This window comes from Micromonospora sp. NPDC049836 (assembly GCF_044465125.1).
Classification (GTDB): domain Bacteria; phylum Actinomycetota; class Actinomycetes; order Mycobacteriales; family Micromonosporaceae; genus Micromonospora.
Genome location: NZ_JBITLH010000006.1, coordinates 281,569 through 338,693 on the forward strand (window position 1 = coordinate 281,569; position 57,125 = coordinate 338,693).

Sequence of the window (57,125 nt, forward strand, 5' to 3'; positions counted from 1 at the left end):
CGTTAACCCACATCTAAGGAAGACTTGCGGCGGCCCACAGCCGGCGTCAGCGCGGACGCGGCCAGCGCCGGGCGCGAGCGCGCGGCTCCCGGGCGTCCCGGGCCATCCGGCCGACCAGCCCGAACCGGTTGACCTGCCGGGGGGTGGCCTCCGGATCGGCCAGCAGCATCACCACGCTCGCCCCGCCCAGCCGGGCCCGGTCGATGCTCACCGACCCGTTGGCCTGCAGGGCGACCCGCTTGGCGATGTCCAGCCCCAGCCCGGTGGAGCCCTGGTCGCTGGCGCCCCGGCGCAGCGCCCGGTCCGGGTCGGGGATGCCCGGCCCGGCGTCGTCGATCCGGATCGCCACCCAGCCGTCGCGCCGGCTCACCGCCACCTCGAACGCGGTGCCCTGCGGGGTGTAGCGGAACACGTTGCCGATCACGGCGTCGAGCGCGGCGGCCAGCTCCGCCCGGGGCACCGGGGCGGGGATGCGCAGTTGCGCGCCGACCACCCGGTGCGGGCGGTTCTGGTCGCCGGCCAGGGCCGACCAGAACACCATCCGGTCCCGGACCACCTCGCTGACGTCGCACCGGGCCGGGGCGGGCTCCTGGCCGACCGCCTTGCGGGTGGTCTTGATCAGCTGGTCGACCTCGCCCTCCAGCGTGACGATGGCCTGGCGGATCCGCCGGATGCCCCGGCGGCGGTCCAGCTCCGCCTCGCTGAACGTGCCGATGCTGGTGTCGTCGGACTCCAGCGCCTCCGCGTCCAGCCGCAGCGCGGTCAGCGGGGTACGCAGCCGGTGCGACAGGTCGGCCACCAGTTCGCGCTCGTCGGCGCGCAGCGCCACCAGCCGCTCCGCCATCCGGTTGAAGGCGTGCCCGGCCGCGGTCAGCTCCCGCGGCCCGGTCGGCTCGACCCGTACCCCGAGGTCGCCGTCGCCGATCGCGGTGGCCGCCGCGACCAGGTCGCCGGTGGCGTCCACGACCCGGGCGGCGACCCGGTCGACCACGATCACCGCGGCCCCGACCAGCGCCAGCGCCACCGCGAGCAGCAGCAGCCACCGCCCGCCGCCGCCCGCGTCGAGCGCCTCGTCGGAGACGAAGACCTCCACCACGGCGACCCGGTCGCCGAGCACCACCGGGTCCAGCCGGAGCACCCCGCCGGGCACGTCGGTGACCACCGACTGCCGCTGGGCGGTGGCGCGGGCGAGCGCGGCCGGGTCGGCCCGGCCGCCCGACTCGTCGGCGCCGATGCCGTGCACGACCGGCCGGGACGCCGGATCGTCGCCGCTGGCCGCCACCGCCCGCGCCACCACCGCCGGGTCGGTGCTGGCGGCCAGCGCGCCGGTGACCAGGGCGCCGCGGCGGGCCGCGTCGGCGAGCTGTTCGTCCCGGGCCTGCTCGCGCAGGGTGATGCCGAGCGGGATGAGGAAGGCGAGCGCGACGAGGCTGCACATGCCGGCCGTGAGCCAGGCCAGCGCCAGCCTCAGTCCGGCGCCACCAGCCGGAAGCCGACCCCCCGCACGGTGCGCAGGTAGCGCGGCTTCGCCGCGGACTCGCCCATTTTGCGGCGCAGCCAGTACAGGTGAACGTCGATGGTCTGGTCCTCGCCGACCGACGGCTGCCGCCATACCTCCTCCAAGAGTTCCCGCCGGGACACTACCCGGCCGGGACGTGCGGCGAGATACGCCAGCAGGTCGAATTCCTTGCGGGTCAGCGCCAGCGGCTCGCCGTCCAGCACCGCGCTGCGCTCGCCGACGTCCACCCGCAGGCCACCCACCGTGTGGACGGCCGGCTGCACGGACCGGCTGGCCCGGCCCGCCCGGCGCAGCACCGTGGTGATCCGGGCGTCCAGGTGGGCGCCGGTGAACGGCTTGACCATGTAGTCGTCGGCACCCGCCCGCAGCAGCCGGACCACGGACTGCTCGTCGTCGCGCGCGGTGGCGATGATGATCGGTACGTCGGTGATGCCGCGCAGCATCCGCAGCGCGTCCGAGCCGTCCAGGTCGGGCAGGCCGAGGTCGAGCACCACCAGGTCCGGAGTCTCGGCGGCCACCCGGCGCAGCGCGTCCAGCGCCGTGCCGACGGCGTGCACGGCGTGCCCCCGGTCGGCGAGGGACCGCAGCATCGCGCCGCGTACGACGTGATCGTCTTCGACCAGGAGCACGGTGGCCACGTCAGCACCGTACTCGGCGTGGCAAGTTGATCGCGTTGCGGCGTTCCCGGGAAGCGGGCAAGCTGGGATGGCGATGACGTTCACCCTGTTCCCGGACGCCCGCCTCACGCTCGCCCGTGAGGCGCTGACCGGCCTGTCGGTGGGTGACGCGCTCGGCTCCCGGTTCTTCGTCCCCGGCGGGACGGTCGCCCCCTGGCCCGACGCGTTGCCGCCGGGCCCGTGGCCCTGGAGCGACGACACGGAGATGGCGTGTTCGGTGCTCGCCGTGCTCGCCGCGCACGGCCGGATGGAACCCGACGCGCTCGCGCTCGCCCTCGCCGCGCACTACGACCCGGCCCGCCGCTACGGCGCCGGCGCGGTCGAGCTGCTGGAACTCATCCGCGCCGGCACGCCCTGGCCGGTCGCCGCCGCGTCGGCGTTCGACGGGCAGGGCTCCTACGGCAACGGCGCGGCCATGCGGGTGGCCCCGCTCGGCGCGTGGCACGCCGACTCCGTTCGGCGCGCCGCCGACCAGGCCCGCGCCTCGGCCGAGGTCACCCACGCCCACCCGGAGGGGATCGCCGGGGCGGTGGCCGTCGCGGTGGCCGCCTCACTGGCCGCCCGCGCCCGGCTCGACGGCGACCGGCCCGAGCCGGCCCGGCTGCTCACCGCGGTGGCCGGCCTGCTGGAGCCGGCCGGCGAGGTGCACCGGGGCATCCGGCGGGCCACCGCGCTGCTCGGCCGCCCGGCTGCCGAGGTGGCGGAGGCGGTGGGCAACGGCTCGCGGATCACCGCGCAGGACACCGTCCCGTTCAGCCTCTGGGTCGCGGCCACCCTGCTGCACGACTACCCGGCCGCGATCCGCGTCTGCGTGCAGGCCGGTGGTGACGTCGACACCACGGCCGCGATCGTCGGCGGGGTGGTCGCCGCGTACACCGGGGTGGGTACCCCGGGCGGCGTGCCGGAGGGCTGGCTGGCCGCCCGCGAGCCGCTGCCCCGCTGGCTCACCACCCCCGCCTGACCACCGCGCCGTCCCCCCGAACCAGCGTCTACCAGGCGTACCGCCGACCGGAGGGCTGGCGTGCCGCCTGCGAGCCCCTATCCCGGCTCACCGCCGCTGCCTGACCAGTTGCACCGTCCCCCGACCAGCACCCACCCACCTCGTCTCCCCGCGCCCCGTCCCGCCGGGGCAGGAATCCGAGATCTTGGTAAGAAATGGCCCCCCTGGGGGCACTTTCCTTCCAAGATCTCCGACGTTGTTACTTGGTGGGAGGCTGGTCCCGTTCAGTGAACGATGTTGCGGCTTGGGGTGGAGGTTGTGCGGTTTAGCGGCGGGTACTGGCGATGGCGGGCTTGTTGGTGTCGGGGCGGGTGATGGCGACGGCTTCCGCGGCGGCCTCGGAGTCGGTAGCGGCGACGGCTTCTGTGGCGGCTTCGGCTTCTGTGCCGGGGCCGGTGGGCGGGGTGGGGGAGTCGGCGGTGTCGGACGGCAGGGTCAGGGTGCCGCGCCGGCGGCGGCTGAACAGCCAGCCGATCGCGGCCCCGCCGGCCAGCCCGGCGAGCAGACCGCCGCCGAGCAGCAGGTCCGCGCTCGGCCCGTCGTCGGTCGCCCCGGCCGTCAGGCCCCCGGCGGCGGCCCCACCCGGCGCCGCGCCGTCCTGGCCGCCACCGACGGCACCGTGGCCGCCGTGGGCCGCGCCGGCCGGTGCCGCGTCGCCGCCGTGCGCGGCGGTGCCGGGCGGCGGCGGCAGCAGGGTCACCGTCGGGGCCGGGTGCGCCCCGCCCGGCGGGTCGGCCCAGCGCACCACGGTCCCGTCGGCGTACGTCTGGATCACCTGGAAGGTGAGCCGGTCGGTGGCCGGCATCGGGCCCATGCCGAGTGACAGCCGGGCCGCCCCCTTGCTGCCCGGCATCCGGATCCAGGTCACCGCGTCGGTCACCTGGTCCAGTTCGGCGGCGTGGATGCCGGCGACCGGCTGGTCGAGGCGGCGGGTGGTGATGCTCGGCGCCCAGTCCGGCACGGACAGCGGGTAGACCTCGCCGATCGGGGCGTCCGCCGGCATCTTCAGCTCGATGCGGGTGGTCCGGCTGCCGCTGCGCTCCTCGGGCAGCACCACCGCCAGCTCGATCGCGTCGCCCTGACGCACCTCGGCGGGCGAGGTCGTGACGGTCACCTCGGCGGCGCTCGCCGCGCCCGGCCAGCCCAGCGTTCCCGCCGCCACGGCGGCCAGCAGCGCGGCCGCCCGCAGGCGACCCCGACGGGTCATCGTCATGGTCGTCCCCATCCGTCTCGGCGCGGCCGGCTCCGGCTCCGGCCACACCCGGTAGTTCGGGTCCGGGGGCGGAAAGGTTCAACGCCGGGGCGAATTCGGCGACACCACCGGCCGGGACGCGCGCCGTGGCCGACGACCCGCCACGGGCGACCGATAGCATCGCAGGGGCGCCGCCGGGCGGCGCCGCACATCGAACCGTCGACGACAGGAGTCACCGTGTCCGCACCCCGTACCCCCGTCGTGGCCGACCCCGTCGTCGTCGCCGCCGGGACGACGGCGGCCGACGCGGTGGCCGCGGCCGGACTGCCGACGACCGGCCCGAAGGCCGTCGTGGTGGTCCGCGACCCGCAGGGCGTGCTGCGCGACCTGGACTGGAAGCCGGCCGAGGAGACCACCGTCGAGCCGGTCGCGCTGGACTCGCCGGACGGGCTGAACGTGCTGCGCCACTCCACCGCGCACGTGCTCGCCCAGGCCGTGCAGGACGTCTTCCCCGAGGCGAAGCTCGGCATCGGCCCGCCGATCGAGAACGGCTTCTACTACGACTTCCAGGTCGACAAGCCGTTCCAGCCGGACGACCTGGCGAAGCTCGAAAAGCGGATGCAGGAGATCATCAAGTCCGGCCAGCGGTTCCGCCGGCGCCGCTTCACCAACCTGGACGAGGCGCGGGGCGAGCTGGCCGCCGAGCCGTTCAAGATGGAACTCATCGAGGTCAAGGGGGAAGGGCTGGACTCCTCCGAGGTGATGGAGGTGGGCGGCGGCGAGCTGACCATCTACGACAACCTCGCCGCGAACGAGGACAAGGTCTGCTGGTCGGACCTGTGCCGGGGCCCGCACCTGCCGAACACCCGGCTGATCGGCGCGTTCAAGCTGATGCGCTCCGCCGCCGCGTACTGGCGGGGCTCGGAGAAGAACCCGCAGCTGCAGCGGGTCTACGGCACCGCGTGGCCGACCCGGGACGAGCTGAAGGCGTACCTGAAGCTGTTGGAGGAGGCCGCCCGGCGCGACCACCGCAAGCTCGGTGCGGACCTCGACCTGTTCAGCTTCCCCGACGAGATCGGCTCCGGCCTGGCGGTCTTCCACCCCAAGGGCGGGGTGCTCAAGCGGGTGATGGAGGACTACGTCCGCACCCGCCACATCGAGGAGGGCTTCCAGTACGTCGGCACCCCGCACATCTCCAAGGAGGGCCTCTTCCACACCTCGGGCCACCTGCCGTACTACGCCGACGGCATGTACCCGCCCATGGAACTCGAGGGCGCGGACTACTACCTCAAGGCGATGAACTGCCCGATGCACAACCTGATCTACCGGTCGCGCGGGCGGTCCTACCGTGAGCTGCCGATGCGGCTGTTCGAGTTCGGGTCGGTCTACCGGTACGAGAAGTCGGGCGTGGTGCACGGGCTGACCCGGGTACGCGGCCTGACCCAGGACGACTCGCACTCCTACTGCACCCGGGAGCAGGCGCCGGCCGAGATCAAGCACCTGCTCAACTTCGTGCTGAGCCTGCTGAAGGACTTCGGCATCGACGACTTCTACCTGGAGCTGTCGACCCGCGACGAGGCCCGGCTCGACAAGTTCGTCGGGTCCGACGAGGACTGGGCGACGGCCACCGCCGTGCTGGAGCAGTGCGCCCGGGAGACCGGGCTGGACCTGGTGCCGGATCCGGGCGGCGCGGCCTTCTACGGCCCGAAGATCTCCGTGCAGGCCAAGGACGCCATCGGCCGCACCTGGCAGCTGTCGACCATCCAGTACGACTTCAACCAGCCGAAGGGCTTCGGGCTGGAGTACCAGGCGGCCGACGGCACCCGGCAGCAACCGGTCATGATCCACTGCGCGAAGTTCGGCTCGATCGAGCGGTTCATCGGCGTGCTCACCGAGCACTACGCCGGCGCGTTCCCGGCCTGGCTTGCCCCGGTGCAGGTGGTCGGCATCCCGATCCGCGAGGACCACACCGACTACCTCCAGGACTTCGTCACCACGCTGCGCAAGCAGGGCATCCGCGCCGACGTGGACGCCGGTGACGACCGGATGCAGAAGAAGATCCGCAACGCCCAGCAGCAGAAGATCCCGTTCATGGTGATCGCCGGGGACGACGACGTGGCCGCCGGCACCGTGTCGTTCCGCTACCGGGACGGCTCCCAGCGCAACGGGGTGCCGATCGCCGAGGCGGTCGCCCACGTGGTCGACGTGGTCACGTCCCGTACCAACTCCGGTCCGTCCGCCGAGGGCTGAGGCGTGGGCGGGGGCCCTGCCGCGCGGCGGACGGGCCCCCGCCGCCCGTAGGATCGCTGCTGTGACAGGGGCGGAACGGCACACGGACCACGGCACCGACAGCGGTCTGGCGGACGGGCTGGAACGGCTCTGGACGCCGCACCGGATGACCTACATCTCCGGCGAGGACCGGCCCGAGGGCGGCTACGAGAAGCCGGCCGGCTGCCCGTTCTGCCGGGCCCCCGGGCTGCCGCCGGAGGAGAGCCTGGTCGTGGCCCGCGGCGAGCACGTCTTCGCGGTGCTCAACCTCTACCCGTACAACCCGGGGCACCTGCTGGTCTGCCCGTACCGGCACGTCGCCGACTACACCGACCTGGACGCCCCGGAGACCGCCGAGCTGGCCGCCTTCACCAAGGACGCCATGCGGGTGGTCCGCCGGGTCTCCAGCGCCCACGGCTTCAACCTGGGCATGAACCAGGGCGGGGTGGCCGGCGCCGGCATCGCCGCCCACCTGCACCAGCACGTGGTGCCGCGTTGGGGCGGGGACGCCAACTTCATGCCGGTGATCGGCCGGACGAAGGTGCTGCCGCAACTGCTCGCCGACACCCGGGACCTGTTCGCCAAGGCCTGGCCGGCCTGACCCCGGCTGACCCGGCCTGACCCGGCCTGCCCCGGCTGACCCGGCCTGCCCGGGCTGACCCGGCCCAGCCTGACCGCTGCCTGACCCTGGCCCGGCCTGACGCCGGCCCGGCCTGACGCCGGCCCGGCCTGACGCCGGCCCGGCCTGACGCCGGCCCGGCCCGGTCTTGCCCCGGCCTGGGCGGTTCGCGCCGCCGGGCCGGACACTTCCGCTGGCCTCGCTCGACACTATGATCTTGCTCATGGCTCTGCTGCACCGCGCCGAACTGCGCCCCTCGAAGCTCGACCTGCTCACCGCCTGGCTGCCCGGCCGCCCCTGGTTCGCCGGCACCGCCGGCGCCGACGTCACCCGGGTCGCCGGGTACCGCTTCGACGACCCGGCCGGCGAGGTCGGCATCGAGACCATCCTGGTGCGGGCCGGGGACGGGCCGGTCCTCCAGGTGCCGCTGACCTACCGCGGCGCGCCGCTGGCCGACGCCGACCGCTGGCTGGTCGGCACCACCGAGCACTCGGTGCTGGGCCGCCGCTGGGTGTACGACGCGGCCGGCGACCCGGTCTACCAGGCCGCGCTGGCCGCCGCCGTCCTGGACGGGGTGGGGCAGGCCGAGGAGTACTTCGAGGTGGACGGCCGGCGGGAGGTGCGCGCGGCCAGCATGACGGTGCGGGGCGGCCGGCTGGCCGGTGTCGACGCCGCCGGGATCGGCGCGGTCCGCGAGGTGGTCGACGCCGAGCCCACGCGCCTGGTGACCGAGCGGGTGGAGCTGGCCCTGGTCCGCCGCCCCGGTACCGGGCCCGCCGAGGGCGGCCTGACCGGTGCCTGGCCGGAGCTCGCCCAACCGGTCGTGCTGGCGTACGCGACGCCGCGCTGAGGTCGCCCGTCGCCGCCCGGCCACCCCGGGTGACATTCTTCCCCTCGACCGTGCTCGAGGTGACAGGATGCGGCGATGGCAGTCAGCACGCGGCCGCTGGGCCGCAGCGGCATCGAGGTCAGCGCCCTCGGCATGGGGTGCTGGGCGATCGCCGGACCGTGGGCCGAGGGGACCCGGCCGCTGGGCTGGGGCGTCGTCGACGACGCGGAGTCCGTCCGGGCCGTGCGGCGCGCCCTCGACCTGGGCGTCACCCTCTTCGACACCGCCGACACGTACGGGGCGGGGCACGGCGAGCGGATCCTCGGCCGGGCCCTCGCCGGCCGCCGCGACGAGGCGGTGATCGCCACCAAGTGGGGGTACACCTTCGACGAGCGGAGCCGGCAGGCCACCGGGGAGGACGCGTCTCCCGGCTACCTGCGCCGGGCGGTGGTCGATTCGCTGCGCCGGCTGGGCACCGACCGGATCGACCTGTACCAGCTGCACCTGGGTGACCTGTCCGCGCCGCGCGCCGAGGCGCTGGTCGGCACCCTGGAGGACCTGGTGGCCGACGGCCTGGTGCGGGCGTACGGCTGGAGCACCGACCGGGCCGACCGGGCCGGCGGCTTCGCCCAGGTGGCCCGGGGCGCCACCGCCGTACAGCACAGCCTGTCGGTGCTCCGCGACGCTCCCGCCATGCTCGCGGTCTGCGACAAGCATGACCTGGCCAGCATCGCCCGGGGCCCGCTCGGGATGGGCCTGCTGACTGGCAAGTACACCCCGGAGTCCACGTTGCCCCGCGACGACCTGCGGGGCAGCGCGCCGACCTGGCTGGAGTGGTTCCGCGGCGGCCGGCCCGCCCCGGAGTGGCTGCGCCGGGTCGCCGCGGTGCGCGACGCGCTGACCGCCGACGGCCGGACCCTGGTCCAGGGTGCACTCGGCTGGATCTGGGCGCGCAGCGACCGCAGCGTGCCGATCCCGGGGGCGCGGACGGTCGCGCAGGTCGAGGAGAACGCCGCCGCGCTGACCTGGGGTCCGCTCGCCCCCGACCAGTTCGCCGAGGTGGAATGCCGGCTCGCCGCCCTGCGTGCGGCCGCCCTGCGCGACGCCGACCGCCCCCACTGGCCGATGCCCCCCGTCCCCGCCGCCCGCCCCTAACCCCACCCCCCCAACCCACCCGCGGCTCCCCACCCAACCCGCCCCCGCCCGCCCTCGCCGCCCTCCGCCCTCGCCGGCCCCGGGCACCGCCCGCCGCCCCACCCACTCCGCGATCATGGAGTTGTGGCACCGGACAAACCCGGCTCATGCCGGCTTCGCGGGCACCACAACTCCAAGATCGACGAGGCCGGCGGCGGGCGGCGGGTGGGCGGGAGGGGGCGGGCGGCGGGTAGAGCGGGGTGGGGGTGGGTCAGGGGTGGGGGGTGGCTTCCTTGCGGACCTGGTCGGCGAGGTGGGCGGGCATCGGCTCGTAGCGGGCGAACTCCCGGCGGAAGGTGCCGGTGCCGGCCGTCATCGAGCGCAGCTCGACCGCGTACCGGAGCAGTTCGGTGGCCGGGACCTCGGCGCGCACCAGGGTGCGGCCCTCGGCGTCCGGGTCCGGCTCGGTGCCGAGCACCCGGCCGCGCCGGCCGGAGAGGTCACCCATCACGGCGCCGACCGAGGAGTCGGGCACCCGGATGATCACCTCGTCCACCGGCTCCAGCAGAGCCGGCTGCCCCTGCTCGGCGGCGTCGCGCAGCGCCAGCGCGCCCGCGGTCTGGAACGCCGCGTCGGAGGAGTCCACGCTGTGCGCCTTGCCGTCGAAGAGGGTCACCCGCAGGTCCACCACCGGGTAGCCGGCGACCAGGCCGCGCTCCATCTGCGCGCGCACGCCCTTCTCCACGGACGGGATGTAGTTGTGCGGCACCGCCCCGCCGACGACCTTGTCCACGAACTCGAAGCCGGCGCCGCGCGGCAACGGCGTCACCTCGATGTCGCAGACCGCGTACTGGCCGTGGCCGCCGGACTGCTTGACGTGCCGGCCGTGCCCCCGGGCGCCGGTGGTCAGGGTCTCCCGCAGCGCCACCCGGACCGGCTCGGTCTCCAGCTCGACGCCACCGGCGCGGAGCCGGTCGAGCAGCACGTCGGCGTGCGCCTCGCCCATGCACCAGAGCACCAGCTGGTGGGTCTCGGGGTTGCGGTCCAGCCGCAGCGTCGGGTCGCCGGCCACCAGCCGGCCCAGGTTGCGGGCCAGCGCGTCCTCGTCGGCCCGGCTCTTCGCCACGATGGCCACCGGCAGCAGCGGCTCCGGCATCTCCCACGGGGCGACGAGCAGCGGGTCGTCCTTGGTCGAGATGGTGTCGCCGGTCTCCGCGCTGCCCGACTTGGTGATCGCGCAGATGTCGCCGGCGACCGCGGTGGTTACCTCGCGCAGCGTCGCGCCGAGCGGGCTGTAGATGTGCGCGACCCGCTCGTCGGCGTCGTGGTCGGGGTGGCCGCGCTCGGCCATGCCGTGCCCGGACACGTGGACCACCTGGTCGGGGCGGAGCGTGCCGGAGAAGACCCGGACCAGGGAGACCCGCCCGACGTGCCGGTCGACGGTGGTCTTGACCACCTCGGCGACCAGCGGCCCGTCCGGGTCGCAGGCCAGCGGCGGCCGGGGTGAGCCGTCCACCCCGGTGACCGCCGGCAGCTCGTGCTCCAGCGGTGACGGGAACGCCGCCACCAGGCCGTCGAGCAGCGCGTCCAGGCCGACGCCGGTCTCCGCGCAGACCGGCACCACCGGGTAGAAGTGGCCCCGGGCGACGGCCTTCTCCAGGTCGGTGATGAGCACCTCGGTGTCGATCTCCTCGCCGCCGAGGTAGCGGTCCATCAGGGTCTCGTCCTCGCTCTCGGCGATGACTCCCTCGATGAGCTCGTTGCGCGACTCCTGGATGGCGGGCAGGTGCTCCGGGTCGGGCTCGCGTACCGCGGCCGGCAGCCCGCCGGAGTAGTCGAAGACCCGCCGGGTGATCAGCCCCATCAGCCCGGCCACGCTCTCCCCGTCGTCGCCCAGCATCGGCAGGTAGAGCGGGAGCACGTTGTCACCGAAGACCCGCTGGCAGAGCGCGACCGCCTCGTCGAAGTCGGCGCGCGGGTGGTCCAGCCGGGAGACCGCCACGGCCCGCGGCATGTCCACCGCGGCGCACTCCTCCCAGAGGGCGGCGGTGGCGGCGTCCATCCCGTCGACGGCGGAGACCACGAACAGCGCGGCGTCGGCGGCCCGCAGCCCGGCGCGCAGCTCGCCGACGAAGTCGCCGTACCCGGGGGTGTCCAGGAGGTTGACCTTGACGTCGCGGTGCAGCAGCGGGGCGCAGGACAGGCTCACCGAGCGCTGCTGGCGCACGGCGGCCGGGTCGTGGTCGCAGACCGTGGTGCCGTCGGTGACGCTGCCGGCCCGGCCGATCGTGCCGCTGGCCGCGAGCAGCGCCTCGACCAGGGTGGTCTTGCCCGCCCCGGAGTGCCCGACGAGCACCACGTTGCGAACCCTGCCGGGCTCGGTCACCACCGGCGCGCCGCCGGTGACACCCTTCTCCTGGTTCTTCTGCGCCATCGCGGCGCACCTCCCTCAGCCGGTGGTGGTGGCGACCGCCGCTCGCGACGGGGAAGCGGCCCCGGGCGGGTTCCGCGGCGATATCTTCCGGTGATCTCCTCCGGGACGGCAACGCGGACCGGTGTCCCGGTGAACTGGCTCACCTCCCACGCTCGATCTCACACCCGTGACCGGGCCGGCACAAGTACGTCAGGCGGGTCGGGACGACCGGCTGTGTCCCCGGCCGCCGCCGGCCGTTATCGTGGGACCGCCATGGCGAAGATCTTCCAAGTGACGGCCCGCGCGGGCATGACCCGCGTCGTGGAGCCGATCGCGCGCGGACTGCTCCGCGCCGGTGTGTCCCCCAACGCGGTCACCGTGACCGGGACCGTCGGCGTACTCGTCGGCGCGCTCGGCTTCGGCGCCCGCGGCCACCTGGTCGCCGGCGCGCTGATCGTCACGGTCTTCGCGCTGACCGACCTGCTCGACGGCACGATGGCCCGGATGAGCGGCGGCTCGACGCGGTTCGGGGCCTTCCTCGACTCGAGCATGGACCGGGTCGCCGACAGCGCCGTCTTCGGCGCGGTGGCGTACTGGCTGGCCACCGAGCACGAATACTCCGGGGTGGCGGCGGCGCTGCTCTGCCTCGCCGCCGGCGGGCTGGTCTCCTACGTCAAGGCCCGCGCCGAGGGCCTGGGCATGACCTGCAACGTGGGCATCGCCGAGCGCACCGAGCGGCTGCTGATCGTCGGGGTGGGCGGCCTGCTCACCGGCCTGGGCCTCGACCCGGCCCTGGAGATCGCGCTCTGGCTGCTCGCCGCGGTCTCGATCTTCACCGTCGGGCAGCGGATGGCCCACGTGTACCGGCAGGCCCAGCGGGTCGGCGCGGAGTGAACCTCACCGAGGCGGGCTTCGTCGCGGGCTGGCGCCTGGTCCGGGCGCTGCCCCGGCCCGTCGCGGCCGCGGCCTTCCGGTTGGGCGCCGACCGCGCGCACCGCAAGGGCGGCGGAGGCATCCGCCGGCTGCGCGCCAACCTGCGCCGCGTGGTCGGTCCGGAGTTGCCCGAGGCGGAACTGGACGCGCTGGTCCGCGACGGCATGCGTTCCTACGCCCGGTACTGGCTGGAGGCGTTCCGGCTGCCGAGCCTGAGCCGCCGGGAGATCCTCGCCGGGTTCCGCCTGGACGGCGCGGAGCTGCTCGCCGCGGACGTGGCCGCCGGGCGGGGCGCCGTGGTGGCGCTGCCGCACGCCGGCAACTGGGACGCGGCCGGCGCCTGGGTGGCGGCGACCGGCTGGCCGATCACCACGGTGGCGGAGCGGCTGCCGAAGGGTGTGTTCGAGCGGTTCGTCGCGTTCCGGGAGGGACTGGGCATGGAGATCCTGCCCAGCCACGGCGGCCCGCGCCCCCCGTTCGACGTGCTGGTGGACCGGCTGCGGGCCGGGGCGGTGGTGCCGCTGCTCGCCGACCGGGACCTCTCCGCCCGGGGCGTGGAGGTCGACTTCTTCGGCGGCCGGACCCGCATGCCGGCCGGCCCGGCGCTGCTGGCGATCCGCACCGGCGCCCCGCTCTACGTGGCCTCGATGTGGTACGAGCCGGACGCCGCCTGCGCCTCGATCGAGGGCCCGCTGCCGCTGCCGGACCCGGACAGCGCCCCGCTGGACGCGCGGGTGCGCGCGGTGACGCAGCGGATTGCCGACGGTCTGGCGGCGGGCATCGCCCGGCATCCGCAAGACTGGCACATGTTGCAACGGATGTGGCTCGACCAGGGTCCGGGCGGGACGTCCTCGCCGACGCAGCCACCGGCCACCACCGGGACGGTCTAAGAGGGGGCGCAATGCGCATCGGCATCGTGTGCCCGTACTCCTTCGACGTCCCGGGCGGGGTGCAGAACCACGTCATGGACCTGGCCGAGGCGCTGCTCGGGCTGGGCCACGAGGTGAGCGTGCTGGCGCCGGCGGACGAGGACTCGGCGCTGCCGCCGTACGTGGTGTCGGCGGGGCGGGCGGTGTCGCTGCCGTACAACGGCTCGGTGGCCCGGATCGCGTTCGGGCCGGTCTCCACAGCGCGGGTGCGGCGCTGGATCACCCGGGGCGAGTTCGACGTGCTGCACGTGCACGAGCCGCTCACCCCGAGCCTGTCGATGCTGGCGGTGCTCTGCGCGCGGGGGCCGGTGGTGGCCACCTTCCACACCGCGATGACCCGGTCCCGGGTGCTGTCGGCCGCGCAGGGGGTGCTGCAGATCGTGCTGGAGCGGATCACCGCCCGGATCGCGGTGAGCGCGCTGGCCCGCAAGGTGCAGGTCGAGCACATGGACGGCGGGGCCGTGGAGATCCCGAACGGGGTGGCGGTGGCGAAGTTCGCCGGTGTCGAGCCGCTGCCGGGCTGGCCGGGGGAGTGCGCGCCGGGCAGCGGCGGGACGCTCGGCTTCCTGGGCCGGTTCACCGAGCCCCGCAAGGGCTTCCCGATCCTGCGGGACGCCTTCGTCGCGCTGGCCCCGCAGCGTCCGGGGTTGCGCCTGCTGGTGGCCGGGCCGGGCGACGCGGACGACCTGTACGGGCAGTTCCCGGCGGCGCTGCGGGACCGGGTCAGCTTCCTCGGCATGGTCTCCGAGGCGGACAAACCTCGCATGCTGCGCAGCGCGCACCTCTACGTGGCGCCGAACACCGGCGGGGAGTCGTTCGGGATGATCCTCACCGAGGCGCTGGCCGCCGGCACCACCGTGGTGGCCAGCGACCTGGACGCCTTCCGCCGGGTCCTCGACGGCGGGCGGGCCGGGCGGCTCTATCCGAACGGGGACGCGGTGGCGCTGCGGGCCGCCCTGGGCGAACTGCTCGACGACGCGGACGAGCGGGCCCGGCTGACCGCCTGCGGCGACCAGCTGGTGGCGAATTTCGACTGGCCCGTGGTTGCCCGCCGGGTTGTCGAGGTATACGCAGCGGCGATCGAGGCCACCGACGGCCGGGTCATCGACCAGGAGTGGGCGGAGCTGGGCTGACTCCCGTGGCCGGTGGGGCCGGGGTGGAGCGCGCTGGGGCCGGGAACCGTGCGGGCCGGGCGGGAGGAGGAGCAGCACTACGATGCCGGGCATGTGGTGGGTGGTGGGCACGATCCTGGTCGTCGGCCTCGGCGCGGCGTACCTGATCTGGACGGCCGGCCGGGTCCAGCGGCTGCAGACCCGGGCGGAGTCGGCCGCCCGGGCGCTCGACGCCCACCTGTTGCGCCGCGCGGCGGCCGCGGCGGTGCTGGCCGAGCGGCGGTACGGGGTGGAGCTGTACGCGGCCGCCCGGATCGCCCTGGACGCCGTCCCGGAGGAGCGCGAGGCCGCCGAGAACGACCTGACCCGGCAGCTGCGCGGGATCGAGCTGGATCCGGACGATCCGGCCTGCGAGGCGGTGATCGCCGCGAGCCGGCGCCTCGCCCTGGCCCGGCAGGTGCACACCGACCTGGTCCGGGACGCCCGGACGGCGCGTGGCCGCCCGGTGGTGCGGCTGTTCCGGATGGGGCGGGGCCGCGACTGGCCCCGCTACTTCGACATCGACGATCCCACCCTCCTGCCGCGGGCGGACGTCACCACGGGCTGAGGCGGCGGGCCGGTGACGCCGGCCACAGAGCAGGCCACCGGGGGTTTGATTGGCTGTCGGAACGGCGTTGGGCCGGTCGTAGCATCATCCACAGCCACCCCCCGCGTACGTCCGAGGAGCGATGACCCGTGTCCGAATCCACCTCCCCGAACACCGACTCCACCGCCCTGGTCGGCACCGCCCGCGTGAAGCGCGGCATGGCCGAGATGCTCAAGGGCGGCGTGATCATGGACGTGGTCACCCCCGAGCAGGCCAAGATCGCCGAGGACGCCGGCGCCGTCGCCGTCATGGCGCTGGAGCGGGTGCCCGCCGACATCCGCGCCCAGGGCGGGGTGTCCCGGATGAGCGACCCGGACATGATCGACGGCATCATCGACGCCGTCTCCATCCCGGTCATGGCCAAGGCCCGGATCGGCCACTTCGTCGAGGCGCAGATCCTGCAGGCCCTCGGCGTGGACTACGTCGACGAGTCCGAGGTGCTGACCCCGGCCGACTACGCGAACCACATCGACAAGTGGGCGTTCACCGTCCCCTTCGTCTGCGGCGCGACCAACCTGGGCGAGGCGCTGCGCCGGATCACCGAGGGTGCCGCGATGATCCGCTCCAAGGGTGAGGCCGGCACCGGTGACGTCTCCAACGCCACCACCCACATGCGGAAGATCCGCCAGGAGATCCGCCGGCTCCAGTCGCTGCCCGAGGACGAGCTGTACGTCGCCGCCAAGGAGCTTCAGGCGCCGTACGAGCTGGTCAAGGAGGTTGCCGAGGCGGGCAAGCTGCCGGTGGTGCTGTTCACCGCGGGCGGCATCGCCACCCCGGCCGACGCGGCCATGATGATGCAGCTCGGCGCCGAGGGCGTCTTCGTCGGCTCGGGCATCTTCAAGTCGGGCAACCCGGCCCAGCGTGCCGCCGCGATCGTCAAGGCCACCACCTTCCACGACGACCCGGACGTGCTGGCCAAGGTCTCCCGCGGCCTCGGCGAGGCGATGGTCGGCATCAACGTCGACGAGATCCCGCAGCCGCACCGCCTGGCCGAGCGGGGCTGGTGAGCGGGGCGGGGCGCCCGCCCGAGGCATCCGGCCGCGGCGGGGCCCCCGCCCGACGACCCGTGGAGAGGAACGACCGGTGACCGTACCCCAGATCGGCGTGCTCGCCCTGCAGGGCGACGTGCGTGAGCACCTCGCGGCCCTGGCCGGGGCCGGTGCGGACGCCCGCCCGGTGCGCCGGCCGGCCGAGCTGGACGCGGTCGACGGGCTGGTCGTCCCCGGCGGTGAGTCCACCACCATGAGCAAGCTCGTCGACATCTTCGAGCTGCGGGAGCCGATCGACAAGCGGATCGCCGGCGGGATGCCGGTCTACGGCTCCTGCGCCGGGATGATCATGTTGGCCACCGAGGTGCTGGACGGCCGGGCCGACCAGCGTGGCTTCGCCGGCATCGAGATGACCGTGCGGCGCAACGCGTTCGGCCGGCAGGTCGACTCGTTCGAGGCGCCGGTGCGGCTCGCCGGGGTCGCGGGCGGGCCGTTCCACGCCGTCTTCATCCGGGCCCCCTGGGTGGAACGGGTCGGCGACGGCGTCGAGGTGCTCGGCCGGGTCACGGACGGCCCGGCCGCGGACCGGATCGTCGCGGTCCGGCAGGGCCACCTGCTGGCCACCTCGTTCCACCCGGAACTCACCGGTGACCTGCGGCTGCACCGCTACTTCGTGGACCTGGTCCGGGCCGCCGGCTGAGCCCGTCCGCCCTGATCGGGGCGTCCGCCGGCCGGTTCCGCGGCCCGGCTCCCTGCTCCGCCGGGGGCGGCCGTCGGCGGGTCGCCGGGCCGGCCATGGGTGCCGGGTGTGACATGCGGGGCCCCGACCTCGGTAGGATTGCCGCTGGTTCGGCAGGGCTCACCGCCCGCCGCCGCCCCCCAGCCGACCGCCCGGCGGTCCCGGTCCGGCGCGGGCGCGGACAGTCGACGCAGGCGTGAGTCAACAGACGGAGGTATGAGATGTCCGGCCACTCAAAGTGGGCGACCACCAAGCACAAGAAGGCCGTCATCGATGCCAAGCGCGGCAAGATGTTCGCCAAGCTGATCAAGAACGTCGAGGTGGCGGCCCGGACCGGCGGCGGTGACCCGGCCGGCAACCCGACCCTCTACGACGCCATCCAGAAGGCGAAGAAGAACTCCGTTCCGAACGACAACATCGATCGCGCGGTCAAGCGCGGCTCCGGCCTGGAGGCCGGTGGCGCCGACTACCAGACGATCATGTACGAGGGCTACGGCCCGAACGGCGTCGCGCTGCTCATCGAGTGCCTGACCGACAACCGCAACCGGGCGGCCACCGAGGTGCGCACGGCGCTGACCCGCAACGGCGGCTCGTTCGCCGACGCCGGCTCGGTGTCGTACATGTTCTCCCGCAAGGGCGTGGTGATCGTCCCGAAGGCGGGGACCACCGAGGACGACGTGATGATGGCGGTCCTGGACGCCGGCGCCGAGGAGGTCAACGACCTCGACGAGGCGTTCGAGGTGGTCTCCGAGCCGACCGACCTGATCGCGGTGCGCACCGCCCTGCAGGACGCCGGCATCGAGTACGAGTCGGCCGAGTCCTCGCTGATCCCGAGCGTCAACGTCCCGCTCGACGAGGACGGCGCTCGCAAGATCTTCAAGCTGATCGACGTGCTGGAGGACTGCGACGACGTGCAGAACGTCTACGCGAACTTCGACGTCAGCGACGAGGTGATGGCCGCGGTCGGCTGAGCCGGCCCCGACCACGCCACCCGGTACGCCCCGCGGCCCGGCACCCCGGTGGGTGCCGGGCCGCGGCGTGTCGAGCGGGTCAGTGCCGGTTGCGGTACGCCTTGACCGCGCTGTCGATGATGTCCCAGGCGGTGATCAGGGCGGTGCCGACGGCGACGAAGGTGACGACGTTGTGCAGGTTCTCCGCGTGGGAGAGCCACTCCCACCGCTGCACGAAGTCCGGGTTGAGCAGCCGGTCGGTGGAGATCAGCCAGAGCACCGGGACGGCGAACGCGAGGTCCAGCGCGGCGTTGACCGCGACCAGCCGCCAGGTCCAGCGCCCGGCGCGGAACTTGGCGACCTCCAGGCCGATGGTCGCGACCAGCACGGCCATCAGGAACGGCAGCCAGAAGCTCCACAGCGCGGGGTCGAGGATCGGCAGGTTGCCGCCGCCGTCGCCGGGCACGAACGAGCGGAAGTGCTGGATCGGCAGGTACGCGATGACCAGCACCAGGAACCCGATGGCGGCGAACGTGTCGACCGGCGTGATCTGCCGGTCGGTGTGGTCCTCCTGGAGCTGGTCGACGGTCCACGCGGGCAGGTTGAGCGAGGTGTTGGTGCGCTCCAGCACCGCGAAGACCAGGGTGACCCAGAAGGCGATCTGGACCGCGGTCTGGATCGCCGCGCTGATCCCCGCGCCGATCGCGCCGCCCCCGTTCCCGTCGGAGGCCTCCACCAGGCCGACGACGACCCCGACGAGCGCCGGGATGAAGCTGAGCAGCAGCTTCATCAGCCGCTCCCAGGCCAGGTAGTAGGTCGGGCCGATGAGCTGGAGCCGCCGGTCGGCGTAGCGGGCCGCGAGCTGCGCGGGGTTGCCCAGCTCGGTGAGCACCTCGCGCTCGGCGGTGGCGACGTCGCGACCGTCGGCCCGCCGACCGTCGATCATGTCCTCGATCGAGCCGCGCAGCTCGGTCGCGATCTCCTCGCGCCGGTCGGCCGGCACCGCCCGCAGGGTGGCGGCGAGGTAGCGGTCGGTCAGGGTGGTCATTGTCCTACTCCTTCGATCAGCCCGGTGAGCGAGGTCTGTACGGCGGCGAGGTCGTCGAGGAGCCGGCGGAGCACCGTCTCGCCGGCGTCGCTGGTGCGGTAGAACTTGCGCGGCCGGCTTTCCTCGGTGTTCCACGCGCTGGTCAGCAGCCCCTGCTCCTCGAGGCGGCGCAGCAGCGGGTAGAGGGTGTTGGCGTCCACCGGGAAGCCGTGCCCGGTGAGCCGTTGCAGCAGGGCGTAGCCGTAGTCGGGGTGGCGCAGGGCGATCAGGCTCGCCACCACGACGGTGCCCCGGCGCAGCTCCTGGAGGTGGGTCCGTAGTACGTCGTCGCTGCCCATGCGTCACACCATACTGTGTGCCACACACTAATGTCTAGCGCCACATCGTCGTGCGTTGAACAACGATGTGTGCGGAGCGGCGGCGACCAGGAAACGGAGGCCGAACACGAGACGCGGGCCACCCTCGGCGCGGACGGTGGAGCCGCCGAGTTGACCTCGGTAGGGTGGTTCCCGGTCGGCTCCGACCGCCAAGATCCACAGCTGGGGGGCGCCTCGCATGGGCGATTCGTTCGCGCATCTGCACGTACACACCGAGTACTCGATGCTCGACGGGGCGGCCCGGCTCAAGGACCTCTTCGCCGAGGTCGGCCGGCAGGGGATGCCGGCGGTGGCGATGACCGACCACGGCAACATGCACGGCGCGAACGACTTCTACAAGCAGGCGATGGCCGCCGGGGTCACCCCCATCCTCGGCGTCGAGGCGTACGTGGCGCCGGAGTCGCGCTTCCACAAGCAGCGGGTCAAGTGGGGCCGGCCGGAGCAGAAGAGCGACGACGTCTCCGGCAACGGCGCGATCACCCACATGACCATGTGGGCGCAGAACCGGACCGGACTGCACAACCTGTTCAAACTCAACTCGCGCGCCTCCATGGAGGGCCACTACATCAAGTGGCCCCGGATGGACATGGAGCTGATCGCCGAGTACGCGGAAGGGATCATGGCGACCACCGGCTGCCCGTCCGGTGCGGTGCAGACCCGGCTGCGGCTCGGGCAGTTCGACGAGGCGCTCAAGGTCGCCGGGGCGTACCAGGACATCTTCGGCAGGGAGAACTACTTCCTGGAGTTGATGGACCACGGCCTGGACATCGAGAAGCGGGTCCGGGAGGGGCTGACCCAGATCGGCCGCAAGCTCAACATCCCGCCGGTGGTCACCAACGACTCGCACTACACCACCGAGTCGCAGGCCGAGGCGCACGACGTCCTGCTCTGCGTGCAGACCGCCAGCAACATCGACGACCCCAACCGGTTCCGGCTCGAGGGCGGCGGCTACTACATCAAGTCGGCCGACCAGATGCGCGCGGTGAACACCTCCGAGCTCTGGTTGGAGGGGTGCCGCAACACCCTGCTGATCGCCGAGAAGGTCGACCCGGCCGGGATGTTCGAGTTCCGCAACCTGATGCCGCGCTTCCCGACCCCGGAGGGGGAGACCGAGGAGTCCTGGTTCCGCAAGGAGACGTTCGCGGGGCTGGCCCGCCGGTTCCCCGGCGGGGTTCCCGAGACCCACGTCAAGCAGGCCGAGTACGAGCTGGGCGTCATCATCCAGATGGGCTTCCCGTCGTACTTCCTCGTGGTCGCCGACTTCATCCAGTGGGCCAAGAGCCAGGGCATCGCGGTCGGCCCGGGCCGCGGTTCGGCCGCCGGCTCGCTCGTCGCGTACGCCCTGGGCATCACCGACCTGGACCCGCTGCCGCACGGCCTGATCTTCGAGCGGTTCCTCAACCCCGAGCGGGTCTCGATGCCGGATGTCGACATCGACTTCGACGAGCGCCGGCGCGGTGAGGTGATCAAGTACGTCACCGAGAAGTGGGGCGAGGACAAGGTCGCGCAGATCGCCACCTTCGGCACGATCAAGGCGAAGGCCGCGATCAAGGACTCGGCCCGGGTGCTCGGCTACCCGTACGCGGTCGGCGACCGGATCACCAAGGCCATGCCCCCGGCCGTGATGGGCAAGGACATCCCGCTCACCGGCATCTTCGACCCGAAGCACCCGCGCTACGCCGAGGCCGGCGAGATCCGGGGCCTCTACGAGTCCGACCCGGACGTCAAGAAGGTCATCGACACCGCGCGCGGCATCGAGGGGCTGATCCGGCAGACCGGCGTGCACGCCGCCGGCGTCATCATGTCCGCCGAGCCGATCATCGACCACATCCCGCTGATGCGCCGGGACGCCGACGGGGCCATCATCACCCAGTTCGACTACCCGACGTGCGAGTCGCTCGGGCTGTTGAAGATGGACTTCCTCGGCCTGCGCAACCTGACCATCATCGACGACGCGCTGAAGAACATCGAGAGCAACCACGGCCGCAAGGTCGACCTGCTCCAGCTCCCGCTCGACGACAAGCCGACGTACGAGCTGCTGGCCCGCGGCGACACGCTCGGCGTGTTCCAGCTCGACGGCGGCCCGATGCGCTCGCTGCTGCGGCTGATGAAGCCGGACAACTTCGAGGACATCTCCGCCGTCCTGGCGCTCTACCGGCCCGGCCCGATGGGCGCCAACTCGCACACCAACTACGCGCTGCGCAAGAACGGCCTGCAGGAGATCACCCCGATCCACCCGGAGCTGGCCGAGCCGCTGGAGGAGATCCTCGGCCCCACCTACGGCCTGATCGTCTACCAGGAGCAGGTGCAGCGCGCCGCGCAGAAACTCGCCGGCTACAGCCTCGGCCAGGCCGACCTGCTGCGCCGGGCGATGGGCAAGAAGAAGAAGGAGGTCCTCGACAAGGAGTTCGTGCCGTTCCGCGACGGCATGCGCGGCAACGGCTACTCCGACGAGGCCATCCAGACCCTCTGGGACATCCTGGTCCCGTTCGCCGACTACGCGTTCAACAAGGCGCACACCGCCGGCTACGGGCTGGTGTCGTACTGGACCGGCTACCTCAAGGCCAACTACCCGGCCGAGTACATGGCCGGGCTGCTCACCTCCGTCGGCGACGACAAGGACAAGATGGCGCTCTACCTGTCGGAGTGCCGCCGGATGGGCATCCAGGTGCTGCCGCCGGACGTCAACACCTCGGCCGGGCCGTTCACCCCGGTCGGCAAGGACATCCGCTTCGGCCTGGCCGCCATCCGCAACGTCGGCGCGAACGTGGTCGCCTCGATCATGCGGTGCCGGGACGAGAAGGGCGGCTACACCGACTTCTACGACTTCCTGTCCAAGGTGGACGCGGTGGTCTGCAACAAGAAGACCATCGAATCGCTGATCAAGGCCGGCGCGTTCGACTCGCTCGGCCACCCGCGCAAGGGCCTGCTCGCCGTGCACGCCGACGCGATCGACGCGTACGCGGACGTGAAGCGCAAGGAGGCCGTCGGTCAGTACGACCTCTTCGGCGCCGGCTTCGGCGACGCGGACACCGGCGGCAGCACCACGGTGATGCCAACCATCGGCGCGGGGGAGTGGGACAAGCGGGACAAGCTCGCGTTCGAACGCGAGATGCTCGGCCTGTACGTCTCGGACCACCCGCTGTTCGGCCTGGAGCACATCCTCAACGCCGCCGCGGACACCACCATCGCCGCGCTCAACGAGGAGGGCGCGGTGCCCGACGGCGCGGTGGTCACCCTGGCCGGCATCCTCTCCGGCGTGCAGCGCCGGGTGACCAAGCAGGGCCGGGCGTGGGCCTCGGCCACCCTGGAGGACCTCGCCGGCGGGGTGGAGACGCTGTTCTTCCCGAACACCTACGAGGTGATCGGCCAGTACATCGCCGAGGACGCCATCGTGGTGGTCAAGGGGCGAGTGGACCGCCGCGACGACACCCCGCGGATCATGGCGATGGACATGTCCATGCCGGACGTCACCAGCAACCCGGCGACCAAGCCGGTCACCCTGACCATCCCGGTGCACCGCTGCACGCCGCCGCTGGTGGAGAAGCTCAAGGAGACCCTGGTGCTGCACCCCGGCGACACCGAGGTGCACGTCAAGCTGCTCAACGGCGGCAAGGTCACCACGCTGCGGCTCGGGCCGTTCCGGGTGGCCGCCACCACGGCGCTGATGGGCGACCTGAAGAGCGTGCTCGGCCCCGCCAACGTCAGCTGACCCCGGGCCGCCCTCGCCGCGGGGGCGTCCGCAGCTGACCCCGGCCGCCCTCGCCGCGGGGCGTCCGCGACCTGCCCGCCGGTGGGCGCCGAGGGCCGCGGGCCGCGGATTGGCCGTGCCGGCCGCCGCCGGCGCTCGTTAGCGTCGAGGCATGGACCTCGCGCAGGCGCAGAAGCTCTGGCAACCGGAGCCCGGGTGGCTGAACACCGCCACCTACGGGCTGCCGCCCGACCCCGCCTGGGAGGCGGTGCAGGAGGTGCTCGCCGACTGGCGGGGCGGGCGGGTCTCCTTCGAGGGCTGGGACCCGGCCGTCGGCCGCTCCCGGGCGGCCTTCGCCGGCCTGGTCGGCGTACCCGCCGAGGACGTGACCGTCGGCAGCACCGCCTCGCAACTGCTCGCCCCGGTGGCCGCCGCGCTGCCGCCGGGAGCGACCGTCGTGGTCCCCGAGGTGGAGTTCACCTCGCTGCTCTTCCCCTGGCTGGTGCAGGAGGACCGGGGGGTACGGGTGCGGACCGTCCCGCTGGCCGGCCTGGTCGACGCCATCGACGCGGGCACCGACGTGGTCGCGTTCAGCCTGGTGCAGTCCGCCGACGGCACCGTCGTGCCGTACCAGGAGATCGTCGCGGCGGCCCGGGCGCACGGCGCGTTCGTGGTGGTCGACGCCACCCAGGCCTGCGGCTGGCTGCCCTTCGACGCGAGCCTCGCCGACGCGGTGGTGGTCGGCGCGTACAAGTGGTTGATGTCGCCGCGCGGCGCCTCCTTCGCCTACCTGTCCCCGGCGCTGCGGGAGCGGATGCGCCCGGACGCGGCCAACTGGTACGCGGGCAAGGACCCGCAGGACTCCTACTACGGCCTGCCGCTGCGGCTGGCCGACGACGCCCGGCGCTTCGACATCTCCCCGGCGTGGTTCTGCTATGTCGGCGCGGCTCCCGCCCTCGAACTGCTCGCCGAGGTCGGGCTGGCGGCGGTGCGCGAGCACGACGTGGCGCTGGCCAACCGGTTCCTCGCCGGGCTGGGCCAACCGCCGGGGGACAGCGCGATCGTTTCGGTGACCGTGCCGGACGCGCAGCAGAAGCTGGCCCGGGCCGGGGTGCGCGCCGCCGTCCGGGCCGGCCGGGTCCGCGCGTCGTTCCACCTCTACACCACCGAGGCGGACGTCGACCTGGCCCTGACCGCGCTGACCGGCTGATCCGCGGCGGCTCGCGACGGGCTGAACCGTCGCCGGCGGCGGCTGCCCCGCGAACGGCTGCTCCGCGGCGCTGAACCGCGGCGAGCCGTCCCGCGACGAGCTGAGCGGGTGCTCCCACCCCGGGACCGGGCGGGAGCGCCCGCTCAGGCCAACGGGCCGCCGACCCGCCGGCGCGCCGGCTCGCGACGGGCGGCGCTCGACCGGCGGCGGACGGGGTCCCGTCCGGACGTGCGACGCCCGGAGGCCCGCTCGACGCGGCGGCCACCCCCAAACTATCGGCGCAAGTTTCCCGCCGTCCACCCCGGACCGTGCCTCGCCCCGACCCCTACCCGCCGGGCGCCGTCCCGCACCGAACGCCGCGGGCGCCGCCGGCTGCCGTCCCGTGCCGGGCGCCGAGGGCACGGGCTCCGCGGGTGCGGCGGCGTCGACGGCGACCGGTAGGCCCGTCCCCGGCCACGGCGGGGGCGCTCCGGCGGGACGCGGCCGGGGCGCGCCGCGCGGCGGTGGTGCCACCACATGTCGACGCCCGCCGATGACCCCCCGGGCGACGGGGCGCGCCGGCCTGGCCCGCCCACTATGGCGGGCCAGGCCGTCCGCCCGGGGGCGAATGTGTGGTCGGTCGACATGGTTCGATCCGGTGAACGCGCCGTAGGTTTCCTGCACGCGACGGCCCTGTGACCCCGGTCACCGACCTGGCCGCCGCATGGTGGGACCTGCGGAGGGTGTGGCGATGGCCGGGCAAGCGATCCTGTCGGCCCGCGGGCTGACCCGGGACTTCCGGGGCTTCCGGGCCGTCGACGGGGTCGACCTCGACGTGGCGCCGGAGTCCGTGCACGCCCTGGTGGGGCCGAACGGCGCCGGCAAGACCACGCTGTTCAACCTGCTCACCGGCTTCCTGCCGGCCAGCGGCGGGCGGATCGAGCTGGCCGGGCGGGACGTCACCGGCCTGCCCCCGGAGCGGGTCGCCCGGCTCGGGGTGGCCCGCTCGTTCCAGATCACCAGCCTCTTCCCGCAGCTCGCCGCCCGCGAGCACGTCGAGCTGGCGCTCCAGTCGGGCAGCGGGCTGGGCTGGCGGTTCTGGCGCTCGGCGAAGCTGATGCGCCGCTACCGGGAGCGAGCCGACGAGCTGCTCGCCATGGTCGGCCTCGCCGAGCTGGCCGAGGCCCCCGCCGAGGCCCTCGCGTACGGCCGCAAGCGGGCCCTGGAGCTGGCCATCGCCCTCGCCCTCGACCCGAAGGTGCTGCTGCTCGACGAGCCCACCGCCGGCATGGGACTGGAGGACGTCGACCGCACCGTCGACCTGATCGCCACGGTCCGCACGGGCCGCACCGTGGTCATGGTGGAGCACAACATGAGCGTCGTCGGCCGGCTGGCCGACACCGTCACCGTCCTGCAGGCCGGCAAGGTGCTCGTCGAGGGGCCCTACGAGCAGGTCCGCGCCGACGAGCGGGTCATCACCGCCTACCTGGGAGCCGCGGATGCTGCGCATTGAGAACCTCTCCGCCTGGTACGGCGAGGCGCAGGTGCTGCGGGAGGTGAGCCTGGAGGTGGCCGCCGGCGAGGTGGTCACCCTGGTCGGCCGCAACGGGGCCGGCAAGTCCACCCTGCTGCGCAGCGTGATGGGGCTGCACCCCGGCCAGCGGGGCACCGTCACCCTGGACGGTCGGGACATCACCCGGCTGCCGGCGTACCGGCGGGCGCGGGCCGGGCTCGGCTGGGTGCCCGACGACCGGGGCGCGTACGCCACCCTGACCGTCACCGAGAACCTGACCCTGCCGCCCCGGGTCGGTCCCGACCCGTGGTCCCTGGACCGCATCTACGCGGCGTTCCCGGCCCTGCACACCCGGCGCGACTCGCCGGCCACCCGGCTCTCCGGCGGCGAGCAGCAGATGCTCGCCCTGGCCCGGGTGCTGCGGATGGGCGCCCGGCTGCTGCTCTGCGACGAGCCCACCGAGGGCCTGTCGCCGCTGCTCGTGCGGCAGGTCGGCGACCTGCTGCGGGACGCCAAGCGGCACGGCGTGACCGTGCTGCTGGTCGAGCAGAACCTGCACTTCGCCACCGGCGTCGCCGACCGGCACTACCTGCTGGCCGAGGGACGCATCGCGGAGGCGATGGACAACTCCGAGGTGCGCTCGCGGGAGCGCGAGCTGCTGGCGTACCTCGGCATCTGACACGACGGCTGACCCGCGCGGACCGCGCGGTACGAAGGGGATGGACATGCGTAGGAGCGTGGGTGTGGCCGCGGCGTCGGCGGCGGCCTTGCTGGTCGCCGGCTGTGGCGGCGGTGGTCCGCAGTCCGGCGGCGACTCGAAGCTGACCGGCGACAAGATCGTGCTGGGCGTGCTCAACGACCAGTCCGGGGCGTACTCGGAGCTGTCCGGGCGGAACTCGGTCAAGGCCGTGCAGATGGCCATCGCCGACTTCAAGGCCAAGTACGGCGACAAGGCGGTGACCAAGGACATCACCGTGGAGACCGCCGACCACCAGAACAAGCCGGACGTGGCCAACAGCAAGGCCCAGGAGATGTACGACCGCAAGGGCGTCGACGCCATCCTGGACGTGCCGACCTCCTCGGCCGCCCTCAAGGTCGCCGACGTGGCCAAGGAGAAGAAGAAGCTCTACTTCAACATCGGCGCGGCGACCACCGACCTGACCGGCAAGAGCTGCAACAAGTACACGTTCCACTACGCCTACGACACCTACATGCTGGCGCACGGCACCGGCACGGTGACCACCGAGCAGGTCGGCAAGAACTGGTACATCCTCTACCCGAACTACGCCTTCGGGCAGGACATGGAGAAGAGCTTCTCCGCGGCCATCAGCGCGGCCGGCGGCCAGGTGGTCGGCAAGGACGGCGCGCCGTTCCCGAACACCAGCGGCGACTACTCCTCGTTCCTGCTCAAGGCGCCCACGTTGAACCCGAAGCCGCAGGTGCTCGGCACCATGCAGGCCGGCGCCGAACTGGTCAACGTGGTCAAGCAGTACAACGAGTTCAAGCTGCGGGACAAGGGCGTCGGGCTGGCCGTCGGCCTGATGTTCATCACCGACATCCACTCGCTCACCCCGGCCGCGCTGGCCGGCACCACCTACACCGACGCCTGGTACTGGAACTTCGACCAGCAGAACCGGGAGTGGGCGGACAGGTTCCAGCAGGAGACCGGCACCCGGCCGTCGTTCGCCCACGCGGCCAACTACTCCGCGGCCATGCAGTACCTGGAGGCGGTGCAGGCCGCCGGCACGGACGACGCGGACACCGTGGTCAAGGGGCTGGAGGGCAAGGAGATCAACGACCTGTTCCTGCGCAACGGCAAGATCCGCGCCGAGGACCACCGGGTCATCCACGACGCCTACCTGGCCCAGGTGAAGCCGCAGGCCGAGGTCGGCGAGCCGTGGGACTACGTGAAGATCCTCAAGACCATCCCGGCGGCCGAAGCGTTCCGCGCCCCGTCCCCGGACTGCACGCTCTGACATGTCCGGGTTCCTGCAGAACACGTTCAACGGGTTGGTGGGCGGGGCGTTCTACGCCCTGCTCGCCCTCGGGCTCGCGGTCATCTTCGGCATGCTGCGGGTGGTGAACTTCGCCCACGGCGCCTTCTACATGCTCGGCGCGTTCGGGGCGTACGTGCTGCTCGCCGAGGCGGGCGTGCCGTTCTGGGCGGCCCTGGTGATCATGCCGCTGGCGCTGGGCCTGCTCGGGATGGCGCTGGAACGGGCGGTGATCCACCGGCTGACCCGGCTGGACCCGCTCTACAACTTCCTGTTCACCTTCGGCCTGACGCTGATCCTCCAGGACCTGGTGAAGTCCCGGTACGGCGTGCAGTCCAGCCCGTACGCCACGCCGGCCGAGCTGAGCGGGACGGTCGACTTCGGGCTCTTCGACTTCCCCACGTACCGGGTCTTCATCCTCGGCTTCACGGTGCTGCTCTGCGTCGCCGTGTGGTGGGTGCTGGGGCGGACCCGGATCGGCACGGTGGTCCGGGCGGCCACCGAGCGGCCGGAGCTGACCCGGGCCCTCGGCATCGACGTGGGCCGGTGGGTCACCCCGGTGTTCGGCTTCGGCATCGCCCTCGCCGGGCTGGCCGGGGTCCTCGCGGCCCCGATGCGCGCGGTCAATCCGCTGATGGGCGCCGACCTGATCATCGTGGTCTTCGCGGTGGTGGTGATCGGCGGCCTCGGCTCCATCTTCGGTTCGGTGGCGGCCGGCTTCGGCATCGGGCTGGTCCAGGCCTGGGGCGAGGCGTACCTGTCGGACTTCCCGATCGTGTCGCAGACCGTCGTCTTCGTGGTGATGGCCGCGGTGCTGCTCTGGCGCCCGGCCGGCCTGTTCGGCCGTGAGGAGGCCCCGGCGTGAGCGCGCGGAGTGAGCCGGGTCTGCGAGCCGGGCAGCCGCCGACCGAGGGGGCGACGAGCGGCGTGGTGGACACTCCCGCCGGGGAGGCGGCCCGCCCGGCGCCCCCGTCCGGGCTGCTCACCGTGGCCCGGGCCCCCGGCTGGGTCCGGTACGCCCTGCTCGCCGCCGGCCTGGTGGCGGCGCTCTGGCTGCCCAACGGGCTCTACCCGGCGGTGGCCGTGGACATCCTCTGCTGGGCGCTCTTCGCCGTCTCGGTGGACCTGCTGCTCGGCTTCACCGGGCTGATGTCCTTCGGGCACGCCGCGTTCTGGGGCACCTCGGCGTACGTGACCGGTCTCGTCGCGATCCACGCCGGCCTGCCCTTCCCGCTGGCGGTGCTGGCCGGGGCCCTGGCGGCGGCGCTGCTCGCGGTGCCGATCGGCTACCTGGCGGTCAAGCGGACCGGGATCTACTTCGCGATGGTTACGCTGGCCTTCGCGCAGCTGGTCTACTACGTGGCCAACGAGTGGCGGTCGGTCACCCAGGGCGAGAACGGCCTGCAGGGCGTGCCCCGGGAGTTCTTCGGGCTCGACCTCACCGACGACTACTACTTCTACTACGCGATCCTGCCGATCGTGCTGCTCGGGCTCGCCGCGGCCTGGCGGATCGTGCACTCGCCGTTCGGCCGGGTGCTGGTCGGCATCCGGGACAACCCGGCCCGGGCCCGCGCGCTCGGCTATCCGGTGCACCGCTACAAGCTGACCGCGTTCGTGCTCTCCGGGTTCCTGGCCGGGCTGGGCGGCGGGCTCTTCGCGGTCGGCCACCGGTTCGTCTCGCTGGACGTGCTGCACTGGACCACCTCCGGCAAGGCGGTCATCGTGGTGGTGCTCGGCGGCATCGGCACGCTGTGGGGCGGGGTGCTCGGCGCGGCCCTGGTGGTGCGCCTGGAGGACTGGCTGTCGTTCTCCGGGTTCGAGGCGATCGGCCTGGTCACCGGCGGCATCTTCGTCCTGGTGGTGCTGCTGTTCCGGCGCGGCATCTGGGGCACGGTCGCCCAGTGGGCGCTGCGCCGGCGAGGGCTGCGGCGCCGGTGACCCTGCCGCGGTGGCGGCCCGACAACCACCGCCCCCGACGAACCCCCCGACGGCCGAGCGCCGCCGGGGGGTTCGTTTCGTGGTCGGCCGGTCCGGGCGGGCGGTGGGTGACCTGGACCACAAACGATACGAACCGGTTCCGTATCGAAACCTTCTCACCTAGGCTCGTCGTCGTTACGAGTCTGCCCCGTATCGTATTTGGATGCGGGGGAACCGGGGGGAGAAACCGCGTGGAACTGCACGAGAACACCGGACACCCGAGGAGGTGGGCGATCCTGGGGGTGCTGGTGATCAGCCTCCTGGTGGTCGTCCTCGACAACACCATCCTCAACGTCGCCCTGCGCACCCTCGCCGACCCGGTGCACGGCCTCGGGGCCAGCCAGGGCGAGCTGGAATGGGCGATCAACTCCTACACCCTGGTCTTCGCCGGGTTGCTGTTCACCTTCGGCGTCCTCGGCGACCGCCTCGGCCGCAAGCGCTTCCTCATGATCGGTCTGATCCTGTTCGGGCTCGCCTCGCTGCTCTCCGCGTACGCCCAGGACCCGGCCCAGCTGATCGTCACCCGCGCGCTGATGGGCATCGGCGGCGCCGCCATCATGCCGGTGACCCTGTCGATCATCTCCAACGTCTTCGACCCCCGCGAGCGGGGCCGGGCCATCGGCGTCTGGGCCGGCGCGGTCGGCCTCGCCGTGGCGATCGGCCCGGTCCTCGGCGGCGCCCTGCTCGAGCACTACTGGTGGGGCTCGGTCTTCCTGATCAACGTGCCGGTGGTCCTGCTCGGGGTGGTGCTGGTCGCCGCCCTGGTCCCGGAGTCCCGCGACCCGAAGCCGGGCCGGGTCGACCTGCTCGGCGTGCTGCTCTCCGTGGTCGGCCTGGTCGCCCTCACCTACGGCATCATCGACGGCGGTGAGCACGGCTTCGGCCGGCCGCAGGTCTGGGTCGCGATCGCCGGTGGACTCGCCGTGCTCGGCTGGTTCATCACCCACGAGCTGCGCAGCGACCACCCGTCGCTGGACGTCCGCCTGTTCCGGGTGCCCCGGTTCGCCGCCCCGGTGGCGCTGGTCGGGCTGGTCTTCTTCGCCGCCATGGGCGTGCTGTTCTTCAACGCGTTCTACCTGCAGCTGGTGCGCGGCTACAGCCCGCTGGAGACCGGCCTGCTCTTCCTGCCCTTCGCCGCCGCCCAGCTGTTCTTCGCCCCGCGCAGCGCGGCGATGGTCCGCCGGTTCGGCGGCCGGGCGGTCGCGGTGGTCGGCCTCGTCCTGACCGCGGTGTCGCTGGGCGGCTTCGTCCTCGTCGACGCGGTCACCCCGATCTGGGTGGTGCTGGTCCTGACCTTCGTCCAGGGCGTCGGCATGGCGAACATCATGCCGCCGGCGACCGAATCGATCATGTCCGCGCTGCCCCGGGAGAAGGCCGGCGTCGGGTCGGCGGTCAGCAACACGGTCCGGCAGGTGGCCGGCGCGCTGGGCGTCGCGGTACTCGGCTCGGTGCTCTCCGCGGTCTACCGGTCCGAGATCGCCTCGGCGCTGGGCGGCCTGCCCGCCCCGGCCCGGGACGCCGCCGAGGAGTCCATCTCCGGCGCGTACGCGGCCGCGGCCCAGCTCGGGCCGGTGGCGCCCCGGCTGATCTCGGCGGCCAACGACTCGTTCGTGGCGGCGATGCACTGGGCGGCCGGGTTCTCCGCGGTGGTGGCCCTGCTCGGCGTCGTGATCGCGCTGCGCTGGATGCCGGCCCGCCCGGCGGCGGCCCCGGCCGAGGTCCGGCCGGCCACCGAGCCGGAGTTGGCCGGGACCGCGTAGGTTCAGCGACAATGTCTGACATGAACTCCACCGCAGATGCTCCGCGGTCGCCCGGGCGACCGCGGAGCGTCCGCGCGGACGAGGCGATCATCGAGGCCACCCTCGACCTGCTCGCCGAGGGCAGCACCCTCGAGGCGCTCTCCATCGAGGCGATCGCCGCCCGCGCCGGCGTCGGCAAGGCCACCATCTACCGCCGCTGGCCGGGCAAGGACGCGCTGCTGATGGACGCGCTGCGCCGGCTCAAGGGGGTCCCGCCCCAGCCCGCCGGGGAGTCCGTCCGCGACGACCTGGTGCTGCTGGTCGGCGCGATCGGCCACAACGTCGACCCGCGGGCCACCAAGATCATGCCGTGCCTGGTGCCCGAGGTGAACCGCAGCCCGGACCACTACCAGCTCTACCAGAACATGATCGAGCCGCGCCGGAAGCTGATGCGCGAGGTGCTGCGGCGCGGGGTTGCCAGCGGCGAGCTGCGCGCCGACCTCGACATCGAGCTGGCCATCGCGCTGCTCGCCGGCCCGATGCTGGTCCAGCGGGTGCTGCGCTGGCACCCCGAGCTGGACGACCGGGTCCTGCCCGAGCACATCGTGGACAGCGTGCTGGGGGGCCTGCGCGCCCGCTGAGCACGACCCGGCCGGTGGCTGCCCGGCCGGTGGGAGAGACACGCGCCGCCCCGGCCGGTGGGACGCGCGCCGCCCCGGCCGGTTCTTCCGCCGGCCGGGGTCAGTCCTCCGGGGCGCGCAGCCGGTGCAGGCGTAGCGCGAGCTGCACCTCCAGGGCCCGCTCCGGCCGCTGCCAGTCCGTGCCGAGCAGCTGGCCGACCCGCTCCAGCCGCTGGGTCACCGTGTTGACGTGCACGTGCAGCAGCTCGGCGGCCCGGGCCAGGCTGCCGCCCACCCCGAAGTACGCCTCCAACGTCTTGACCAGCGCGGTGCCCCGGCGAGCGTCGTAGTCGATCACCGGACCCACCGTGGCGGTGAGGAACCGCGCCACGTCCCGGTCGCCCGAGTCGCCCACCGCGCCCAGCAGCAGCCCCACGAAGCCCAGCTCGGCGGTGCTCGCCCCCTGCCCGGCGCGGCCCAGCGCGCCCAGCGCGGTCAGGCAACGCTCCGCCTCGGCGAACGTGGCCGCCAGCGACGCCGGCCCGCTCGACGGGCCGCTGGCCCCGGCGGTCACCGGCCGACCGGTCACCCGGGACAGGTCCCGGGCCACCGCCCGCGCCGCCCCGCCCGCGTCCCGACCCGGCAGCATCAGCACCACCCGGCCGTCGCGCGCCGCCGCCAGCCCGCCCCGGGTCGAGGCGTACGTGGTGGCCCAGGAGAGCACCCGCTGCCGGGCCGAACCGGTCGCCGCGAACGCGTCGTCGCCGACCGCCACCAGCACGTGCGGCGCGTCCAGGTCCACCCCGAGCCGGCGGGCCCGGCTGCGCAACGCGTCGGCGTCCCGCAGCGGCCGGGCGATCAGGTCGTCCAGCAGCTCGCCGCGCACCCGCCCCTCCGCCTCGGCCACGGTCCGGCGGAACAGCAGCAGCAACGCGGTGACCAGCGCGGCCCGCTCCAGGATCCGCTGGTCGGCGTCGACCAGCTCACCGTCCGGGCGCAGCACCAGCGCGCCCAGGTTCTCCGCGCCGGCCACCACCGCGGCGTACCAGAGCGGACCCCGGCGCACGCTGCGCCCCTCGGTCCGGGACGCGGCCACCGCCTCGACGATGTCGGCCCGGTCCGGCTCCTCGATCTCGCCGACCCGGGCCAGCCGCCGCCCCTCGGCGTCCAGCGCCAGCAGCGCCCCGCCGAGCACCTCGGTGACCGCCGCGGCCACGTCCTCCATCCCGCCGCCGCGCAGCACCAGCGCGGTCATCCGGTCGTGCGCGGCCGCGGCCCGCTCCACCGAGCTGCTGTGCGCCCGGATCGTGCTGTTCGCCGCCGACAGCTCCTCCAGCGCCGACCGGGTCTCCGCCAGCAGCCGGGCCGTGTCGATCGCCACCGCCGCGTGCGCGGCGAGCGAGACCAGCAGCGACACCTCCTCCCGGGCGAACGGCCGGGCCGACCGGTTGGCCGCGTAGAGCACGCCGATCACGCTGGACCCGAGCCGCAGCGGCACGCCCAGGATGGCCACCAGGCCCTCCTCGCCCACCCCGCCGTCGATCTCCCCGGTGTGCTTGAACCGCTCGTCCTCCTGGTAGTTCGAGGTGACGTACGGGGTGCCGGTCTGCGCCACCAGCCCGCCCAGCCCGTCGCCCATCTCCAGCCGCAGCCGCTGGAACCGCGCCGAGATCGACCCGTCGGTGACCCGCATGTACGTGTCGCCGCGCTCCTCGTCGTTGAGCGTCATGTACGCCACGTCGGTGCCGAGCAGGATCCGGGCCCGGTGCACGATCGCCCGCAGCACGTCGTCCAGGTCGCGCAGCCCGGCCAGGTCGCTGGCCGTGTCGTACAGGCCGGACAGCTCGGTCTCCCGGCGCCGGCGGCGCGCCAGCAGCGCGCGGACCCGCAGCGCCACCACCTTCGCCTGCTCCAGCTCGGCCAGCCGGTCGGCGGGCAGCCCGGCGGCCCGGGCGGCGACCAGCGGGCCCTCGAACTCGACGGCGGCGGCCTCCCGGGCCAGCAGTTCCAGGAACTCGACCGGCGACGACATGACCGACATTGTGCGCGCGGCCACTAGTTGGCCGTCCAGCCCCCGTCGAGGGCGATCGAGGCACCGGTGATGAACGCGGCCGGCGGCGAGCAGAGGTACGCCACCAGCTCCGCCACCTCCTCCGGTTCGATCAGCCGCTTGATCGCCGCCCGGGCCAGCATGATCTTCTCGACCACCTCGTCCTCGCCGATGCCGTGGCTGGCCGCCTGGTCGGCGATCTGGCTCTCCACCAGCGCGGTCCGCACGTACGCCGGATTGATGCAGTTGGCGGTCACCCCGTGCGCGGCGCCCTCCAGCGCCACCACCTTCGACAGCCCTTCGAGGGCGTGCTTGGCCGAGACGTAGGCGGCCTTGAACGGCGAGGCCCGCAGCCCGTGCACGGAGGAGATGTTCACGATCCGGCCCCAGCCGCCGGCGTACATGTGCGGCAGGGCGCGCCGGATCAGCAGGAACGGCGCCTCCACCATCACCCGCTGGATGTACTCGAAGCGCTCGGTGGGGAAGTCCTGCACCGGCGCCACGTGCTGCAGTCCGGCGTTGTTGACCACGATGTCCACGGCCGCGTCGAGCCGGTCCACCGCCGCCGGGTCGGCCAGGTCGATCCCCTCGGCCCGCCCGCCCGCCTCGGCGGCGACCGCCCTGGCCGCTGCCACGTTGCGGTCCACCACCAGCACCGCCGCGCCGGCCGCCGCCAGCCGCAGGGCACAGGCCCGTCCGATGCCGCTGCCACCACCGGTCACCAGGGCACTGCGACCGGAGAGGTCGACGCGTACGACGTGGGGGACCGCCACGGGTTCTGCCGTCATGGCGCACAAGCTACGAGCTGGGTGGTCGGCGGCACATGGGGCCGCGACACATACTCGACCGATTCAGTGTGTGGCGGATTACGGCCCGCCCGGGCCGGTGGGCGTGTCCCGCCCGACCGCCGTCCGGCGGCACCAGTAGGGTGTCGAACACACGTACTGCTGGTGGCTCGGGGAGGAGGCGGCGTGCGGGTGCTCGGCGTCGACCCGGGGCTGACCCGGTGCGGGGTCGGCGTGGTCGAGGGCGTGCCGGGGCGGCCCTGCACGCTGGTCGCCTACTACGTCGTCTACACCGATCCGGCCGACGAGCTGCCGCTGCGCCTGCTGCACCTGGACCGTTCGCTCACCGACCTGGTGGCCGAGCACCGGCCGGACGCGGTCGCCGTCGAGCGGGTCTTCACCCAGCACAATGTCCGCACCGTGATGGGCACCGCCCAGGCCAGCGGGATCGCCGTGCTCGCCGGGGCGCGGGCCGGCCTGCCCGTGCAGACCTACACGCCGAGCGAGGTCAAGGCGGCGGTGACCGGCTCCGGTCAGGCCGACAAGGCGCAGATGACCACGATGGTCACCCGGCTGCTGCGGCTGCCCGAGCCGCCCCGGCCGGCCGACGCCGCCGACGCCCTGGCCCTGGCCATCTGCCACATCTGGCGCGGCGGCACCCGGTCCAAGCTGGCCGCCGCGGCCGAGCGGGCACGACGAGGAGGACTGCGATGATCGCCAGCGTGCGCGGCACGGTGACCGCGACCGCCCCGGACCACGCGGTGGTGGAGGTGGGTGGCATCGGCCTCGCCGTGCAGTGCGCCCCGGCCACCCTGGCCGACCTGCGGGTCGGCCAGCCCGCGCGGCTCGCCACCAGCCTGGTGGTGCGGGAGGACTCGCTCACCCTCTACGGCTTCGCCGACGACGACGCCAAGCAGCTCTTCGAGCTGCTCCAGACCGCCAGCGGGGTGGGTCCGCGGCTGGCCCAGGCGGTGCTCGCCGTGCACACCCCGGACGCGGTCCGCAAGGCCATCGCCAACGCCGACACCGCCGCGCTGACCCGGGTGCCCGGCATCGGCAAGAAGGGCGCCGAACGCCTCGTGCTGGAGCTGCGCGACCGGATCGGTCCGGTGCCGGTCGGGCCGGACGGCGCCGCCGGGGTGACCGTGGGCGCCTGGCCCGAGCAGGTCCGCCAGGCGCTGGTCGGGCTGGGCTGGACGGCCGGCCAGGCCGAGCAGGCGGTGGCCGCCGTCGCGGAGACCGTCGACGGCGAGACGCCCCCCGTGCCGGTCCTGCTCAAGCAGGCCATCCGCCTGCTGGGCCGCACCCGATGATGAGCGCGAGGAGTGAGCCGGGTTTGCGAGCCCCGCAGTCGCGAATGAAGGTCAGCCCATGAGCGCGAGGAGTGAGCCGGGTTTGCGAGCCCCGCAGTCGCGAATGAAGGTCAGCTGATGAGCGCGAGGAGTGCGCCGGGTTTGCGAGCCCCGCAGTCGCGAATGAAGGTCACCTGATGAGCGCGAGGAGTGCGCCGGGTTTGCGAGCCCCGCAGTCGCGAATGAAGGTCAGCTCATGACGGGGGAGAACCTGGTCTCGGCGTACGTCGGCGACGGCGAGTTGGACGCGGAGGCCAGCGTCCGGCCGAAGCGCCTGGACGAGTTCATCGCCCAGCACCGCGTCCGCGACCAGCTCGACCTGCTGCTCAAGGGCGCGATGCGGCGCGGCTCCCCGCCCGACCACATCCTCCTCTCCGGGCCGCCTGGCCTCGGGAAGACGACGTTGGCCAACATCGTGGCCGCCGAGCTGGGCTCGGGGATCCGGGTGACCAGCGGCCCGGCGATCGAGCGCTCCGGCGACCTGGCCGCGATCCTGACCAGCCTCACCGAGGGCGACGTCCTGTTCATCGACGAGATCCACCGGATCGCCAAGCCGGCCGAGGAGCTGCTCTACAGCGCCATGGAGGACTTCCGGGTCGACGTGGTGGTCGGCAAGGGTCCGGGCGCCACCGCCATCCCGCTGGACGTCGAGCCGTTCACCCTGGTCGGCGCGACCACCCGGTCCGGTCTGCTGACCGGCCCGATGCGGGACCGGTTCGGTTTCGTCGCCCACCTCGACTTCTACGCGCCGGCCGACCTGGAGTCGCTGCTGCACCGCTCGGCCCGGATCCTCGGGGTGCCGATCACCGGCGAGGGCGCGGCCGAGATCGCCGGCCGGTCCCGGGGCACCCCGCGGATCGCCAACCGGCTGCTGCGCCGGGTGCGCGACTTCGCCGAGGTCCGGGCCGACGGGGTGGTCACCCTGGAGACCGCCCGGGCCGCGCTCACCGTGTACGACGTCGACGCCCTCGGGCTGGACCGGCTGGACCGGGCGGTGCTCTCCGCGCTGGTCGACTCGTTCCGGGGTGGCCCGGTCGGGCTCTCCACCCTGGCCGTGGCGGTGGGGGAGCAGCCGGACACCGTGGAGGAGGTCTGCGAGCCGTTCCTGGTGCGGGCCGGCCTGCTGGCCCGGACCCCCCGGGGCCGGGTCGCCACCGAGGCGGCCTGGCACCACCTGGGGCGTACCCCGCCGAATGGTACATTTGGCGCGGATGCTCCTCCGGTGCCCGATCTGTTCTCGGCCCAGACCGATCAGCCGTGATGCGAACGTGATCTGTGCCGCATTCGGCGTTCCCAGGAGCACGGACTAGACTTCGCCGCGGTCTGTACAGGACGTGAGAATCCGCCTCCGCTCCGGCGCCCTCGGGCTCGGACGAAGGCCAATGGGAAGGTCAACAACTGTGCCTCTCGCACAAACCGGTAGCGGGGCCGGCGGTCTGACGCCGATCCTCATGATCGCCCTGCTCTTCGGGGTCATGTACTTCATGATGATCCGCCCGCAGCAGAAGCGGCGCCGCGAGGCCGAGCAGATGCAGTCCCAGCTCGGCCCGGGCGACGAGGTGGTCACCATCGGCGGGCTCTACGGCACCGTCGTGGCCGTCGAGGACGACAGCGTCCTGCTGGAGGTCGCGCCGGGCGTGCAGACCCGGTACGCGCGCCCCGCGATCGCCCGGGTCACCACCCGTGCCGAGCAGCCGACCGCCGAGCCGGTCAGCGAGGACGCGGAGTCGGTCAAGGAGTGAGCCGCCGGCCCCCGGACGGGGCAGCGGATTCGTCGACACAAGTGGATAGTTGGGGCGGCGTCCGCCGCCGACAGGCGAGTGCCCGCCCGGTGCCCCCGCGCCGGGTCCGGTAGCCGCGCCGGCCGGTGACGCCGACCCGCCAGAGGAGTCGGGCGGACACCCCCGGCCCGACCTTTCGTCGCCGCTGCCCAGCGGTGCGACCGTACAGGGAGACAAGACAGCCGTGGCACCACCTCAGGGACAGATGCGCCCCGGACGGCAGTTGGCCGTGCTCGGGCTCATCTTCGTCGTCCTCTATCTCTTGGTGTTCTTCTCGGGCGGCGCCAGCGGTGGCTGGAAGGACCGGTTGGAGCCCCGGCTCGGCCTGGACCTCATCGGCGGCACCCGGCTGACGCTCGAGGCCACCAACACCGTGGACGGCAAGCCCCCGACCGCCGCCAACCTCGAAGAGGCGCGCCAGATCATCGAGAACCGGGTCAACGCCTACGGCGTGGCCGAGGCCGAGGTGGTCACCGAGGGCAACCGGAACATCGTCATCTCCCTGCCCGGTCAGAACCGGGACCTGACGAACGTCGGTGAGGCCGCCGAGCTGCGCTTCCGCAAGGTGCTCAAGGCCACCGACGGCAGCGGCGCGACCGCCCAGCCGGCCCCGTCGGCCAGCGCGACCCCGAACCCGTCCGGCAGCGCGACCCCGAAGCCGTCCGGCAGCGCCACCCCGAAGCCGTCCGGCAGCGCGTCGCCGAAGGTGACCGCCGGCGCGGGCGCCAAGGCCAGCGCGTCGCCGAGCGCCGGCGGGCAGGGCGGCATGGCCCCCACGCCGAGCGCCAGCGCCGCCGCGCCGACCGCGTCGGCCACGCCGAGCGCCGCCGCGCCGAGCCCGAGCGCCAGCGCCGAGCCGGTGCCGCAGAGCATCGAGCAGCAGCGCAAGGCCATCGAGCAGAAGGTGGGCGCGGCCGCCTGGGCCGCCGCCTCCGGCCTGCAGGCGCCGGCCGACCTGGCGACCGACCCGTCGCTGGCCGACAAGCTCAAGCCGTTCGGCACGCTCTCCCCGCAGGAGGTCGCGGTGCTGCCGGTCGGGATCCAGTTCAACGTCCCGACCATCACCTGCGCCCAGCTCGACAAGCGGCCGGCCGCCTCGATCAAGAACGAGAACGAGCAGGCGGTGGCCTGCGAGTCCGGCGCCAAGTACCTGCTCGACAAGGCCAAGGTGCTGGGCACCGACGTCGACGACGCCAACGCGGTGCTCGACCAGACCAGCTCCTGGGTGGTCAGCCTCAACTTCACCGGCAAGGGCCAGGAGAAGTGGACCGCGCTGACCCGCGAGGCGTTCAACAACGAGGGCCAGGCCTGTGACCAGAGCGCGCTCGGCCAGGACGGCAAGTGCCGGGTCGCCGTGGTGCTGGACAACGAGATCGTCTCCTCGCCGGAGATCCAGGGCGTGCTGACCGGTGACTCGCAGATCACCGGCAGTTTCGACAACAAGTCGGCCAACGCGCTGGCCAGCCAGCTCCGCTACGGCGCGCTGCCGGTGACCTTCGAGCCGCAGGAGCAGCAGAACGTCACCGCGACGCTGGGTGACAGCCACCTGAAGGCGGGCCTGCTCGCGGCCGGCATCGGCATGCTGCTGGTCATCATCTACTCGTTCTTCTACTACCGGCTGCTCGGCTCGGTCATCTTCCTGAGCCTGGTGCTCTCGGCGTTGCTGGTCTTCGGCGCGCTGGTGGTGCTCGGCCGGTCGATCGGCTTCACCCTCACCCTCGCCGGCATCGCCGGCATGATCGTGTCACTCGGTGTGGCGGCGGACTCGTTCGTCATCTACTTCGAGCGGCTCAAGGACGAGATCCGCGAGGGACGCAGCCCGCGCAGCGCGGTGCCGCGGGCGTGGGTCCGGGCCCGCCGGACGATCATCTCGGCGAACGCCATCACCCTGATGTCCGCCGTGGTGCTCTACATCGTCTCGGTCGGCGCGGTGAAGGGCTTCGCCTTCGCGCTCGGCCTGGCGACGGTCCTCGACCTGGTCGTCGTCTTCCTCTTCCGTCACCCGATCATGACGATGTTCGCCCGGACCCGGGCGTTCCTGTCCCCGCGGGTCAGCGGTCTGGGCCGCGCCCTGCCGGCCCGGTCGGCCGAGCAGGCCACCGCTCGCAACCCGCGCGTCAAGGAGGCCTGAGATGGCTAAGAGTGGTCTGGCGTCCCGGCTCTACCGGGGCGAGGCCGATCTCAACATCGTCGGCCGGCGCAAGCTCTGGTTCGCCGTCGCCGGTGTGCTGGTGCTGATCGCCGTGCTCAGCTTCGCGGTCCGCGGCTTCAGTCTCGGTATCGAGTTCGCCGGCGGCAACTCGTTCCAGGTGCCGGCGAGCGTCGGCACGCTGGACCAGGCGGAGGACAAGGTCAACGCGGCGCTCGCGGCCAAGGGCGACGGCGCCACGGTGGTCACCGCGCAGAAGGTCGGCGGCACCAGCGGCGAGTACTACGAACTGCGCACCGGCCAGCTCACCGCGGAGCAGGCCAACGAGGTCAAGACCGAGATGGCGCAGTCGTTCGGCATCCAGGCCGACGAGATCAGCGGCAGCCAGGTCTCCGAGGCGTGGGGCAGCCAGGTCACCTCCCGGGCCCTGCTCGGTCTGCTGATCTTCGTGGCCGTGGTGGCGATCTACCTGATCCTCCGCTTCGAGTGGCGGATGGCGGCCGCCGCGATCGCGTCGCTCTTCACCAACCTGCTGCTCACCGCCGGCATCTACTCGCTGGTCGGTTTCGAGGTCACCCCGTCGACGATCATCGGCTTCCTCACCATCCTGGGCTTCGCGCTCTACGACGTGGTGGTGGTCTTCGACAAGGTTCAGGAGAACACCCGGGGCATCACCGCGAGCAACAACACCACCTACGGCGAGGCGGCCAACCTGGCGCTCAACCAGAGCCTCATGCGGTCGCTGAACACCTCGGTGGTCGCCCTGCTCCCGGTCGGCGGCCTGCTCTTCATCGGCGCCGGCCTGCTCGGCGCGGGCACCCTGAAGGACCTCGGTCTGGTGCTCTTCGTCGGTATGGCGGTGGCGTTCCTGACCTCGATCCTGCTGGCCACCCCGCTGCTGGTGCTGCTGAAGAACCAGGACCCGCGGATCAGCGCGCACAACAAGCGGGTGCTGGCCCGCCGGAGCGCCATCGCCCGGGGCGAGCTCACCCCGAAGGGCGCGCCGCGCGCCCCGGCGACGGCCGAGCAGGCCATCGACGCGGAGGCGGCGGCCCTGGCCGGCGCCGCCCCGAAGGTGGGCGCCCGGCCGGCCGGCAAGCGCCCCACCGGCGCCCGGGGCGGCCGCCCCACCGGCGGCGGGGGCAACCGGCCGGGCGGCGCGAAGCGCCGCTGAGCCGGACCGGGGCGACCCGGTAGGAACCGACCGGACGGCGTCCGCCATGCTGTGCGAGCAGCATGACGGACGCCGTCGTCGTTCGAAGGGACATGGGACGTACCGTGACGGAGACGCACACCAGCGGGGTACGGGGAGACAGCGGCCCGGAGGTCGCCCGGCTGGTCGCCAGCCGGGTGCTGGACGTGCCCGACTTCCCGAAGCCGGGGGTCATGTTCAAGGACCTGATGCCGCTCTTCGCCGACGGCCGGGTCTTCCGCGAGGTGATCGACGGGATCGTCGCGTACCACGGGCGTGACTCGTTCGACACGGTGGCCGGCATCGAGGCGCGCGGCTTCGTGCTGGCTGCGGCCATCGCGTACGCCACCGGGGTCGGCGTGGTGCCGGTGCGCAAGGCCGGCAAGCTGCCCCGGGCCACCCACTCGGCCTCCTACGCGCTGGAATACGGCGAGGCGACGCTGGAGGTGCACCAGGACGCCTTCACCGCCGGCCGCCGGGTGCTCGTGGTCGACGACGTGCTCGCCACCGGCGGCACCGCCGAGGCCACCCTCGACCTGGTCGAGCGGGCCGGCGGCACGGTCGCCGGCTTCACCGTGCTGCTGGAGTTGGGCTTCCTCAAGGGGCGGGAGCGGCTGGCGCCGCGTCCGGTCCATGCCCTGCTGACCGTTTGACGTCCCGGCCCGTCGGGCGGACCCACCGGGGTCCGTCCGGCGGAGCGGCGACGTACCCTGCGTGCGGGTAGCATTGCCCATTGCTGACCGGGCGGGTGACCGCCCGGCGGTGCGACGACCGGCCGGACGGCCGGCGCGGCGCGCGGTCGCCGGGACCGTGAGGTCCCCCGGTGGCCGGACGCGAGCCACGTCGACCGGGGGCGGTCGGCGCGGAACAACGCCGGCCCCCGGGCTGGTTGAACAGGACGTCGGCCGCACGGCCGGCGCATCCCCGGCGAGCGGTGAGGAGGCCGGTGTCCCACGATGTCGTCCCTCCGGTGGAGGGCGCGGTGCACCCGACAGGCGACGCGGACGGCTCGGTGACCGAGCGCAACGGCAACCCGCCGGCCCGGGTGACGGGCGGTTCCGGCAGTGGGTCCGACGCCACGGCGGACGGCGGGGCGGTCGTGGTGCCGTTCCCGGCCGACGCCCCGGCGGACACCTCGCCCGGCGGTGGTTTCGCCCTGTCCAACGCGCCGACCGGTCGGCGGGTGCGTGCCCGCCTGGCCCGGTTCAACGCGCCCTGGCAGACCTCGCAGGTCAGCGAGGTGCTGGAGCCGCTGATCGCGACCCACCGGGAGAACCACCCCAAGGCCGACGCCCGGCTGCTGCAGCGCGCCTTCGACACGGCCGCGCGCTGGCACTCGGGTCAGTACCGCAAGTCCGGTGACCCCTACATCACCCACCCGCTCGCGGTCGCCACCATCCTGGGCAACCTGGGCATGGACACCACCACCCTGGTCGCGGCGCTGCTGCACGACACCATCGAGGACACCGAATACACGCTTGACGCGATGCGCGCCGACTTCGGCGGCGAGGTGGCCCTGCTGGTCGACGGCGTCACCAAGCTGGACAAGGTCAAGCTCGGCGACGCGGCCAAGGCCGAGACCATCCGCAAGATGGTCGTGGCGATGGCCAAGGACCCCCGGGTCCTGGTGATCAAGCTGGCTGACCGGCTGCACAACATGCGTACGCTGACCTTCCTGCCCCGGCCCAAGCAGGAGCAGAAGGCCAAGGAGACGCTGGAGATCCTGGCCCCGCTGGCGCACCGCCTCGGTATGAACACCATCAAGTGGGAGCTGGAGGATCTGGCCTTCGGCACCCTGTTCCCGAAGCGGTTCGAGGAGATCAACCGGCTGATCGGCGAGCACCAGCCGCAGCGCGAGGCGCTGCTGCGGCAGGTGACGCAGAAGGTGTCCACCGACCTCAAGGCCGCCAAGATCAAGGCGGAGACGACCGGCCGGCCGAAGCACCTCTACTCGATCTACCAGAAGATGATCGTGCGGGGGCGTGACTTCAACGACATCTACGACCTGGTCGGGGTGCGGATCTTGGTCGACACGGTGCGGGACTGCTACGCGGCGCTGGGCGTGATCCACGCCAACTGGCAGCCGGTGCCGGGCCGGTTCAAGGACTACATCGCGATGCCCAAGTTCAACATGTACCAGTCGTTGCACACGACGGTCATCGGGCCCACCGGCAAGCCGGTGGAGATGCAGATCCGCACCTACGCGATGCACCGCACCGCCGAGTTCGGCATCGCCGCGCACTGGAAGTACAAGGAGCACAAGGGCACCCCGGTGGTCGGCCCGCCGGCGCACATCGACGAGATGACCTGGCTGCGCCAACTGCTGGACTGGCAGCGGGAGGCGGCCGACCCGAGCGAGTTCCTCGACGCGCTGCGGTTCGACCTGTCCAGCCAGGAGGTGTACGTCTTCACCCCGAAGGGTGACGTCATCCCGCTGCCGACCGGGTCGACGCCGGTGGACTTCGCGTACGCGGTGCACACCGAGGTCGGGCACAAGTGCATCGGGGCCCGGGTCAACGGCAAGCTGGTGCCGCTGGAGTCGACGCTGTCCAACGGCGACGTGATCGAGATCTTCACCTCGAAGTCCGACACGGCCGGCCCGACGCAGGACTGGCTGGGTTTCGTCAAGAGCCCGCGCGCCCGCACCAAGATCCGGCAGTACTTCAACAAGGAGCGGCGCGAGGAGGCGATCGAGGCCGGCAAGGACTCGATCGTCAAGGCGATGCGCAAGCAGGGCATGCCGCTGCAGCGGATGCTCACCTCGGACGCGCTGATGGCGATCGCCCGGGACCTGCACCTGGCCGACGTCGCCTCGCTCTACGCGGCGGTCGGCGACAGCCAGGTCTCGGCCCAGTCGGTGGTGCAGAAGCTGATGGCCGCGTACGGCGGCGAGGAGGGCGCGGCGGAGGACATCGCCGAGACCGCCGTCGCCACCCGGCCGCCGCGCAGCCGGCAGAGCAGCAGCGACCCGGGCGTCGTCGTCCGGGGCGTCAGCGACGTCTGGATCAAGCTGGCCCGCTGCTGCACGCCGGTGCCGCCGGACGCCGTCTTCGGCTTCGTCACCCGCTCCGGCGGGGTGAGCGTGCACCGGGACGACTGCGCCAACGCCGAGGACCTGCGGGCCCAGAGCGAGCGGGTGGTCGAGGTGAGCTGGAAGCTGACCTCGGCCTCCACCTTCCTGGTCGCCATCCAGGTCGAGGCGCTGGACCGGCACAAGCTGCTCGCCGACGTCACCCGGGTGCTCTCCGACGAGCGGGTCAACATCCTCTCCGCGACGGTCACCACCACCCGGGACCGGGTGGCGGTGAGCCGGTTCAGCTTCGAGATGGCCGACCCGAAGCACCTCGGGCACCTGCTGGCCGCGGTGCGCAAGGTCGACGGGGTGTTCGACGCCTACCGGGTCACCTCCGGCGCCTGATCGGGCACACGGAAAAGCGCCCGCCGGCTGAGGCCGGCGGGCGCTTTCGCGTGACGGGCGGGTCAGCCGCCCTGGATGTCGCTCATCGTCAGCTTGTTGATGACGATCTCCTTCTTCGGGTGACCGCCGCCGGCCTGCTGGGCGAAGGCGCCGTCGTCACCGGCCGCCGCCACCTGCTTCACCACGTCCATGCCACCGGTGATGGTGCCCAGGACGGTGTAGTTGGGGTCGAGCGGGGAGTCGCCGTAGACGATGAAGAACTGGCTGCCGGTGCTGCCGGGCTGGCCGGAGTTGGCCATCGCGATGACGCCCTCCGGGTACGGCGGCCGCTGGTCGGTGGGGAGGTTCTCCTCGGCCAGGGTGTAGCTCGGCCCGCCGGTGCCGTCGCTCTGCCGCCAGCCCTTGCCGGTGGCGCTCGGGTCGCCGCACTGGAGCACCTTGATGCCCGAGGTGACCAGGCGGTGGCACTTGGTGTTGTCGAAGAAGCCCTTGCTGGCCAGGTGGGCGAAGCTGCCGGCGGTGCAGGGCACCTTGCTGCGGTCCAGCTTCGCGGTGATCGGGCCCAGGTTGGTGTCGATGGTCATCGTCTGGGTGCCCTTGTTGCTCTGCTGGTTGTCCGGCAGGCCGACGTCCTTGACCTGCTTGGAGCGGGCCTCGGCGGGGACCTCGGTGTAGACGCACTGGGAGAAGCCGGCCGTGGTCGCGGCGTTCTGCTTCTTGTCGTCGTCGCCGCCGAGCGAGGTGGCCAGCCAGACGGTGCCGGCGACCACGAGCACCAGCACGGCCGCGGCCCCGACGATCGCCTGCGTCTGCCGGCGCTTGCGGGCCCGGGTGGCCCGCTCGGCCATCTCCCGCTCGAGTCGGGCCCGCGCCGCCGCGCGCTGCCGCTCTCTCGTGGACGTCACGGTCACTCCTCCGGTGTTTCTCGGGTGCGGCGCTGCCGCTGCTGCTCAGGGGTCGGGTCGGGCCGGGTCAGCCGGCGCTGGGGCTGGCCGAGGGCGCGCTGGTGGCGGCCGGGGCGTTCTGCACCTCGCCGACGGTGAGGCTCTGGATCACCACGTCCGTCTTTGGCTTGACCTTGGCACCGCTGCCATTGTCCACGGTCGGCAGCGCCCCGATCTTCGCCAGCACGTCGAGGCCGCCGGTGATCTTGCCGATCACCGGGTACTTCGGCTCCGCCGGGTTGAAGTCCTTGAAGAAGAGCAGGAACTGGCTGCCGTTCGCCCCCGGCGGGTTCGCGATCATGGCGACCGTGCCCTTCGGGTACGCCGGCGCCGGCGCGGGCGCCCCCGAGGCCGACGGGCTCGGCGCCGGGGTCGGCACGTTCTCGTCGTAGAACGAGTACGTCGGGCCGCCGATGCCGGTGCCGCTCGGGTCGCCGCAGCGCAGCGCCCCCTCGGTGGTGATCTCGTGGCAGGTGGTGTTGTCGTAGAACGACCGGCCGGCGAGGTGGGCGATGCTCGCCGCGGCGCACGGGGCGGAGGCGAGGTCGAGCTCGGCGGTGATCGGGGCGCCCTGGTTGGTGGTGACCGTCATCGGGCGGGTGCCGGAGGTGGGCAGGCCGGTGGTGCCCGGCCGGCCGACGTCCTTGAGGTTGGCGTTGGCGCCGCCGTCCTGGGGGGTCCAGAGGCAGACGTCCTCGGCGGCCTTCTGGGCCGGCTTCGAGTCGAACGCGCCGAGCGCCCAGGCCGAGCCGAGCACGATCAGCGCGAGCACCACCGCGGCGCCCACGCCGGCCTGGATCTGCCGGCGGCGCTTCGCCGCGGCGGCCCGCCGGGCGAGCTGCCGGTCGAGCTTCGCCCGCGCCAGTTTGCGCTGCCGGTCCCTGCTGGAAGCCACCCGTGCTCCCCTTCCTCTGCCCTGGTCCTCGCCGGCGTCCGGGCGGTGTCCGCCCGGCGGTGCGCAGGTGCGCCACGCCACACGCCCGCCAGAGTGTACGGGTACCGACTGGGAAAGTGGTGTACGAGGTACGGCCCCGGTTTATCGGGCGGTGTCACTGTGCCGGCTGGGGCCACCGGGACCGGTGGGCCGGCGAAACCGGGTGGCCGGTGCGACTAGGCTGCGGGGAGGACGACGAGCGGACGGAGAGGGGAGCGGACGTGCTGGTTGCCGGCTTTCCCGCGGACGCCTTCGGCACCAACTGCTACGTGGTGGCGACGGCGCCGGGGGAGCAGTGCGTGGTGGTCGACCCCGGCATCGGGGTGCTCGACCGGCTCGACGCCGTCCTCGCCGAGCACCGCCTGCACCCGGCCGCCGTGCTGCTCACCCACGGCCACCTGGACCACACCTTCTCCGTCGCGCCGGTCTGCGGCGCCCGCGGCATCCCCGCGTACGTCCACCCGGACGACCGGGAGTTGCTCGCCGACCCGAGCAAGGCGCTCTCGATGGACCTGACCCAGCTCTTCGGCGGCCGGCTGCCCTACGCCGAGCCGGAGGACGTGGCCGAGCTGACCGACGGCGCCACGCTCCGCCTCGCCGGGTTGGAGATCACCGTCGACCACGCCCCCGGCCATACCGGCGGGTCGGTGCTGTTCCGGATGCCCGGCGCCGGCTCGCCCTGGGAGGCCGAGCAGATCTGCCTCTCCGGTGACGTGCTCTTCGCCGGCTCGATCGGCCGCACCGACCTGCCGGGCGGCAGCCTGCCCCGCATGCTGTCCAGCCTCCGGGAGAAGGTCCTCCCGCTGGCCGACGACACCGTCGTCCTGCCCGGCCACGGCCCCGCGACCACCATCGGCCGCGAGCGCGCGAGCAACCCGTACCTCATCGAGGTGGCGGAGTCCGGCGACGCGCGCCCGGCCGCGCCCACCGGCGGCCTGTAGCCGCCGCGCCCACGACGTCCCCGCGCGGACCGCGCGGGATCAAGGAGTACGCCATGAGCAAGCCCACGCCCATCTCCGGCTTCCCGGAGTGGACGCCCGCCCAGCGGATGATCGAGCAGTTCGTGCTCGACCGGATCCGCGCCACCTTCGAGCTGTACGGCTTCGCCCCGCTCGAAACCCGCTCGGTCGAGCCCCTCGACCAGCTGCTGCGCAAGGGGGAGACCTCGAAGGAGGTCTACCTGCTGCGCCGGCTCCAGGCCGACAGCGACGGTCCGGCCGGCGACGACTCCCTCGGGCTGCACTTCGACCTGACCGTGCCGTTCGCCCGGTACGTGCTGGAGAACGCCGGCAAGCTCCAGTTCCCGTTCCGCCGCTACCAGATCCAGAAGGTGTGGCGGGGCGAGCGCCCGCAGGAGGGCCGCTACCGGGAGTTCCTCCAGGCCGACATCGACATCGTCGACCGGGACACCCTGCCGGCGCACTACGAGGCGGAGATGCCGCTGGTCATCGGCGACGCGCTGCGCTCGCTGCCGATCCCGCCGGTCCGCATCCAGGTCAACAACCGCAAGATCTGCGAGGGCTTCTACCGGGGCGTCGGGCTCACCGAGCCGGAGGCGGCGCTGCGCGCGGTCGACAAGCTCGACAAGATCGGCCCGGCGAAGGTGGCCGAGCTGCTGGCGGAGACCGCCGGGGCGAGCGAGGCGCAAGCCAAGGCGGTGCTGGCGCTGGCCGAGATCTCCGCGCCGGACGCCTCCTTCGCCGACGCGGTGCGTGCCCTGGGGGTGACCGACCCGCTGCTCGACGAGGGCATCGCCGAGCTGGTCGCGGTGGTCGAGACCGCCGCCGCGCACGCGCCCGGGCTCTGCGTCGCCGACCTGCGCATCGCCCGCGGCCTGGACTACTACACCGGCACCGTCTACGAGACGCAGATGATCGGGTACGAGCGGTTCGGCTCGGTCTGCTCCGGCGGCCGGTACGACAACCTCGCCAGCTCCGGCAACGTCCGCTTCCCCGGGGTGGGCATCTCCATCGGGGTGACCCGGCTGCTCGGCCTGCTCTTCGGCGCGGGCGCGCTGTCGGTCTCCCGGGACGTGCCGACCTGTGTGCTGGTCGCGGTGACCGCCGAGGAGGAGCGGGCGGCCAGCAACCGGGTGGCCGAGGCGCTGCGTTCACGGGGCATCCCGACCGAGGTCTCGCCGAGCGCGGCCAAGTTCGGCAAGCAGATCCGGTACGCCGAGCGGCGCGGCATCCCGTACGTCTGGTTCCCCGGCGCCGAGGGCGACGAGGTGAAGGACATCCGCTCCGGTGCGCAGGTGGCCGCGGCGGCGGGGGAGTGGACGCCACCCCGGGCGGACCTGAAGCCGCTGGTGGGACCGGCCGCCGCTGGCGCCTGACGACGATTGGACCTACGGTGGCGTAAGTTACGCCACCGTAGGGAGATCGCCGTGACCGTGCTCAGCCAGACCGCCCTGCTCCACGAGCTCGAACCCGTGGTCGAGAAGAACCTCGACCGGCACCTGTCCCTCGCCAAGGAGTGGTTCCCGCACGAGTACGTGCCGTGGAGCGAGGGGCGGACCTTCGACGGGCCGCTCGGCGGCGAACCCTGGACCGAGGGCGACTCGACCATCCCCGACGTGGCCCGGACCGCGCTGATCGTCAACCTGCTCACCGAGGACAACCTGCCCTCGTACCACCACGAGATCGCCACCCTCTTCGGCCGCGACGGCGCGTGGGGCACCTGGGTGCACCGGTGGACGGCCGAGGAGGGGCGGCACGGCACCGCCATCCGGGACTACCTGACGGTGACCCGGGCGGTCGACCCGGTGGCCCTCGAGCGGGCCCGGATGACCCACATGTCGGCGGGCTACGTCAACGTCCACGACGACGAGGTGCTGCACTCGCTGGCGTACGTCTCGTTCCAGGAACTGGCCACCCGCATCTCGCACCGCAACACCGGCCGGGCCACCGGCGACCCGGCGTGCGAGGCGCTGCTGGCCCGGGTGGCCGCCGACGAGAACCTGCACATGGTCTTCTACCGCAACCTGCTCGGCGCGGCCTTCGACCTGGCCCCGTCCCAGGCCATGCGCGCGGTCGCCGACGTGCTGGCCGACTTCCAGATGCCGGGCGTCGGCATCGACGGCTTCGCCCGCAAGTCGGTGGCCATCGCCCTGGCCGGCATCTACGACCTGCGCCAGCACCGCGACGAGGTGGTCGTCCCGGTGCTGCGCCAGTGGAACATCTTCGAGGTGACCGGCCTGGACGCCGACGGCGAGACGGCCCGCGACCAGATCGCCGCCCACCTCGACACCCTGGACACCCAGGCCACCCGCTTCGAGGACAAGCGCGCCGCCCGCGCCGCCCGCCTAGCCACCCGCCCCTAACCGCGGCCCCTCCCCGCCCGCCCCTAACCGCGGCCCCTCCCCGCCCCGCCCTTACCCGCCCCGTCCTCCCGCCCCCGCCGCCCCTCCCCGCCCTCTCCCGCCCCTCCTTGGTGCGCGTCGATCAAGGAGTTGTGGTGGTGAACAAAGGGGACATTGCCGACTTCTCAGGCGCCACAACTCCATGATCGCGGAAGGGGGCCGGGGCGGGGGCGGGTGGGGGTGGAGGGGTTAGGGGAGGGGGAGGAGGAGGCAGGTGGAGGTGGCGTGGGCGATGAGGCGGGACTGGGTGTCGGTCAGGCGGGCCTCGGCCAGCGCGGTACGGCGACCGCGTTGGATGACGGTGCCCTCGCAGCGCAGGGTGCCGCTGGCGACGGTGACCGGACGGAGGAACTTCACGTTCAGGTCCAGCGAGGTGTAGCCGACGCCGGCCGGCAGGGTGGTGTGCACCGCGCAGGCGGCGGCGGTGTCCAGCAGGGTGGAGATGACCCCGCCGTGCACCGTGCCGAGCGGGTTGTAGTGAAACTCCTGCGGCACCAGTTCGACGGCGACCCGACCCTCGTCCGCCTCCATTCGGGCCATGTCGATCAGATGCATGATCGGGGGTGCGGCGAGTTCGCCGGCGATCATGGCGCGCAACAATTCCAGGCCGCTGCGGCGGCCGATGTGGGCGGCCCCGGCGGCCGGGTCCGACCAGGTGAAGGTGCGGCTGCGCTGCTGCGTCTGTGTCATGGACGCAGCCTCGCAGCGCGTTGCTGAGTCTGTCAATCAGACCTAGCCTGGTCGGCATGAGACCCGCGGCACTGGACTGGTCGGTGGAGAACTGCACCATCGGGCGCGCCATGGAGATCCTCGGCGAGCGCTGGACCCTGGTGGTGCTCCGCGAGGTCTTCAACGGCGTACGCCGCTTCGACGACATGCGGGTCCGCACCGGGATCCCCCGGCAGGTGCTCACCAACCGGCTCGCCAAGCTGGTGGAGCAGGGGGTGCTGCGCCGGGAGCCCTACCGGGAACCGGGCAGCCGGGTGCGGCACGAGTACCGGCTCACCGCCATGGGGCTCGACCTCTGGCCGGTGCTGGTGGCGGTGCTGGGCTGGGGTGACCGTTACCTGGCCGACCCGGACGGCTCGCCGCTGGCGGTGGCCCACCGCGACTGCGGCGCGGAGGTCCGGGTCACGCTGCGCTGCGCCGAGGGACACGAGGTGACCGAGCCGCGCGACGTGCTGCCCCGGCCGGGCCCGGGGGCGCGCCCGCGCGTCTGACCCGCGCCCGCGCGGGGCGGGGCCGAGGCGCCACCCGGCGCGGGAGCGGTACGGTCGCGCGCCGGGTGGGGCGAGGGCTACCAGCCGAAGCCGGCGGCGTACGAGATGCTGGCGAGCACCGCCTGCCCGCTGGTGTTCGGGTGGAAGTAGTCCCAGCTGGAGACCTGGTTGAGGCTGAACGGGTAGTTGAACACGGCGTTGTCGTCGAAGTCGCAGTTCGGGCCGTACGCCGCGCACGCCTGGGCCAGTTGGGTGTTGTAGTCCACCACCCGCTGCCGGACCCGGGCCCGCCGGTCGACGTCGGCCTGGCTGGTCGAGGTCGGGTTGGCCAGCATCGACTGGCAGATGCCGAACAGCGACCAGGCGGTACGCGCGCTGCCGCTGCCCTTGCCCACGGACCAGAGGCGCTGGATGTCGGGGATGCTGAGCACGGCGACCCGGGCGTCGGGCAGGCCGGCCCGGAGCCGGTTGAGCGCGCTGTCGATGTTGGCGCGGAACGTGGTCACCGGGGTCATGCTCGACTCCGAGCCGGTGCAGGCGTCGTTGGCCCCGATGAGCATGGTGACGTACTGGACGCCCTGGCTGACCGCGCTGCCCGCCTGGCCGTACATGTCGGCGGACTTCGCCCCGGTCTTGGCGTCGTTGTGGTTGCGGCCCTGGATGGCCGGTTCGACCGCGCGGATGCGCAGGTAGTGGCTGTTCACGCTGGCGTAGTCGCCGGTGCTGAACGACCGGGAGGTGCAGTCGGAGTACCAGCCGCAGGCGTTGAACCCGCGGGTGATGGAGTCGCCCAGGCTGGCCATCGAGGTGGGCGGGGGGCCGGCGGCGGCCAGGGCGGGGCCGGACGCGAGCAGGACGAGGGCGGTGGCGCCGGCGAGGGTGGCCAGCGCGCGGCGGACGAGGGTCATGGTGGCCTCCGGATCGCGGGTGCCGAGGGGCTGTGCTGCGCCGGATCGTATCGATGGCCATCTGTGTCCACAATGTTGCGACCGGGTTGCCGGCGGCGGCCGGGCGAATTCGGGCAAAGCGAGTCTTGCTTATGATCTTAAATCTATGAATACTTTGGTCACTCGGCCGTTTCCCCAGGTCGGCCGGGTTGTCCCCGGGCGCGTACGCATGACAGCGCCCGTCACCCCCTTTCGGAGGTTGTTACATGCGACCCACGAGGTCCTCACTCCGCCGCGCCGCCGCGCTCGCCCTGACCGGCACCCTGGTCACCGGCGCACTGCTCGGCGCACCCGCCCAGGCGGCCCCCGCCTCACCCGCCTCCCCGGACACCGCCGCCGCCCTCGCCGCCACCCTCGGCGACCGGGCCGCCGGCGCGTACGCCGACGCCAGCGGCAAGATGGTCGTCGCGGTGACCGACGCCGCGGCCGCCCGGCAGGTGCGCGCCGCCGGCGCCACCCCGAAGCTGGTCACCCGGGGCGCCGACAAGCTCCGCTCCGCCACCGCCGAGCTGGAGCGGTCCGCCAAGATCCCCGGCACCGCCTGGTGGACCGACCCCGCCACCAACCAGGTGGTCGTCTCCGTCGACAGCACCGTCACCGGCGCCAAGCTCGAGCGGGTCAAGGCCGCCGCCGCCCGCACCGGCGGCACGGTCCGGGTCGAGGCCGAGCCCGGCGTGCTCACCACCCGCATCTCCGGCGGCCAGGCCATCTACACCGGTGGCTACCGCTGCTCGCTCGGCTTCAACGTCCGCAACAGCTCCGGCGTGAAGTACTTCCTCACCGCCGGGCACTGCACGAACCTGGGCTCGACCTGGTACTCCAACTCCAGCCAGACCACGGTGCTGGGCAGCCGGGCCGGCACCAGCTTCCCGGGCAACGACTACGGCATCGTGCGGTACAGCAACCAGACCACCACCCAGCCGGGCAACGTCTACCTCTACAACGGCAGCTACCAGGACATCACCGGCGCGGGCAACGCGTACGTCGGCCAGTCGGTGCGCCGCTCCGGCAGCACCACCGGCGTGCACAGCGGCAGCGTCTCGGCCACCGGCGCGACGGTGAACTACGCCGAGGGCAGCGTCTCCGGCCTGATCCGGACGAACGTCTGCGCCGAGGGCGGCGACAGCGGCGGCTCGCTCTTCGCCGGCAGCACCGCCCTGGGCCTCACCTCCGGCGGCAGCGGCAACTGCTCCTCCGGCGGCACCACCTACTTCCAGCCGGTCACCGAGCCGCTGAGCGTCTACGGCGTCAGCGTCTACTGATCGACCGCACCAGAGCGGGCCGCCGGCTGACCGGCGGCCCGTTCCGCGTCCCGGCCACCTGCCGGCCGCGCACCGTCATCGTCGGCCCGCACCCGGCCCGCCCGCCGAGGCGGTCAACCAGCGGATCGCCGGACCGGCCCGGCCCACCCGCCGACGCGGTCGACCAGCGGATCGGCGGACCGGCCCGCACCCGGCCCGCCCGCCGACGTGGTCAACCAGCGGATCGGGGGAGGCCCGGCCCGGCCCGCGGCCGGTCCCCGCCCGTCGGTCCGGCCGCGGTGCGCCCCCGGTGCGCCCGGCGCGCGGAGCCGACCGCGACCAGCGGCCAGCAGGCCACCGCGAGGGCGGCCACCCGCTCGGCCAGGCCGGTACGGGAGCCGCCGGTCACCTCCACCACGAACCAGCCGAAGAGGGCCAGCAGCAGCGCGGTCACGGCCAGCGCCACCGGCCGGCGGAACGCCCACGGCGGGGTACCGGCCGGCGCCGCGGCCACGTCCCGCCGGACGCTCCGGGGCAACCGCAGTGCCGACCCGGCCGGCCAGAGCGACAGGGCGAGCACCGCCACGGTGGCCACCGTGCCGTGCGCGGGCGAGCCGCCCACCTGCGGCCGGGGGACGGCGATCAGCGCGATGGTGGCCACCCCGCCGACGGCCAGCAGGAACCGGCTGGGCAGCCCGGCGGCGTGCAGCACCAGTGCGGTGCCCAGGTAGCAGCAGCCCAACAGGACCAGGCAGCCGCTCATGATCCACGAGTCGGTGGCGCCCGGCGCGGCCAGCTCGCTGATGGTGTCCCGGATCGGGTCGTACCCGGGTGGCTGCCGGGCGCCGGCCACCGTCCAACCTGTCATCAGCAGCACGGGCGCGGCCGCGGCGACGGCGACCGCCCAGCTCGGTACGGCACGCATCCGGCCACGGTATCCGCCGTCGCGGCGGCGCGGGTCAGGCTGGCGTTATCCGGGCGTCGGCGAGCACCGCGATCGAGGTCGGCGACTGACACTCCACCCGCAGGGTGAGGTCGTCGGCGCCCGCCACATCCGCCGTGAGCTGCCCCGGCGTGCCCTGCCGGGCGTCCACGCTGCCGCGCGCCAGCCGGTCGATCGTCCCGTCGGTCCGGCGGACGGCGACGTTCACCGTCACCCGGACGGGTGCCTGCGGGTCGTCCGGCGAGTACGCCTGGACGGTGAGCGTCAGATCCTGATAGCGGCGGCGCAGCTCGTAGGTGACCTCGCGCTGCTTGTCGTGGGCGGTGTTCTCCGGGCAGCCGACGGCGATCGCCCGGCCGAGACCGGGCTGGTCCTTCAGCGGCCGGGGCAGCGCCACGATGTTGCCGGCGCCGGCCTGCATCGGCAGGCTGTCCACGTGCACCCCACCCGAGCCGCTGGCCGGCGAGGGCGTGGGACCGGCCGCGGCGCTCGTTTGCGGGGCCGGCGCGGAGCCGGCCGCGGCGGCGGGCCCGCTCGGGGACGTTCCGTCATCCGCACCGGTCCATGTCCAGTTGCGGATGTCGCGGATCAGGGCGCCACCGGCGAAGAGCGCACCGAGGACGGTGGCGACCGCGACGGTCCACACCAGCCAGCGCGGGCCCTCACCGCCCCCGGCGCGACGGTCCGCGGTGGGCTGCTCCTTGTCGACGGTCCCCACGTCTCTCCCCGGTGTGTGTGGTCGACGCGATTGCGCCGTGTTTCTATCATCACGTCGATCCACAATCGACTCCGCGCCGCCGTGCTGTCCGGTAGGCGATAGCGCCCGCCCGTCGATCCTGGGATAACCGCAGTTCGTCCGACCGTCGCCTGTTCAGGAGAACACTTCATGAGCGATTCCCGCGAGCCGCAGGACACCCCGCCGACCCTGCCGGGCGCGAGTCGGCCCCCCGCCGCCGGCGCTACCCCGCCCGGCGCCGGGCCGCCGGCCGCCCCGCTGGGCCCCCCGCCGCCAGGCACCACGCCGCCGGGCACCGGTCTGCCCGGCCGGCCCGCCGCGGCGCCGCGGCCGGGTGGGCGGGGCCTGGCCGTGCTCGCCCTGGGCGTCGCCGGGCTGGCCCTCCTGCTCGCGCTGGGTTCGACGATCTTCGCCTGGCGGGCCATCGACCAGGCGCACGACGCGAAGGACATCGCCCTCCGACCCGCCGCCGGCACCTCGGCGGCGAGCGCGCCGGCCAGCGACGCGCCGACGGCCGCCGCGCCCACCGCCACGGGCGAGACCCCGACCGAGGACGTGCCCCGCTCGCCGGGCGAGGCGCCGCCGCTCGACGAGCGGACCGTCTACCGGCCCAGGTACGACAAGCAGCCGCTCACCTTCAAGGTGCCCTGCAACAATCGGATGTACGCGGATCTGGACGAGCCCCGGGTGATGAACGAGAGCACCGGCGCGGAGATCAAGTTCACCATGGGCTGCGGCAACACTCCCTCATACTTCACCCTTCAGGACGGGGTCGATGGGAGCGAGGACGCCAGTGCCGGCATGCTGCCGCCGGCGTGCGGCGACAAGATCCGTACCGCGCCGATCGCCACCGGGGCGGCGATCCCGGTCCGCAAGGGCACGGCGATCTGCGTGACCACCGACTACGGCAACGCCCGCGCGCACGGCGAGCCCTGGCGCATGATCCTCCTCGAGGTGATGGGCGTGGCCAACGACGGGGCGGCGACCGTCCGGGTGACCGCCTGGGACATTCCCGACGAGTGAGGCCGGCCGCCCGCCCGCCCGCGATCGAGCCACCCCGACCGGCCGCGACCGGGTTACCGGGTGGCGCGGGGCGTGCTCCGCCGAGCTGACAGAATGCGGGGGCAGCCCGTACAGCGATGAGGAGACGCCAGCCGTGATCCGTACCCACAATGCCGGAAGCCTGCGCGCCGCGGACGCCGGCTCGACGGTGACGCTCGCCGGGTGGGTGGCCCGCCGGCGCGACCACGGCGGCGTCATCTTCGTCGACCTGCGCGACGCCTCCGGTGTGGTGCAGGTGGTCTTCCGCGAGGAGGACGCGCACGCGCTGCGCAACGAGTTCTGCGTGAAGGTCACCGGCGAGGTGACCCGCCGCCCGGAGGGCAACGAGAACCCGGACCTGCCGACCGGCGAGGTGGAGGTGACCGCGACCGAGCTGGAGGTGCTCTCCGAGGCCGCGCCGCTGCCGCTGCCCGTGGACGACCAGGTCGAGGCCGGCGACGACATCCGGCTCAAGTACCGCTACCTGGACCTGCGGCGCAGCGGCCCGGCCAAGGCCCTGCGGCTGCGGTCCCGGGCCAGCCAGCTCGCCCGCACGGTGCTGCACGAGCGGGACTTCCTGGAGATCGAGACGCCGACGCTGACCCGTTCCACCCCGGAGGGCGCCCGCGACTTCCTGGTGCCCGTCCGGCTCCAGCCGGGCAGCTGGTACGCGCTGCCGCAGTCGCCGCAGCTGTTCAAGCAGCTGCTGATGGTCGGCGGCATGGAGCGCTACTACCAGATCGCCCGCTGCTACCGGGACGAGGACTTCCGCGCCGACCGGCAGCCGGAGTTCACCCAGCTCGACATCGAGATGTCCTTCGTCACCGAGGACGACGTGATCGACCTCGGCGAGGCGATCGTCACGGCGCTCTGGTCCGACCTGGCCGGCCACGAGATCTCCCGGCCGATCCCGCGGATCACCTGGCACGACGCG

At 73.3% G+C, this 57,125-nt stretch carries 50 protein-coding genes (1 of these 50 running past the window's edge); 36 read left to right on the top strand and 14 right to left on the bottom strand.

Annotated elements, in window-relative coordinates:
- Positions 1–46 precede the first annotated feature (46 nt).
- Both ACIBPB_RS18710 and ACIBPB_RS18715 read right to left on the bottom strand, forming a co-directional pair.
- Positions 47–1,438 (bottom strand): ATP-binding protein, encoded by a 1,392-nt coding sequence (locus ACIBPB_RS18710; RefSeq protein WP_396840828.1) that lies wholly within the window; start codon positions 1,436–1,438, stop codon positions 47–49.
- Between the two features lie 29 nt (positions 1,439–1,467).
- Positions 1,468–2,157 (bottom strand): response regulator transcription factor, encoded by a 690-nt coding sequence (locus ACIBPB_RS18715; protein WP_046566021.1) that lies wholly within the window; start codon positions 2,155–2,157, stop codon positions 1,468–1,470.
- A gap of 73 nt (positions 2,158–2,230) precedes the next feature.
- Here ACIBPB_RS18715 and ACIBPB_RS18720 point away from each other — a divergent pair, with 73 nt between their 5' ends.
- The gene (locus ACIBPB_RS18720) at positions 2,231–3,157 is read left to right on the top strand and encodes an ADP-ribosylglycohydrolase family protein (RefSeq protein WP_396840829.1); all 927 of its coding nucleotides are present in this window, start codon (positions 2,231–2,233) and stop codon (positions 3,155–3,157) included.
- 304 nt (positions 3,158–3,461) lie between these two features.
- Here ACIBPB_RS18720 and ACIBPB_RS18725 read toward each other — a convergent pair whose 3' ends face one another.
- A complete protein-coding gene (locus ACIBPB_RS18725) occupies positions 3,462–4,409 on the bottom strand; it encodes a DUF1775 domain-containing protein (RefSeq protein WP_396840830.1) in 948 nt (315 codons plus the stop codon).
- A gap of 216 nt (positions 4,410–4,625) precedes the next feature.
- Between ACIBPB_RS18725 and thrS the strand changes: the two genes are divergently transcribed.
- The 4 genes from thrS (at position 4,626) to ACIBPB_RS18745 (ending at position 9,259) form a co-directional block, all read left to right on the top strand.
- Positions 4,626–6,638 (top strand): threonine--tRNA ligase, encoded by a 2,013-nt coding sequence (thrS, locus tag ACIBPB_RS18730; RefSeq protein ID WP_396840831.1) that lies wholly within the window; start codon positions 4,626–4,628, stop codon positions 6,636–6,638.
- 61 nt (positions 6,639–6,699) lie between these two features.
- Positions 6,700–7,257, top strand: a complete 558-nt coding sequence (locus tag ACIBPB_RS18735) for an HIT family protein (RefSeq protein ID WP_396840832.1) — start codon at positions 6,700–6,702, stop codon at positions 7,255–7,257.
- Positions 7,258–7,498: 241 nt separating this feature from the next.
- Positions 7,499–8,125, top strand: coding sequence for a hypothetical protein (locus ACIBPB_RS18740; protein ID WP_396840833.1), 627 nt, complete (start codon positions 7,499–7,501; stop codon positions 8,123–8,125).
- 75 nt (positions 8,126–8,200) lie between these two features.
- On the top strand, positions 8,201–9,259 hold the full coding sequence (locus ACIBPB_RS18745) for an aldo/keto reductase (RefSeq protein ID WP_396840834.1): 1,059 nt from the start codon (positions 8,201–8,203) through the stop codon (positions 9,257–9,259).
- Between the two features lie 250 nt (positions 9,260–9,509).
- On the opposite strand, the gene ACIBPB_RS18750 is transcribed toward ACIBPB_RS18745, so the two are convergent.
- Positions 9,510–11,672 (bottom strand): elongation factor G-like protein EF-G2, encoded by a 2,163-nt coding sequence (locus ACIBPB_RS18750; protein ID WP_396840835.1) that lies wholly within the window; start codon positions 11,670–11,672, stop codon positions 9,510–9,512.
- 252 nt (positions 11,673–11,924) lie between these two features.
- On the opposite strand from ACIBPB_RS18750, the gene pgsA reads away from it, so the two are divergent.
- The 7 genes from pgsA to ACIBPB_RS18785 all read left to right on the top strand — a co-directional run bounded on the left by pgsA (position 11,925) and on the right by ACIBPB_RS18785 (position 17,970).
- Positions 11,925–12,545 (top strand): phosphatidylinositol phosphate synthase, encoded by a 621-nt coding sequence (gene pgsA / locus ACIBPB_RS18755; protein WP_357323576.1) that lies wholly within the window; start codon positions 11,925–11,927, stop codon positions 12,543–12,545.
- Positions 12,542–13,474 carry a phosphatidylinositol mannoside acyltransferase gene (locus ACIBPB_RS18760; protein WP_396840836.1) on the top strand — a complete coding sequence of 311 codons (933 nt, stop codon included), beginning with the start codon at positions 12,542–12,544 and terminating at the stop codon, positions 13,472–13,474. The genes pgsA and ACIBPB_RS18760 overlap by 4 nt, the downstream gene beginning before the upstream one ends.
- A gap of 11 nt (positions 13,475–13,485) precedes the next feature.
- A complete protein-coding gene (locus ACIBPB_RS18765) occupies positions 13,486–14,646 on the top strand; it encodes a glycosyltransferase family 4 protein (RefSeq protein WP_396840837.1) in 1,161 nt (386 codons plus the stop codon).
- A gap of 82 nt (positions 14,647–14,728) precedes the next feature.
- Positions 14,729–15,232: a hypothetical protein gene (locus ACIBPB_RS18770; RefSeq protein WP_396840838.1), complete on the top strand. Its 504-nt coding sequence runs from the start codon at positions 14,729–14,731 to the stop codon at positions 15,230–15,232.
- A gap of 128 nt (positions 15,233–15,360) precedes the next feature.
- A complete protein-coding gene (pdxS, locus tag ACIBPB_RS18775) occupies positions 15,361–16,278 on the top strand; it encodes a pyridoxal 5'-phosphate synthase lyase subunit PdxS (protein WP_396840839.1) in 918 nt (305 codons plus the stop codon).
- A 76-nt stretch (positions 16,279–16,354) separates the two neighbouring features.
- Positions 16,355–16,960, top strand: a complete 606-nt coding sequence (pdxT, locus tag ACIBPB_RS18780; protein WP_396840840.1) for a pyridoxal 5'-phosphate synthase glutaminase subunit PdxT — start codon at positions 16,355–16,357, stop codon at positions 16,958–16,960.
- A gap of 260 nt (positions 16,961–17,220) precedes the next feature.
- Positions 17,221–17,970: a YebC/PmpR family DNA-binding transcriptional regulator gene (locus tag ACIBPB_RS18785; protein WP_046566038.1), complete on the top strand. Its 750-nt coding sequence runs from the start codon at positions 17,221–17,223 to the stop codon at positions 17,968–17,970.
- A 79-nt stretch (positions 17,971–18,049) separates the two neighbouring features.
- On the opposite strand, the gene ACIBPB_RS18790 is transcribed toward ACIBPB_RS18785, so the two are convergent.
- Entirely contained in the window at positions 18,050–18,997 is a 948-nt protein-coding gene (locus tag ACIBPB_RS18790; protein WP_396840841.1) for an HAAS signaling domain-containing protein, read from the bottom strand.
- Positions 18,994–19,335, bottom strand: a complete 342-nt coding sequence (locus ACIBPB_RS18795; RefSeq protein WP_396840842.1) for a PadR family transcriptional regulator — start codon at positions 19,333–19,335, stop codon at positions 18,994–18,996. Before ACIBPB_RS18795 ends, ACIBPB_RS18790 begins: the two co-directional genes overlap by 4 nt.
- 217 nt (positions 19,336–19,552) lie before the next feature.
- Here ACIBPB_RS18795 and dnaE point away from each other — a divergent pair, with 217 nt between their 5' ends.
- From dnaE to ACIBPB_RS18840, 9 genes are all read left to right on the top strand, one after another.
- Positions 19,553–23,086: a DNA polymerase III subunit alpha gene (gene dnaE / locus ACIBPB_RS18800; RefSeq protein ID WP_396840843.1), complete on the top strand. Its 3,534-nt coding sequence runs from the start codon at positions 19,553–19,555 to the stop codon at positions 23,084–23,086.
- 151 nt (positions 23,087–23,237) lie between these two features.
- The gene (locus ACIBPB_RS18805) at positions 23,238–24,275 is read left to right on the top strand and encodes an aminotransferase class V-fold PLP-dependent enzyme (protein WP_396840844.1); all 1,038 of its coding nucleotides are present in this window, start codon (positions 23,238–23,240) and stop codon (positions 24,273–24,275) included.
- 730 nt (positions 24,276–25,005) lie between these two features.
- On the top strand, positions 25,006–25,767 hold the full coding sequence (locus ACIBPB_RS18810) for an ABC transporter ATP-binding protein (protein ID WP_357323610.1): 762 nt from the start codon (positions 25,006–25,008) through the stop codon (positions 25,765–25,767).
- Positions 25,754–26,446: an ABC transporter ATP-binding protein gene (locus tag ACIBPB_RS18815; protein ID WP_396840845.1), complete on the top strand. Its 693-nt coding sequence runs from the start codon at positions 25,754–25,756 to the stop codon at positions 26,444–26,446. The genes ACIBPB_RS18810 and ACIBPB_RS18815 overlap by 14 nt, the downstream gene beginning before the upstream one ends.
- Before the next feature lie 40 nt (positions 26,447–26,486).
- Positions 26,487–27,743 carry an ABC transporter substrate-binding protein gene (locus ACIBPB_RS18820; protein WP_396840846.1) on the top strand — a complete coding sequence of 419 codons (1,257 nt, stop codon included), beginning with the start codon at positions 26,487–26,489 and terminating at the stop codon, positions 27,741–27,743.
- Between the two features lies 1 nt (position 27,744).
- A complete protein-coding gene (locus ACIBPB_RS18825; protein ID WP_357323620.1) occupies positions 27,745–28,626 on the top strand; it encodes a branched-chain amino acid ABC transporter permease in 882 nt (293 codons plus the stop codon).
- 62 nt (positions 28,627–28,688) lie between these two features.
- Positions 28,689–29,699, top strand: coding sequence for a branched-chain amino acid ABC transporter permease (locus ACIBPB_RS18830; RefSeq protein ID WP_396840974.1), 1,011 nt, complete (start codon positions 28,689–28,691; stop codon positions 29,697–29,699).
- 230 nt (positions 29,700–29,929) lie between these two features.
- Positions 29,930–31,498 carry an MFS transporter gene (locus ACIBPB_RS18835; protein WP_396840847.1) on the top strand — a complete coding sequence of 523 codons (1,569 nt, stop codon included), beginning with the start codon at positions 29,930–29,932 and terminating at the stop codon, positions 31,496–31,498.
- 11 nt (positions 31,499–31,509) lie between these two features.
- Positions 31,510–32,118 (top strand): TetR/AcrR family transcriptional regulator, encoded by a 609-nt coding sequence (locus tag ACIBPB_RS18840; protein WP_396840848.1) that lies wholly within the window; start codon positions 31,510–31,512, stop codon positions 32,116–32,118.
- A 100-nt stretch (positions 32,119–32,218) separates the two neighbouring features.
- Here ACIBPB_RS18840 and ACIBPB_RS18845 read toward each other — a convergent pair whose 3' ends face one another.
- Both ACIBPB_RS18845 and ACIBPB_RS18850 read right to left on the bottom strand, forming a co-directional pair.
- Positions 32,219–34,138 carry a helix-turn-helix domain-containing protein gene (locus ACIBPB_RS18845; RefSeq protein ID WP_396840849.1) on the bottom strand — a complete coding sequence of 640 codons (1,920 nt, stop codon included), beginning with the start codon at positions 34,136–34,138 and terminating at the stop codon, positions 32,219–32,221.
- Between the two features lie 14 nt (positions 34,139–34,152).
- On the bottom strand, positions 34,153–34,935 hold the full coding sequence (locus ACIBPB_RS18850; protein ID WP_396840850.1) for a 3-hydroxybutyrate dehydrogenase: 783 nt from the start codon (positions 34,933–34,935) through the stop codon (positions 34,153–34,155).
- A gap of 183 nt (positions 34,936–35,118) precedes the next feature.
- On the opposite strand from ACIBPB_RS18850, the gene ruvC reads away from it, so the two are divergent.
- From ruvC to ACIBPB_RS18890, 8 genes are all read left to right on the top strand, one after another.
- Entirely contained in the window at positions 35,119–35,646 is a 528-nt protein-coding gene (gene ruvC / locus ACIBPB_RS18855) for a crossover junction endodeoxyribonuclease RuvC (protein ID WP_046566065.1), read from the top strand.
- The gene (gene ruvA / locus ACIBPB_RS18860) at positions 35,643–36,245 is read left to right on the top strand and encodes a Holliday junction branch migration protein RuvA (RefSeq protein WP_396840851.1); all 603 of its coding nucleotides are present in this window, start codon (positions 35,643–35,645) and stop codon (positions 36,243–36,245) included. The genes ruvC and ruvA overlap by 4 nt, the downstream gene beginning before the upstream one ends.
- A 235-nt stretch (positions 36,246–36,480) precedes the next feature.
- Positions 36,481–37,545 carry a Holliday junction branch migration DNA helicase RuvB gene (gene ruvB, locus ACIBPB_RS18865; RefSeq protein ID WP_396840852.1) on the top strand — a complete coding sequence of 355 codons (1,065 nt, stop codon included), beginning with the start codon at positions 36,481–36,483 and terminating at the stop codon, positions 37,543–37,545.
- Between the two features lie 139 nt (positions 37,546–37,684).
- Entirely contained in the window at positions 37,685–38,026 is a 342-nt protein-coding gene (gene yajC, locus ACIBPB_RS18870) for a preprotein translocase subunit YajC (protein WP_396840853.1), read from the top strand.
- A 223-nt stretch (positions 38,027–38,249) separates the two neighbouring features.
- On the top strand, positions 38,250–40,196 hold the full coding sequence (gene secD / locus ACIBPB_RS18875; protein WP_396840854.1) for a protein translocase subunit SecD: 1,947 nt from the start codon (positions 38,250–38,252) through the stop codon (positions 40,194–40,196).
- Position 40,197: 1 nt separating this feature from the next.
- Positions 40,198–41,388, top strand: a complete 1,191-nt coding sequence (gene secF / locus ACIBPB_RS18880) for a protein translocase subunit SecF (RefSeq protein ID WP_396840855.1) — start codon at positions 40,198–40,200, stop codon at positions 41,386–41,388.
- 104 nt (positions 41,389–41,492) lie between these two features.
- On the top strand, positions 41,493–42,059 hold the full coding sequence (locus tag ACIBPB_RS18885; RefSeq protein WP_357323652.1) for an adenine phosphoribosyltransferase: 567 nt from the start codon (positions 41,493–41,495) through the stop codon (positions 42,057–42,059).
- Positions 42,060–42,352: 293 nt separating this feature from the next.
- Positions 42,353–44,824 (top strand): RelA/SpoT family protein, encoded by a 2,472-nt coding sequence (locus ACIBPB_RS18890; protein WP_396840856.1) that lies wholly within the window; start codon positions 42,353–42,355, stop codon positions 44,822–44,824.
- 62 nt (positions 44,825–44,886) lie between these two features.
- On the opposite strand, the gene ACIBPB_RS18895 is transcribed toward ACIBPB_RS18890, so the two are convergent.
- Complete coding sequence (locus tag ACIBPB_RS18895; protein ID WP_396840857.1) at positions 44,887–45,729, bottom strand: peptidylprolyl isomerase; 843 nt, start codon at positions 45,727–45,729, stop codon at positions 44,887–44,889.
- A gap of 67 nt (positions 45,730–45,796) precedes the next feature.
- Positions 45,797–46,663 (bottom strand): peptidylprolyl isomerase, encoded by an 867-nt coding sequence (locus ACIBPB_RS18900; RefSeq protein WP_396840858.1) that lies wholly within the window; start codon positions 46,661–46,663, stop codon positions 45,797–45,799.
- A gap of 260 nt (positions 46,664–46,923) precedes the next feature.
- On the opposite strand from ACIBPB_RS18900, the gene ACIBPB_RS18905 reads away from it, so the two are divergent.
- Genes ACIBPB_RS18905 through ACIBPB_RS18915 form a run of 3 tightly spaced genes read left to right on the top strand, consistent with a single transcriptional unit; the run spans position 46,924 to position 50,024 of the window.
- The gene (locus ACIBPB_RS18905) at positions 46,924–47,643 is read left to right on the top strand and encodes an MBL fold metallo-hydrolase (protein WP_396840859.1); all 720 of its coding nucleotides are present in this window, start codon (positions 46,924–46,926) and stop codon (positions 47,641–47,643) included.
- A 53-nt stretch (positions 47,644–47,696) separates the two neighbouring features.
- A complete protein-coding gene (gene hisS, locus ACIBPB_RS18910) occupies positions 47,697–49,037 on the top strand; it encodes a histidine--tRNA ligase (protein ID WP_357323664.1) in 1,341 nt (446 codons plus the stop codon).
- 51 nt (positions 49,038–49,088) lie between these two features.
- Positions 49,089–50,024, top strand: a complete 936-nt coding sequence (locus tag ACIBPB_RS18915; protein ID WP_396840860.1) for an acyl-ACP desaturase — start codon at positions 49,089–49,091, stop codon at positions 50,022–50,024.
- A 228-nt stretch (positions 50,025–50,252) separates the two neighbouring features.
- Here ACIBPB_RS18915 and ACIBPB_RS18920 read toward each other — a convergent pair whose 3' ends face one another.
- Positions 50,253–50,753 carry a PaaI family thioesterase gene (locus ACIBPB_RS18920; RefSeq protein ID WP_396840861.1) on the bottom strand — a complete coding sequence of 167 codons (501 nt, stop codon included), beginning with the start codon at positions 50,751–50,753 and terminating at the stop codon, positions 50,253–50,255.
- Between the two features lie 56 nt (positions 50,754–50,809).
- On the opposite strand from ACIBPB_RS18920, the gene ACIBPB_RS18925 reads away from it, so the two are divergent.
- Entirely contained in the window at positions 50,810–51,283 is a 474-nt protein-coding gene (locus ACIBPB_RS18925) for a winged helix-turn-helix transcriptional regulator (protein WP_396840862.1), read from the top strand.
- 77 nt (positions 51,284–51,360) lie between these two features.
- Here ACIBPB_RS18925 and ACIBPB_RS18930 read toward each other — a convergent pair whose 3' ends face one another.
- The gene (locus tag ACIBPB_RS18930) at positions 51,361–52,191 is read right to left on the bottom strand and encodes an SGNH/GDSL hydrolase family protein (protein WP_396840863.1); all 831 of its coding nucleotides are present in this window, start codon (positions 52,189–52,191) and stop codon (positions 51,361–51,363) included.
- A 245-nt stretch (positions 52,192–52,436) separates the two neighbouring features.
- On the opposite strand from ACIBPB_RS18930, the gene ACIBPB_RS18935 reads away from it, so the two are divergent.
- Positions 52,437–53,492: a S1 family peptidase gene (locus ACIBPB_RS18935; protein WP_396840864.1), complete on the top strand. Its 1,056-nt coding sequence runs from the start codon at positions 52,437–52,439 to the stop codon at positions 53,490–53,492.
- A 211-nt stretch (positions 53,493–53,703) separates the two neighbouring features.
- Here ACIBPB_RS18935 and ACIBPB_RS18940 read toward each other — a convergent pair whose 3' ends face one another.
- Together ACIBPB_RS18940 and ACIBPB_RS18945 are read right to left on the bottom strand one after the other, a co-directional pair.
- On the bottom strand, positions 53,704–54,396 hold the full coding sequence (locus tag ACIBPB_RS18940; protein ID WP_396840865.1) for a DUF998 domain-containing protein: 693 nt from the start codon (positions 54,394–54,396) through the stop codon (positions 53,704–53,706).
- Positions 54,397–54,430: 34 nt separating this feature from the next.
- Entirely contained in the window at positions 54,431–55,132 is a 702-nt protein-coding gene (locus ACIBPB_RS18945) for a hypothetical protein (protein WP_396840866.1), read from the bottom strand.
- A 168-nt stretch (positions 55,133–55,300) separates the two neighbouring features.
- Between ACIBPB_RS18945 and ACIBPB_RS18950 the strand changes: the two genes are divergently transcribed.
- Positions 55,301–56,173: a hypothetical protein gene (locus ACIBPB_RS18950; protein ID WP_396840867.1), complete on the top strand. Its 873-nt coding sequence runs from the start codon at positions 55,301–55,303 to the stop codon at positions 56,171–56,173.
- A gap of 133 nt (positions 56,174–56,306) precedes the next feature.
- Positions 56,307–57,125, top strand: partial view of an aspartate--tRNA ligase gene (aspS, locus tag ACIBPB_RS18955; RefSeq protein WP_396840868.1) — the 5' portion only. The gene runs 987 nt beyond the window's last position; 819 of the gene's 1,806 nt are visible here — the first part of the coding sequence; its start codon is at positions 56,307–56,309; its stop codon lies off the right edge, out of view.

Bases quoted from the DNA above. Each gene is read 5' to 3' on its own strand.
- pgsA (WP_357323576.1), top strand. From the start codon at position 11,925: ATGGCGAAGATCTTCCAAGTGACGGCCCGCGCGGGCATGACCCGCGTC.
- ACIBPB_RS18720 (WP_396840829.1), top strand. From the start codon at position 2,231: ATGACGTTCACCCTGTTCCCGGACGCCCGCCTCACGCTCGCCCGTGAG.
- ACIBPB_RS18710 (WP_396840828.1), bottom strand. From the start codon at position 1,438: ATGTGCAGCCTCGTCGCGCTCGCCTTCCTCATCCCGCTCGGCATCACC.
- ACIBPB_RS18795 (WP_396840842.1), bottom strand. From the start codon at position 19,335: ATGGGCAGCGACGACGTACTACGGACCCACCTCCAGGAGCTGCGCCGG.
- ACIBPB_RS18845 (WP_396840849.1), bottom strand. From the start codon at position 34,138: ATGTCGGTCATGTCGTCGCCGGTCGAGTTCCTGGAACTGCTGGCCCGG.
- ACIBPB_RS18825 (WP_357323620.1), top strand. From the start codon at position 27,745: ATGTCCGGGTTCCTGCAGAACACGTTCAACGGGTTGGTGGGCGGGGCG.
- ACIBPB_RS18725 (WP_396840830.1), bottom strand. From the start codon at position 4,409: ATGACGATGACCCGTCGGGGTCGCCTGCGGGCGGCCGCGCTGCTGGCC.
- ACIBPB_RS18785 (WP_046566038.1), top strand. From the start codon at position 17,221: ATGTCCGGCCACTCAAAGTGGGCGACCACCAAGCACAAGAAGGCCGTC.
- ACIBPB_RS18810 (WP_357323610.1), top strand. From the start codon at position 25,006: ATGGCCGGGCAAGCGATCCTGTCGGCCCGCGGGCTGACCCGGGACTTC.
- ACIBPB_RS18770 (WP_396840838.1), top strand. From the start codon at position 14,729: ATGCCGGGCATGTGGTGGGTGGTGGGCACGATCCTGGTCGTCGGCCTC.
- ACIBPB_RS18745 (WP_396840834.1), top strand. From the start codon at position 8,201: ATGGCAGTCAGCACGCGGCCGCTGGGCCGCAGCGGCATCGAGGTCAGC.
- ACIBPB_RS18940 (WP_396840865.1), bottom strand. From the start codon at position 54,396: ATGCGTGCCGTACCGAGCTGGGCGGTCGCCGTCGCCGCGGCCGCGCCC.
- ACIBPB_RS18750 (WP_396840835.1), bottom strand. From the start codon at position 11,672: ATGGCGCAGAAGAACCAGGAGAAGGGTGTCACCGGCGGCGCGCCGGTG.
- ACIBPB_RS18850 (WP_396840850.1), bottom strand. From the start codon at position 34,935: ATGACGGCAGAACCCGTGGCGGTCCCCCACGTCGTACGCGTCGACCTC.
- ACIBPB_RS18925 (WP_396840862.1), top strand. From the start codon at position 50,810: ATGAGACCCGCGGCACTGGACTGGTCGGTGGAGAACTGCACCATCGGG.
- ACIBPB_RS18820 (WP_396840846.1), top strand. From the start codon at position 26,487: ATGGACATGCGTAGGAGCGTGGGTGTGGCCGCGGCGTCGGCGGCGGCC.
- ACIBPB_RS18950 (WP_396840867.1), top strand. From the start codon at position 55,301: ATGAGCGATTCCCGCGAGCCGCAGGACACCCCGCCGACCCTGCCGGGC.
- ACIBPB_RS18765 (WP_396840837.1), top strand. From the start codon at position 13,486: ATGCGCATCGGCATCGTGTGCCCGTACTCCTTCGACGTCCCGGGCGGG.
- ruvB (WP_396840852.1), top strand. From the start codon at position 36,481: ATGACGGGGGAGAACCTGGTCTCGGCGTACGTCGGCGACGGCGAGTTG.
- ACIBPB_RS18920 (WP_396840861.1), bottom strand. From the start codon at position 50,753: ATGACACAGACGCAGCAGCGCAGCCGCACCTTCACCTGGTCGGACCCG.
- dnaE (WP_396840843.1), top strand. From the start codon at position 19,553: ATGGGCGATTCGTTCGCGCATCTGCACGTACACACCGAGTACTCGATG.
- ACIBPB_RS18740 (WP_396840833.1), top strand. From the start codon at position 7,499: ATGGCTCTGCTGCACCGCGCCGAACTGCGCCCCTCGAAGCTCGACCTG.
- ACIBPB_RS18930 (WP_396840863.1), bottom strand. From the start codon at position 52,191: ATGACCCTCGTCCGCCGCGCGCTGGCCACCCTCGCCGGCGCCACCGCC.
- ruvA (WP_396840851.1), top strand. From the start codon at position 35,643: ATGATCGCCAGCGTGCGCGGCACGGTGACCGCGACCGCCCCGGACCAC.
- ACIBPB_RS18840 (WP_396840848.1), top strand. From the start codon at position 31,510: ATGTCTGACATGAACTCCACCGCAGATGCTCCGCGGTCGCCCGGGCGA.
- ACIBPB_RS18815 (WP_396840845.1), top strand. From the start codon at position 25,754: ATGCTGCGCATTGAGAACCTCTCCGCCTGGTACGGCGAGGCGCAGGTG.
- ACIBPB_RS18935 (WP_396840864.1), top strand. From the start codon at position 52,437: ATGCGACCCACGAGGTCCTCACTCCGCCGCGCCGCCGCGCTCGCCCTG.
- hisS (WP_357323664.1), top strand. From the start codon at position 47,697: ATGAGCAAGCCCACGCCCATCTCCGGCTTCCCGGAGTGGACGCCCGCC.
- ACIBPB_RS18790 (WP_396840841.1), bottom strand. From the start codon at position 18,997: ATGACCACCCTGACCGACCGCTACCTCGCCGCCACCCTGCGGGCGGTG.
- ACIBPB_RS18805 (WP_396840844.1), top strand. From the start codon at position 23,238: ATGGACCTCGCGCAGGCGCAGAAGCTCTGGCAACCGGAGCCCGGGTGG.
- secF (WP_396840855.1), top strand. From the start codon at position 40,198: ATGGCTAAGAGTGGTCTGGCGTCCCGGCTCTACCGGGGCGAGGCCGAT.